Raw genomic sequence first — 57671 nt, forward strand, 5'->3', positions numbered from 1 at the left:
AGCTTGATTTTTGGTGTTTTTTGGGCGCGTGAGGTCTCATTTCTTTTTCAGGGGGCTGATCCCCTTCTGGTGCCTACTGAAATTTTACACGGCCACAAAAAAGTGTGAACCGTCTGTGATATTGTCAGGGTAAAATAGTTGCATGTTAACCGGAGCCGCCCCGCCGGTGCACTTATTTGACCACCTGTGGGGTGGATGTCAAGGCCATTGCCTTGAAGCTAAGGTTTTGAGAGGTGAGGTCTCATAACGGGAAAAATTTTTGTGGAGATACCTGCTGGACCTTGACACGGACGAAAACCCCGCGTGATAATCCACGCAGGGTTCGCTTCTAACCGGCCGTTTCAAAAAATCAACACATGAATTTTAGCCTGGACTTCCGCTACTATTTCCTCGGGAACCTTACAGAAAAATTCTGCCTTTCGCGCCCGCCAATCGAGGCTCTTAATCTGATCTGCTAGAATTACACCGGAGACATTTAACTCGTCAGGTAATGGCACCTCAAAAGGATAACCTTTTGTCTTTGAAGTTATAGGGCACATTAAGGCCAAACCGACCTTCCCGTTATATAGTTTGGGTGACAAAACCAATGCCGGTCGTGTGCCGGCCTGTTCATGTCCAACCTGGGGATTAAACCGGAGCCAAACAACATCTCCGCGGTCGGGAACGTAAACTTCAGAACTCACCAGATTTCACGCCCAACCGGATGCCCGGTACTAATTTCGTGATGGACGTTCTGGGGGGTAACCTGGGACAGAAGCATATCCAGGCTGCAACGCTTGCGGCGAATTATAATAGCATTATCTTTAATTTCAAAATCAACCGGCGTACCCTCTCTCAGACCAATTTTTTCCGCGAGTGTTCTGGGAATGCGGATACCCAGACTGTTCCCCCACTTTGTAACGCGGGATTGCATATCCTTCCCTCCATTTAATGTTTATACATAGTATATACATTTTAAAAATAAAATTCAAGAAATTAGCCGCAAGATTTCTCAAGCTTCAGTGGCGCAACAAATCGGCAGAAAGACCGGGACGCTCCAATGCCATATCTATATTTTACCATTTTATACATGAAGCGGAGCATATTTTCATCAGGCAGGCCCCGCGCATGCAAACAAAATAAGCCGGAAGGCCTTTATTCCATGGCTTTCCGGCTCTTCTGGTACGCGGTGATCATACTTCCATGATGATGGGTAAAATCATGGGCCTTCTCCTTGTTTTTTCATAGAGGAACTTCCCTAACACATCTCTTACCTGTGCCTTAATAGCCGCCCATTCCGAAAGACCCCGATCGTTGCATTTTTCCAGGGCCTCCTTGACCCTTTGCCTGGCTTCTTCCATCAATTGCTCGGACTCCCGCACATAAACAAAGCCCCTGGAAACAATATCCGGCCCGGCCATAACCTGGCCCAATTCGCGATTAATGGTCACGACCACGATCAGGATCCCGTCCTGGGAAAGCTGCCTGCGGTCCCGCAGTACAATGTTACCCACATCACCCACGCCCAAACCATCCACCAGCACGCGCCCGGCCGTTACCCGCCCGGCAATACGACCGGAACGCCGGGTAAACTCCAGTACCTGGCCGTTCTCAGCCACAAAAATATTTTCCGCCGGAATACCCATACTGCGGGCCAGATCCGCATGTTTGATCAACATGCGGTACTCGCCATGCACCGGCACGAAAAACCGGGGCTTGACCAGGTTGATCATCAGTTTAAGCTCTTCCTGGCTTGGATGGCCGCTCACGTGAATGCCCGAAACCGCCTCATAGATGACATGAGCACCCTGCTTGAACAGTTGATCGATAATCCGCGCCACCAGCTTTTCGTTGCCCGGAATGGGAGTGGCGGAAACAATGATGGTATCGCCAGGAAGAATTTCCACCTGCCGGTGGTCCCCCAGGGCCATCCTGGTAAGAGCTGACATGGGCTCACCCTGGCTACCCGTACACAAAAAGACCACTTTATTTTTAGGTAGACGGTTGGCTTCCTCCAGTTCTACCAGGGTTCCTTCGGGAATATGAAGATAACCCAATTCGTGGGCTATGTTGATCACATTAATCATACTGCGGCCAATCACCGCCACCTTGCGGTCGTAACGGTGGGCGGTGGTAATGGCCTGCTGCAAGCGGTGCACATTGGAAGCAAAGGTGGCTACAATGATGCGCTCTTTAGCCTGCCGGAAGGTTTCATCAAAGGTAGTCCCAACCATCCGTTCCGACATGGTATAACCGGGTCGCTCCACGTTGGTGCTGTCAGAAAGCAATACCAGCACGCCCCGTTCCCCTAATTGGGCGAAGCGATAAAAGTCGGTAACCTCTCCGTCCACGGGGGTTTGATCGATTTTAAAGTCCCCGGTGTGCACAATAACTCCAACCGGCGTATGAATGGCCACGGCTACCGCATCAGGAATACTGTGGGACACCCGGATAAATTCTACTTTGAAAGGACCGATCGTCACCGTATCCCGGGGCTTAACCACCTGCAAATTTGCCTCGCCGGCCACCCCTTGTTCCTTAAGCTTACCCTGGAGCAAACCCAGGGTAAGCCTGGTCCCGTAGATGGGCACGTTCAACTGCTTCAGTACATAAGGCAGGGCACCGATGTGATCCTCGTGTCCGTGGGTAAGCACTATACCGCGCACAGCATCTTTATTTTCCAGGAGATAAGTGATATCGGGGATCACCACGTCGATCCCCAACATCTCTTCCTCCGGAAACATTAAACCGCAGTCTATAACCAGAATATTTTCCCCGAACCTCACCGCCATCATGTTTTTCCCGATCTCACCTAGTCCCCCGAGGGGGATCAGAGCCAGTTTTGGTTCCTTGGCCAAAAACACACCTCCTAACCTGTTTTTCAAAAGATCACTGAGTCTCAAGTTCCGGTGAGAAAAAACAGGAGAAGGCGGGGAAAATATTCCGTTGTTAACGTAGTTTTGCTGGTAACTCAATTAAATCCCGATGCTAATTATACTGGATTCCCTCCCGCTATACAAGGGCTGCTGCCGTCCTGGCCTAATAAAATAATTGCCAGAAAGCCTGCCCCATAAACCCAATAAAAAAAATGGGGCATGACTTCCCCCCATAAACGCTCTTTAATAGATACTGTCGCATAACCAGTTGGGCGGCCCAGCACTCACTGGTAAGGTAGTTCTTTTGAGTACATTAGTCACATATGCTTAATAGCTATTTTAACGAGCCGTTGTTCTAGTGAGTGCTGGGTCGCTCCATGCTCCTTAGCGACGACCGCCCCCCTGGCAATCCCCGCACCGCCTATGCCCGCTCTAACGCGAGAGACGTCCCGGCAGGAGAGTTAAATCAACTTCAAGCTGGCCAGCACGTTTTTAATGGTTTCCTTTTCCTGGGCCGTAGCTTCGACCAGGGGCAAACGGGGCGCCCCCACCTGATAGCCCAGTAAATTGAGGGCTGCTTTTATGGGCACCGGGTTGGTAGTGATGAACATGGTCTTGAAAACAGGGAAAAGTTCCAGGTGAATCTGCGTGGCCAGGGTCGTGTTTCCGGCCGTAAAGGCATTGACCATTTCCTTAATCCGCAGCCCCACCACATGGGAGCAAACGCTGACCACACCCTTGGCCCCTAAAGCCATCATGGGCAGGGTCAGGGAATCATCGCCGCTGTAAATGGCAAAATCATCGGGTAGAGACCGGCGCAATTCACTGACCTGGTCCAGGCTGCCGGATGCCTCTTTGATTGCTACAATGTTCTCGATTTGGGCCAGCCGGGCCACCGTTGCCGGCAGAACGTTGACCCCCGTGCGGCCGGGAATGTTGTAAAGCATTACCGGAAGATTGGTACTGTTGGCAACGGCCTTAAAATGCTCATATAACCCGTCCTGGGACGGCTTGTTGTAATAAGGCGCCACGAGCATTACGCCGTCCACGCCCACTTTTTCGGCCATCTGGGTGAGAGTGATGCTCTCGGCAGTGTTGTAGGTCCCGGTTCCGGCAATTACCGTAGCCTGCCCGCCAACCTCTTCCACCACCACCCGGAAGAGCTCGATCTTCTCGTCCCTGGTCAGGCTGGGAGATTCACCAGTAGTACCGCAGACTACCAGTCCATCGGAACCTGATTGTACCAGATAACGGGCCAGCTTTCTGGCTTGCTGGAAATCCACCGCCAGATCCTTACCAAAGGGCGTCACCATGGCGGTGAGCACACGCCCAAAATCAACGGCCAAAATATTCACCTTCCTTCTTCCGTATTAAGGCGTACCGCTTTACCCACTACCTATGCGCCACTGATAAACTGACGATGCAGTGCCCGCACAGCCCTTTCCATATCCTCCTGCCTGACCAATACCCAGATGGTAGTGTGGGAATCGCTGGACTGCAAAATGGGAATATTTTCCTTGGCCAGGGCATCCACTATTGAGGCCATCACCCCGGGAACACCGGTCATGCCGGCACCCACGGCCGCTACTTTAGCACAACCCGGTATAATCTCCGCGACAAAGCCCGTGTTCTCCAGCACCTGGGCGGCTTTCTCGGCTACCTCCTCCTTAACGGTAAATACCACCTGATCAGGATAAACGTTAATAAAATCAAGGCTAATGCCCGCCAGGGCCAGGCCCTTGAACAACCGGCGCTGCTGTTTTAAACCTTCCGGACCTCCGTCTGTGTTTACTTTAAACTGGACTACGTTGGGAATTTGGGTGATGCCCGTAATTGTCCGGTCCCTGGTGATATCAATGGTTCCCTTATACACTTCACCGGAACTGGTCACCAGTGTGCCGGGAGCATCGCTAAAAGTAGATTTCACCCGCAGGGGAATATTTTTTTGCATCACTATTTCCACCGCCCGGGGATGCACCACCTTGGCTCCTTCATGGGCAAGTTGGCAGATTTCGTCGTAGGTGACCATCTCTCTGGCCACGGCATCGCTCACGATGCGGGGGTCGGCAGTCATAATCCCATCCACATCGGTATAAATATCAACATACTCGGCATTAATGGCTACTCCCAGGGCTGCAGCGGTGGTGTCACTGCCCCCCCGGCCCAGGGTGGTAATCTCACCTTCCTCGCTGATCCCCTGGAAACCGGCCACCACCACTATCTTGCCCTCCCGGGCGTGTTTTAAGACGGCCTCGGGTTTAACCCGAAGGATTCTTGCCTCGGTAAAGTTGTTATCGGTAATAATTCCAGCCTGGGCACCGGTAAGAAAAACTGCCGGGTGACCCATTTTTTCCAGGGTGGCCACCATTACCACACCGGAAATAATCTCACCACAGGACATAAGCAAATCCATTTCCCGGGGAGAAATATTCCGGTTGATTTGCTTGACCATATTGATCAGGGTATCGGTAGCATAGGGATCCCCATTGCGCCCCATGGCCGAAACCACCACTACCGGCATATAACCCTCTTCCTTCGCCGCCACCACCTTGGCGGCTACCATCTCCCGCCCTTGTGGCGTGGCTACGGATGTACCACCAAATTTTTGCACTAAAAACTTCATTTACTGCCTCCCCCGAAGACAACGGTATTTAATCAGCAATTCAGCAATTTGCACCGCATTGGTGGCTGCGCCCTTGCGCAGCTGATCTGCCACTACCCAGAGGTTAAGCCCCCGCTCGATGGAATTATCCTCCCGGATGCGGCCTACAAAGACTTCATCCCGGTGGGAACAGAAGAGGGGCATGGGATATTCTTTCTGGGCCGGGTTATCCAGGACCACGATACCCGGGAAACTGGCCAGCACCTCCCTGGCCTTCCGTGAGGTCAGCTTTTCTATGGTTTCCACATTGACCGATTCGGAATGACTGCGGTAAACCGGAACCCGTACGGTAGTAGCCGTAATGGCCAGCTGGTCATCATGGAGAATCTTCCGGGTTTCCTTTACCATCTTCCACTCTTCTTTAGTATAGTCCATCTCCTGGAATACATCAATGTGGGGAATGAGGTTAAAAGCTATTTGATAAGGAAAAACTTTCGGCGGGTAATCACGGCCATCCAGTACGGCCCTGGTTTGGGCGGTCAGCTCCTCAATGGCCTCCATGCCGGCACCGGAAACGGCTTGATAGGTGGAAACCACCACCCGCTTGATTCCCGCCACATCTTTAATTGCCTTTAAAGGAACTACCATGATGATAGTGGAACAGTTCGGGTTGGCAATAATCCCCTGGTGCCACTTGACATCTTCCGGATTCACCTCGGGCACCACCAGGGGAACCTGGGGATCCAGCCGGAAATTGCTGCTGTTGTCAATCACCACACAGCCCCGTTCTACCGCCGCCGGACCGAACTCTTTACTGGCGGCCCCGCCGGCAAAAAGGGCGATATCCATACCGGCAAAGGAGTCAACGCTGGTTTCCTCCACCGTGTAAGTCCTGCCCCGGAAGACCATTTGCTTTCCGGCCGAACGGCTGGTGGCGCACAGTTTCAGTTCTCCCACGGGAAAGTTTCTTTCTTCCAGCACCTTTAAAATTTCCTGCCCCACCGCACCGGAGGCACCAACAACCACTACATTGTACAAAGAAAAATTCCTCCTTTCAGAAACAATAACCGAAAATTTATTTTACTGGGCCGGACACCATTAAATGGCACGTCCCCTTTAAGATCAAAAAACTGGCCCGATCATTTTAGGTACGGGCCTCATGTGAAAAAACTTTCTTTGGCTCCCCCGTAACCAGTGATCACGACACATTCACGAGCACAGGCTGTATCTGCTTCCCCTCCAGGGCATAGAGAACAGTGTCGACAATGAGGTCCATCTTTGCCTTCAGAGAATTGGGTTTCTCAAGCGGATTATCCTGGCCAAAAGGCACCAGGTAAATATTCTTGGTATTTAAAAGCAAACCCAGATTCCTGGCGTTCATGCTCAACCCGTCGTTGGTGGAAATGGCCAGAACCACCGGACGCAGGTTGCGCAGGTGGGCTTTGATGGCCATCAGCACCGGGCCGTCGGTAATACCGTTGGCCAGCTTGGCCAGCGTATTCCCCGTACACGGCGCCACCACCACCACGTCTAAAAGCTTGCCCGGCCCGATGGGTTCAGCCCCTGTAATGCTGTTTATGGGCGCATGACCGGTGATTTTCCCTAGAAGATCCTTCCACTTCTGGGCCGAACCATATTTGGTATCGGTGCCATCCACCACTGCGCTGATGATGGGGTAAACAATAGCACCTTCCCTGACCAGGTTCTCGACCTGGACCATAACTTCATCCAGAGTACAGTGGGAACCGGTAACGGCAAAACCCACGCGTACATCTTTCAAGCGCATGACTAGCACCTCCGCTGGAGAGCCGAAAGCTAGAGGGCCAATTGTTCGGCCAGCAGCCGGGGAACAACCCTGGCCAGGATTTCCCCGGCGGTCTTCGGTGCTACCCTGCCGGGTAATCCGGGAAGCAAAAGGGCAGTAATACCAAGCCGCCGGGCAACCTCAAAATCGGTGCCGCCGGGGGAAGAAGCCAGATCTAGAATTAAAGTGCCGGGCCGTACCTGCAAAAGGACCCGCTCGTCTAACACCAGGGCCGGTATGGTATTGAAAATAACGTCTGCCCCTGCTGCTACGGCCGGAAGTTCAGGTAAATCGGCAGTTCCCAGCCCCATCTCAAAGGCCCTGGCCCGCTGGGCAGGATTACGGGCTACCACCACGGTGCGGGCCCCCAGGGCATGCAACATGCGGGCCAGAGTGGTACCGGTCCGCCCAAAACCCAGCACAACGGAGTTACTGCCGTGGATAGTGATGGGCAGCCTCTCCATGGCCACCTGGATAGCCCCTTCGGCGGAAGGAATGGAATTTAATATGGCTACTTCATCAATTTCCATTAGCTCAATTAGACGGAGGTTTGCCCGGGCCGTCATTTCCTTGAGCTTTGGCCTGGCCATGCCTACCAAGACCGGCGAGCCAGGGACCAACAGGGCTAGATGATCCTCCCACAAAACCAGCGGCTGGTCCAGGTATACCGTGTGAATACGACCCTGGTTGTCGATCCCGGGCACGGGCAAAATCAAAGCGTTGGCTCCGGCCAGTGCCCGGGAGATTTCCCTACAGGGAGTGATATTCTTCCCCTCAACTGGTACTCCTACCACTTTCAGGTGTGCCCCTAATACCGCCAGCCGTTCAACCAGGATCTTCTCCCTGGCATCACCGCCAAGTACGGCCAATGTCACCCCGTGCAGATCTGGCTGCATGGCCGGCAAACCCTCCTTGGGCTTCTCATATTTACCACCAATATATGAGGGGCTGAAAGGGGAGGTGCTTGTCATGGGTTATTCGAAAAGCAGGTTTTCCAGCCCGTAAACCACTCCCTCCAGATGCATCACCCGGCGAATGGCTAACAGCACACCGGGCATAAATGATTCCCGGGAGATGGAGTCGTGCCTGATGCTCAAGGTTTGCCCCAGGCCGCCGAAGATGACCTCCTGATGGGCCACCAACCCCGGCAGGCGCACACTATGGATACGGATACCCCCGTCAAAGGAGCCGCCACGGGCACCAGGGATTTTTTCCACTTCCGTGGGCAAACCCTGACGGAAATCTCCCCGCGCAGCCGCCACTACTTCGGCAGTTTTGATGGCGGTACCCGAAGGGGCATCCAGCTTTTGATCGTGGTGCAATTCAATAATTTCCACATGGGGCAGGTACCTGGCCGCTTCAGCGGCAAAACGGATCATCAAAACTGCCCCGATGGCAAAGTTGGGAGCAATCACGCAACCCAGCTTGAGTTCTCCGGCCAGGGCACGGATTTCTTCCAGTTCCCTGCTACTCATTCCGGTGGTACCCACCACCGGACGCACGCCGTGATGGAGGGCCGTTTTAATATTCTCCGCCACCACGTCGGGGGTGGTAAAGTCGACCATTACATCGGGGCGGGTTTCCGCCAGCACTTTGTCCAGTTCCCCCTGCAGGGTTACCCCCACCTCCGGAGCACCCCACAGGGGGCCCACATCCTGGCCTTCTCCCCGCACATCCACTGCTCCCACCAGGACCATGTCCTCAGCCTGCCACACGGTCTTCAAGACTTCCCGGCCCATCCGGCCGTACGCACCTGCAACGACAACCCTGATCAATGTTAAACCCGGTTTACGCTTCGGGGGACGGGAATACTTTCCATCCCCCATCCCTGCAAAACCAGTTTCCTCCCTTCTGTTGTTTGTTAAAATTTAAACCATATAACCCGGACAATGTCAAGATAAAATGGTTGACCTGCCTTATAACTTGCATAAATGACCCGGTTCTTCTACAACGGGTCACCACGCTCTCATTTTCCTTTCTACAAGATGGTCTTGCATCCCTGCTTCAAAATATAGACGTTAATCTTGCCATTTCCTGCCTCCCGGTCCATCATAATACCGTTAAAAATAAAAAAGTCCAAACGGCAGATGGACTTCACTTACAGTGAATACCGGCGCAGGTTGAGGTTGGCTTGATCCAAGTCCACAATAATAACCTCGCTGCCAATTTTGCGTACGGCCTCCCAGGGAATTACCAATTGCTGGCGATCAAACCAGAAGCTGATGGGATTGCCCCGGCGGGGCAAAATAATGGATTGCACCTGCCCGGTCTCAATATCGATGGCCACATCGCTTTCCCCCACTACGCCCAAACGAGCGCCGTCATAGATATTTACTATTTCCTTACCGGCCAGTTCGGTTAATCTCACTAATACCTCACCCCTTTCAAATCCTGCGTTTTAATTGAAACAACTTCAGAATGAACGGTTGCACAATGGCCAGGGCGATGGATACTACCGCCAGAGGCTCTATCTGCACTTCCCCCAGGTAAACCCGTTCGGGCAACTGGAGGCCCAGAAAAGTAAATAACAAAACTAAAGAGAGATAGATCCCTCCCGCCGTGCCCACAAGACCGGTCAGAGCCTGGGAAAGGGGAGAAGGCGTGCTAATTTCAGATACATCCCACGCTTTGTTCCTTACGCCGGCCAGACGCATTCTTTCCCGGATGGAAAGGATGATTAATATGGCCAGGAGCGCAACTACCAGTACTGACATTATATCCCACCCCCGCTAGCATTATATGGGAGTGGGACATGTTTTAGAACAGGGAGCAGTCACGCAATCTTTTTCACGGCCGCCTCCAGGGTACTGCAGTCTTCCCAGGGGCCCACGGTGGCAATGGCAAAGGATTCGGGATTGAGCATTTCACGGGCAAGTTCCCGGACATCCTCCACGCTGACCTTCTTCACCCGGTCAACTATTTCCTCCGGTGGCACCACTTTACCCAGGTAAAGCTGGGACTTGGCCAGCCTGCTCATCCGGGTGCTTACACTTTCCAGGCTCAACCATAGATTACCGATAATCTGCTCCTTGGCCCGGTGCAGCTCTTCGCTTTTAACCCCGTTTTGCTGGATATCCCTGATTTCCTTGAAAATCAGGTCCATGACCGCCGGCACATTTTCCTTGCTTAAGCCGGCATAAATACAAAACAACCCCGCATCATGATAGGAACTGTGATAGGAATAAATGGAATACACCAGTCCCCGCTGTTCTCTTATTTCCTGAAATAGACGGGAACTGATGCCCCCGCCAAGGATGGTATTAACCACCTGAAACACGTAAATCCGCTCGTGGTTTAGAGGCAGACCCGGCACACCCACACACAGGTGAACCTGTTCCGTGTCCTTGGCCCGGCAGGTTATCTGCCGCTGGGGAACGGGACGCACCAGTTTGCGGGTCACCCGCTCCCCCCTTAACGGTTCAAAAATGGGTCGTAACTTTTCCACGACCCGGTCATGATCAATGTTCCCCGCCACGGCCACCACCAGATTTTGCGGTTGGTAATGCCGCCGGTAATAGTCCAGAATTTCTTCCCGGGAAAGCCGGCAAATAACCTCGGCGGTACCGATAACCGGCCGTCCCAGCTCGTGCCCCTGCCAGATGGTGGTGGCAAAAACATCATGGACCAGCTCGTCCGGGGCATCTTCGTACATCTTGATCTCTTCCAGAATCACATTTCGCTCCCGGTCAATGTCCCCGGCGGCAAAGCGGGAATGAAACAACATATCCTGCAAAATATCCAGGGCCAGGTCAAAATGCTCATCCAGGACCCGGGCGTAATAACAGGTGTATTCTTTGGTGGTAAAGGCGTTTAGCTGCCCCCCCACGGCATCCAGGGCCTCCGCAATGTCCCGGGCCGTGCGGCGCCCGGTGCCCTTAAACATAAGGTGCTCGATAAAATGGGAAATGCCCGCTACAGCCGTGCTTTCATCCCGGGAACCCACATTTACCCATATCCCCAAAACCACCGATCGTACATGGGTAATGGCTTCGGTAAGAATCGTGACTCCGTTCTCCAACCTGACGGTTTGAAACAACCACCCGCACCTCCAGCATCAACTTGGTTTGGCTCGCCAAACCATGGGTAACTCTTCGCCACGGGCATGCTAAAATCCTTTAAGGCTGACGCAAGCAAATTTTCCCCTACGGTGAATGTTCAGCAAAACCGTAACGACGAGGATGCGGTGCTGTCCGGAGCGAACGACGCAGCACACGTCGGTAACAGCACCCGCCTAGCACTCACTGGCAATGATACTCTTTTTAAGCCTGCTGTGACAAGATAGTGAGTGCAAGACTTTCCCAGTATAGCTTTTTCCGGGGTATCATCAAGAAATATTAACACCCGGGGGCATGGCACGCAGTTTTTTCCACCACAACTTGTAAGCGGGCAGCCTTTCCACAGAACGACCGGTTAAAAGGCGGGCCCGGGCCACCGGTTCACCCTCTACCAAAACCTCCAAACTACCCACCGGTAAGGCTTTAGGAAGCGGTGCAGTAAAGCCGGCCGGCGCGTTAAAACGCTTTTCCACGGCCGGTGGACGGTGCACCGGCACAGCTACCGCAATGTTGCGGTCGCTGACCAGGGGCACTGCAAAAATAACACCATCGGTTACCAGAACACGCCGGCAAGCCTGGCCGGCTTTTGCCACGGTCATGTTTTTAAAGCAGGTGAACCCGTAATCCAAAAGGGCCATGGTATCGCCATAGCGATCATCGCTGTGCAACACCACGCTGATTAACTGCCGGCCTTCCCGGCTGGCCGAGGCAACCAGGCACATGCCAGCCTCACTGGTAGTACCGGTTTTTACCCCGTCGGCCCCCTGGTAGCTCCACAGCAGGCGATTGGTATTGTGCAGGTGATATTCCCCCCAGGGGGGGTTTAAAAAACCGCGGTAACGGGTGGACACCAGTGCCCTAAAGGTGGGATTTTTCAGGGCATACCTGGTCAATAAGGCCAGATCATAGGCTGATGAGAAATGGCCCTGGGCTGGTAAGCCATGGGGGTTGCAGAAATGGCTATGGCGGGCGCCCAGTTCCCGGGCCTTCAGGTTCATAAGGAAAACAAAATTACCTTCACTGCCGGCAATATGTTCGGCAATGGCCACACAGGCATCATTTCCCGAACGCAAGAGGGCCCCGTACAGGAGTTGCTCCAGGGTAAGGCGCTGGCCGGGGAACAGGTGCATGCTGCTCTCCCCCACCGCCGCCGCCCGGGAGCTGACTGTAACCACCTGATCCAGCCGGCCTCCTTCAATGGCCAGCAGGGCAGTGAGAATCTTGGTGGTGCTGGCCGGCGGGCGCGGCTGATGGGCATTTTTAGCGAAGAGAACCTGTCCGGTGGAGGCTTCCATAAGCACCGCCGCATCGGCAGTGACCCGGGGAGGCTCCTGCCCGGAAAAAGAAGAAACGGGTAATTCCCCTAAATTTAAAAACACCGGGAGAGCGGGCTGGGGCCCGGCGGCCAGCGCCACGGGAATGTTGTATCCCCCAAGATACCCCACCAAAAGGAGCAAAGAAAAAATCAACCGGGAAAGCACGACTTTTTCACCTCTAACTCCAGTATGTCCAAGCTCTAAGCTTCCCGGTTTGAGAACAGTTTATGTTTTGTTATCATATCAACCAGGCTACTGGTCATCCTCCAGGTGGTGCAGCAACTGGGACACGGTTACCAGGCGGTAGCCGCGGGACTTTAATTCTTTAATAATTACCGGCAGTGCTTCTACGGTGGGAGCCGTGGGATGCATGAGCACAATCGCCCCGTTATGAGCCTTTTCCAGCACCCGGCTGCTGATTACCTGGGGTTCGGGACGCTGCCAGTCCACGGTATCCACACTCCAAAGGATGGTCCGGTACCCCGCTTCCCTGGCTGCCTGGAGCACTGCCGGGCCGTGTTCACCGTAAGGAGGGGCAAATAATTTCGGACGCTCCCCGGTTATTCTCACCAGCACCTTCTCCGCCCGGCGGATGTCCTGCAGGTTACCGCTTACGGAAAGCTGGTCCGGGTGGGGATGAGCATAGCCGTGACTGCCGATTTCATGGCCCTTTTTGTGGATTGTCCGGGTCAACACCGGAAACTGTTCCGCCCACTGCCCGCCAATAAAAAAGGTAGCCCGCACCTTTTCTTTTTCCAATATATCCAGCATCTGGGGCAGGTACTCTTCGCCCCAAAATACATTTACCGTGAGGGCAACTTCCTTTTCCCGGCTGCTGCCCTGGTAAATGGGTTGCGGCTGTACCGCCGGTAAAGCCTGCAAGGAGAGGTTATACCAGTATCCCCAGGCCAGGAGGGAAAAACACAGCATTACGAGCCAAAAGCCCCGTATTAATCGATGCCGGCTAAAAAAATAGACGCGCACCTCCTGCCACCCTTTCCCAGTTCATCACCACATTTGTATGCCGGGAAAGGGAGCTGTATCGCCTCTTTTTTTCCCAAAATCACGCCGCCACTCGACTCATCATCCCACCAGTAGTAATAATAAAACCCCTCCACGAGGTAAACCATGGTAGGGGAGTTTATTAAGAATTTCTTGGTTTAATGGCGACCCTGGCGACCCTTGGAACGCCGATGATAAGTGGCTGCTTCCCTGGGCTCCGGGGGCAGGGCTTCCTTACGGGAAAGCTTTAAACGCCCCTGGTTGTCGAACCCGATGGCTTTCACCACAATAGTATCTCCCTCTTTCACCACATCTTCCACCCGGTTCACCCGGTGGTGGGCCAGATGGGATATATGCACCAGTCCCTCTTTGCCCGGCATACCAAATACACCGGGTACCACTTCGACAAAAGCGCCAAAGTCGGTGACCCTGGTTACTTTACCGGTGTAAATCTCTCCGACCACCACATCTTTGGTGATGTTTTCAATGATCTCCAGGGCCCGTTTGGCCGCCGCGGGATCTACGGCTGCAATATAGACCCGACCGTCGTCTTCAATATCGATTTCCACACCCGTTTCATCGATAATTTTCTTGATCACCTTGCCGCCCGGGCCGATGACTTCCCGGATCTTGTCGGGGTCTATGGTTGTGTGAATAATTCGGGGCGCATAGGGTGATAATTCCGGTCTTGGTGCGGGAATAACCTCCAGGATCTTGTTTAAAATATACAGGCGTCCCTCGCGGGCCTGGGCCAGCGCCTTTTCGAGAATATCCTCACTTATGCCGGGAATTTTGATATCCATCTGCAGGGCGGTAATTCCCCTGGCCGTTCCGGCCACCTTGAAATCCATATCTCCCAGATGATCTTCGATACCCTGAATATCGGTGAGGATGGCAACCTTGTCCTCCTCCTTAACCAGTCCCATAGCCACACCGGCCACCGGCGCTTTTATGGGAATGCCGGCATCCATCAGAGCCACGCAACTGCCGCACACGCTCCCCATGGACGTGGAACCGTTGGAAGAAAGGACCTCGGAAACCAGGCGGATGGTGTAGGGGAAAGTCTCCTCCCCGGGAATTACCGGTTCTAAAGCCCGTTCCGCCAGGGCGCCGTGACCAATCTCCCGTCGCCCGGGGGAACGCATGGGCCGTGTTTCCCCTGTGCTGTAAGGAGGGAAGTTATAATGGTGCATAAACCTTTTGGCTTCCTCAATGCCCAGATCGTCTAAAATCTGTTCATCGGAAATGGCGCCCAGGGTGACCACCGAAAGCACCTGCGTCTGCCCCCGGGTGAAAAGTCCTGAGCCGTGGGTGCGGGGCAGAATCCCCGCCTCTACACTGATGGGCCGTATTTCATCTAAAGCACGCCCGTCAATGCGAACTCCTTCCTCCAGGATGAAACGGCGTACGATCTTCTTCTCTACCGCCTCAATGACGGCCAGGATGGACTGCTCCTGCTCGGGGAAGGTTTCCTGGAAGGATTCCACCAGTTTAGCCTTCACTTCATCCAGGAAGGCTTCTCGGGCCTGTTTGTCCAGTCGCCGCTCAATGCACTGCCGCACGGCCGCCGTCAATTCCTCAGTCGCCGGCCCGCTAACCGCCTCTTCTACCTGGGGATCCACCTGGGCCAGGACGGGGGTGATCTTCTCTTTGGCCAGGCCGAGGGCCAGGGCTTCTTCCCGGAAATTCTCGATAAACTCAACTATTTCTTTTACTTTTTCGTGCCCAAAGGTAATCCCTCCCAATATCTGGTCTTCGGGCACTTCCTTGGCACCGGCTTCCACCATCATCACCGCGTCACGCGTTCCGGCCACCACCAGGTGCATTAAACTTTTTTCCGCTTGAGCCAGCGTGGGGTTGATCACATATTCCCCGTCCACCAGCCCCACAATCACACCGCCAATGGGACCTTGAAAGGGAATTTCACTGATGTGCAGGGCCGCGGATGCCCCGATCATGGCGGCAATTTCGGGAGCATTATCCTGGTCCACGGATAAAATGGTGGCCACCACCTGCACCTCATTGCGACAGCCCTTGGGGAAAAGGGGTCGTATGGGCCGGTCAATCAACCGTCCGGAAAGAATGGCCTTTTCGCTGGGACGGCCCTCACGCTTTATGAAGCCGCCGGGAATTTTTCCCACGGCATACAACCTTTCCTCATAATCCACCGTGAGGGGGAAGAAATCAATTCCCTCCCGCACCGTTTTGGACATGGTAGCTGTAACCAGCACCACCGTGTCGCCGTAGCGTACCAGGACCGCCCCCCCGGCCTGCCCGGCAACCCGGCCCGTTTCCAGCTGCAGGCTGCGGCCGCCAATTTCCATTTCTTTAATCAAAATGGGTTTCTCTGCCATGTAAAGCTACCCAACCTCCTGTTTAACCTACCTAAATTTTCATAACTGATAGTTCTTCTACATAATAAATATTATTTCCTGCTAGCGAAGTAAAAAATACCACTGTCTTTTTAGGGTAAGCAAACCTGTCCAAAGGTACGACGTCGACTCGAGTACTCGGTGGGCCTACAGTGAAAAAAGGCGGGTTAGGTACCCCGCCCTTCTTACTTCCGAAGGCCCAGTTTTTCAATCAGTGCCCGGTAGCGGTCAAAATTCCTGTCTTTTAGATAGTTGAGCAAGGCCCGTCTTTGGCCGACCATTTTTAACAAACCGCGCCGGGAATGATGATCCTTCTTGTGAACCCGCAGGTGCTCCGTCAGGCTGTTGATCCGTTCGGTCAGGATGGCAATCTGCACTTCTGGAGACCCGGTGTCGGTTTCATGCAGCCTGTGTTCGGCAATGAGGGCCTGTTTCTTTTCAGACGTCAGCGCCACCGTGAAGTCACCTCCTCCTTAACTGTAATCGCTGCTGGCCAAGCTAACCGCCGGAGAAACGAGTTCCCTAGCCAACAGTTCACGGGAAATTTATTTCCCGATTATAGTAATCACCAGGCGTCCGCCTGGGATATCTTTGGCCACAATATCGAAAACCCGACCCGACCGGGCAATAAAGCCGCGAAAGCGGGTTGCTGTTGGTATGCGCCCGGGAATGTTACTGGCGGCGGCCGTAATATCGGCTATGGTGATGCCTTCCTGCCGTATATCCTTGAGGCGCTTTTTGGCGTGCTCGGTAATAATAATCCGCATGGCCCCAATTGTAACTACAAGGTTCCGGACTGGCAAATCCGGTTATCCTCTTCCTGTGCGACAAAGGCATACAACGCGTCCACAAAGGCCGCAAGCGTGTAATTCTCTACCTCGGACTGGCGATAAATTTGCTCCAGTTCCTTTTTGAGTTCCTGAAATTCCTCGCTCAAACAAATCAGGGCGATGTGATTGAGCCATTTTTTGATCTCCTCGTCAGGAGAATCCAACCTGGGAACCCCCATTTAAAAAGTCTCCCTTCCCCATACGCGGGAGGTTTAGCGGTTTTATTTTAGCACAATCCCGGGAGGAAGTAAACTTTACATGTATTTATATGACCTTTATTTCTGGCCATATTCCACCCTGGCCTGGTGGATGTCTTTTTGGATCTGGGCCACCAGCTCGGCTACGGAGGCAAACCGCCTTTCTTCCCGCAGGCGGCGCCTGAAGCGCACGAGGATCCAGCGCCCGTAAAGATCACCCTGGAAATCAAACAGGTGCACCTCGATGTTGCGACGGGCGTTTTTAGCGTTGAAGGTGGGCTTCGTCCCAATATTGGCTACGCCCAGGAAGCGATCACCATCTACCTCAACCTCCACCGAGTAAACCCCGTTGGCCGGTATCAAAAGCCCCTTCTCGGGATTTAAATTGGCAGTGGGAAAGCCCAAAGTTGCTCCCCGCCGGTCCCCGGTTACCACCTGGCCTTCTACAAAGGGATAGTAACCCATGAAATGAGCGGCCTTCGTAACTTCCCCGGCCAGCAACAGGCTGCGGATCAGCGTGCTGCTGACCACCTGGCCATCCACAGTCACCGGAGGTATCACATGTACTTCGAACCCGTACTTGTGACTGTACTCCTTTAAAAGTTCGGGAGTACCCTCCCCCCGGTAACCGAAGGTATAGTTATAACCCACGAAAACAGCTTTTACACCCAATCCCCGGTACAATACCTCTTCAATAAACTCCCGCGGACCAATCCGGGCAAATTCGGCAGTAAAGGGAACGCGCAGCAAAACTTCCACGCCCAGGTGGCACATGATCCTCTCCTTGGTGCGGGGGGTAAGCAGCAAAGGGGGGGCATGTTCCGGATCTAACACCGCCAGGGGATGGGGATGAAAGGTAAAAACTGCTGGCGTGGCTTTCTTTTCACGGGCCGTAGCCACCATTTTGCAAATTAACTGCCGGTGTCCCAGGTGTATTCCATCGAAGTTCCCCAGGCCGACCATTAAATTTGCGTATTGATTTCGTAGTCCTTCCCATGTTTCGTAAACTTTCACAGGCCATCAAGCCCCCCTGGCTACATATCGTAATTATGCAAGTATTTAAATCAACACCCTTACAGGTTGAAACTGGTAGTACCCCGGTCGTTTCGGATCGGCCACCGACCTGGCCACAGCCAAAATAGCCCGGTCGGTACACAGTCTAACCATCTGGCCTTCCTGCAAAAAATCGGGTGCTGTGGCTACACCCGGCCAGTATAAAGGGCTGCCGGACTTAACCCGATCCACTGCCCCCGGCCGGACATATATGCAGGGCAAATGCTCTAGAGCCTGCTCCACTTTCACCAGCTTACCTAAAAGCGTACCCTGCCGGGCACATTCCTCCACTTCTTCCAGGGTAAGTGCTTCATCTATGGAAAAAGCGCCGGCCCTGGTGCGTAAAAGAAAACTCATATACGCCCCGCATCCCAATAGTTGTCCCAAATCGGTGCACAATGTGCGTATGTATGTGCCGGCGGAACAGGCCACGTCTACCAGGGCCCGTGGGTGAGGCGTACCTGCGCGATCCATGCGTACCAACCGCAGGGAATAAATATTTACCCGTCGAGGCTGTCGTTTTACCTCCACTCCCTGCCGGGCCAGCTCATAAAGCTTTTTACCCTGGTAACGGACCGCCGAAGTCATGGGCGGAACCTGCATGATTTCGCCCACAAAAGCCCGCAAAGCTTCTTCTAACGCCCCGCTGGTTAGTGTTGTGGCATCGCCCCGGTAAACCACTTCCCCAAAGGCATCGCCGGTGGAAGTAGCCCGGCCGAAGGTAATTTCCGCCCGGTATTCCTTATCACCAGGAAGAAACTGGATTACCCGGGTGGCCCGCCCCACGCATACCGGCAGCACCCCCGCCGCCCCCGGGTCGAGGGTACCGGTATGACCCGTCTTCTCACCATCTACCAGGCGCCGCACAAAGGCCACCACATCATGGGAGGTCATCCCGGGCGGCTTTAAAATATTCAGAATACCATCCATATTATTCCTCCTGCATCACTTTCAGGACGGCCTCCACCACCCTTTTGGTGATCACCCCTCCTTCTCCTTCCACCACCGCTCCTGCTGCCCGGAGGTGGCCCCCGCCGTTAAACTGGGAAGCTACGCGCTGTACATCCACCTGCCCCCGGGAGCGCAAACCTACCTTCCAGCGGCCGGGAACAATTTCCCGGAACAACAGGGCCACCTCCACCCCGCGCAGGGAACGCACATAGTCGATGAGCCCATCGGTATGCTCCTCCTGGGCACCTAAACTATCCAGTGTTTCGCGGGTAACGCTCATCCAGGCCACCCGTCCACAGGGGGTAAGATCCAGCGTCTGCAGGGCTGCCTGGAGGACCCGCAGGTGTAAAAGGGATTTCTGTTCAAAAAGCAATACATTCAGCCGGGCGGCATCAACCCCTTCGTCCATGAGCCTGGCCACCCGGCGGTGGGTGAGGGGGGTAGTGTTCTGGTAACGAAAGGAACCGGTATCGGTAACAATGGCCGTATAAAGGCAGCTGGCTATCTCCACCTGCGGAGGTACCTGCAGCAAATCCAGAAGGTCCTGGATAATTTCACCGGTTGCCGCCGCTTCTGGGTCGACATAGACGTGGTGACCAAAATCGTGTTTGCCCACATGATGGTCAATGATACAGACCACCAAATCGCGAAAAAGCAGTTCCTTTAACATCCCCAACCGGTCAGGCACGGAACTATCCAGAACCACAAAGGTATCATAATCCCTCTTCAAGGCCTGCTCCCCGATTAGAAAGCGGTCCGCCCCGGGAAGAAAGCGGTATAGCTCGGGCAGGGGATCGGGACTGGCCAGGGTTACTTCCTTGCCCAATTTTAAAAGACCGAGGCCAAGGGCCGCTACCGAACCCAGGCAGTCCCCGTCGGGCATGACGTGCCCGCTTAAAACTACCCGCCTGGACTTTTTAAGGCATTCTGCTATTGTACCCAGGCTAGTCATCACCCGCGGCACCCCGTTCTTTCACGTCATGTAGCAACTCCATCACCCGGATACCCCGCTGGATGGAAGGATCCAGCTTAAAGGAAATTTCCGGGGCATATCTCAAGCGGACCCGCCGCCCCAGTTCACTGCGCACGTAGCCCCGGGCGCGATTTAAAGCTTCAAGGGAAGCTTTAGCCTCCTCCTCCGAACCCAGAACACTGAAAAAGATCTTGGCATAGCGCAGGTCAGTCGACACCTCGACCCCGGTAATGGTGACAAAACCGATGCGCGGATCCTTGAGTTCATACCGTAGCATGTCCGATACTTCTTTCTTAATGATTTCAGCCAACCGTTCCGGACGATAGGGCACAATCCGCACCTCCCCGTTCACCCTGTTAGGCCAGTTCCCTTTTTACCGCTTCCATGGTAAAGGCCTCGATGATATCGCCCTCCCTGATCTCATTATACTTTTCCAGGGCAAGGCCGCATTCATAGCCCTGCATCACTTCCCGGACGTCGTCCTTGAACCGTTTTAAGGAACCAAGCTTGCCTTCATAAACAACCACACCGTCCCGGATGACCCTGACGCCGGCATCCCGGGCAATTTTACCGTCAGTCACGTAACAGCCGGCTATGGTGCCCACTTTGGAAATCTTGAAGGTTTTCCGTACTTCGGCCCGGCCAAGGATCACTTCCCGGTACTCGGGCTCCAGAAGACCGCTCATGGCCGCCTTGACGTCTTCGATGGCATCGTAAATCACCCGGTAGAGGCGGATATCTACTTTTTCTTTCTCGGCCACGCGGCGGGCGTTGACATCGGGACGTACGTTAAAGCCGATGATGATGGCGTTGGAAGCCGAAGCAAGCATGATGTCCGTTTCGGTGATTGCCCCCACACCCTGGTGGATGATGTTTACCTTTACTTCTTCCGTGGATAAACGCTCGAGGGCCTGTTTCAACGCCTCGGCCGAACCCTGTACGTCGGCTTTGATGATCACCCGCAGTTCCTTAACCTGACCTTCTTTAATCTGATTAAAGAGGTCGTCTAAGGAAACCCGGGGCATGGCAGCCTTAAATTCTTCTTCGCGCTTGCGGTTGGCCCGTTTTTCGGCTATTTGACGGGCGGTCTTTTCATCGGGCACTACAAAGAACTGGTCGCCGGCCTGGGGTACCTCCGAAAAACCAAGGACCTCTACCGGCGTGGAAGGACCCGCCTTTTTCACCCGCCGGCCTTTATAGTCCATCATGGCCCGCACCCGCGCCCAGGTCGTACCCGCCACCAGGTTGTCGCCAACCGTGAGCGTGCCGTTTTGCACCAGCACCGTGGCCACCGGACCCCGCCCCTTATCCAGTTCGGCCTCAATCACCGTTCCCCTGGCGGGACGGTTGGGATTGGCCTTTAATTCCTGCATTTCGGCCACCAGCAGGATCATTTCCAGGAGATCTTCCAACCCCTGGCGTGTCTTGGCGCTGACGGGAACCATCACCGTCTCGCCGCCCCATTCTTCAGCCACCAGACCGTACTCGGTGAGCTGCTGTTTAACCCGGTCAGGGTTGGCATCGGGCCGGTCGATCTTGTTGATGGCCACTATAATGGGTACGCCGGCAGCTTTTGCGTGGTTGATGGCTTCCACGGTTTGGGGCATTACCCCGTCGTCTGCCGCCACCACTAAAATGGCGATATCCGTGACTTTGGCCCCCCGGGCACGCATGGCGGTAAAAGCCTCATGACCCGGGGTATCCAGAAAGGTAATCTTTTTGTTATTATGCTCTACCTGATAGGCACCGATATGCTGGGTAATCCCACCGGCTTCTGTGGCAGTAACATTGGTCTCGCGAATGGCGTCCAGCAGGGAAGTTTTCCCGTGGTCCACGTGGCCCATAACCGTGACCACACAGGGGCGCGGCTGTAGATCGGCGGGATCATCTTCGGGCTCCTGCATGAAGAGAGCCTCCACATCCTGTTCCACCTTGACTTCTACTTCAAAGCCAAATTCCTGGGCCAGGATAGTGGCGGTATCGGCATCAATTTCCTGGTTGATGGTAGCCAGCACACCCAGCATCATTAGTTTCTTAATTACCTCGGCCGGGCTATTCTTCATTTTTTCGGCCAGTTCCTTTACCGTGATGGATTCGCCAATAACAATGGGCTTTTTCTCCACCACAGGTTTGGGTTCCGGCTCACCGGGCGCCGTTTTCTTTTTCTGGCTGGCCAGGGGACGCAACTTGCGGTCAACCAGGGTTTCATCCAGGAGCTCTTTCCTGTCCCGGGCCCGGGCAGTATGTTGCTTTTCCTGTTTCTTTTCCCCCCGGGTTTTATCGGACCGCACCTTTTCGCTAACGGCCTTAATTTCCTGCGGAACTTTGGGCACCTTTAAATGTTCAGGTTTCGTTTTGGCCGGCTGGCGCCCGGTCGCTTCACCCTGGGGAGGGGCGACCTGGGCCTTTTTCTCGGCAGGCATTCTACCACGGGCAGCAGGCTGCTGCACCTTGCTGGCGGGTTGCTGGGCCTGGGCCCTTGGCTGGGGTTGGGGCGGCTCCACCTTCAACGGGCGCTCCTGAAAACGCCGGTCCGGAGGACGGGAGGGTACCCGGTCCACCAGCCCCGGCCCGCGGTCATAGCGCCGGGCGTCCTGCTGGTGCCGGGGGCGTTCCGCGTGCCGTTTTTTATGATTGTTTTTACCCTCCTTAGCCTTATCAGCCCTGGCCTGTGCCTGGACCGCCGTTGCCTGGGCCTGCTGGTTTCCTCCTTTATTGTTCACCACTTTTTCATTCCCGCCTTTTAACTCGGCCAGCACCCGCTCCACCTCAGCATCCTGCAGGGTGGAGAGGGGTGATTTCACTGAAATGCCCATATTACTAAGCTTTTGCATCAGCTCCTTACTTTCTACGTTCAGTTCTTTGGCCAGTTCGTGGACTCGTTTTTTGACCATGCAAACACCTCCAGAGTGGGTGGCTGGTGGTTAGTCATCAGTCGTCAGTTGTAGCTGTCAGTCGCCACCAACCACCAACGACCAACAACTAACGACTAGCCACTATCTCCCCTTTCTAAATGTTTTAAAATTCCTTGGGAAAAGTTTTCATCGGTAACGGCCATGACGGCACAGGTGGCCCTGTTCAAGATACGACCTAATTCTTCTTTTAGTCCCCAGGTAACCACGGGAACCCCCCTAGAACGGGTCAAAAACAAAAAGGTCCTTTTAGTACGCCCGGAAGCATTGGTGGCCAGAATCACCAGCTTGGCATAACCACGCTGGATGGCGGCGCGTACCGCCCTATCCCCCCCAACGACGCGCCCGGCACGCCGGGCCAGAAAAAGCAACTGCGTTACTCCTCCGCCCCTCATTCCTGCAATCCCTCGGCCAGGGACTGGATGATTTCCGGGGCAATGGAACGTTGCAGGGCCTTCTCCAACCGCTTGCCTTTAACGGCCTTTTGCAAGCACTCCCGCCGGGGGCAGATGTAGGCTCCGCGCCCGGAACGCTTGCCTGTAGGATCAATCTCAACGGTGTCCTGTGGAGTACGTACCACCCGGATTAGTTCTTTCTTTGGTTTCATTTCCTGGCAGCCCACACACATCCGCAAAGGCACCTTTTTTACCCTGGGCAAATGGATCACCTTCCTGATGCCCACAATTTATAAACTATTTTTATTTACACAGCCGGTGTGCCGGTCACCGCCCGTTCTTCAACTGCCGCGAAAAAAGCACACCCTGGCTTGTTGCGGTCTTTGCAAATTACAGGACACTGTCATCACCATAGTACTCGCTGTACTCCTGAGCGTATATTTCCTGCATCTGGGATTCGCTCTTGATATCTATCTTCCACCCGGTAAGCTTGGCCGCCAGGCGGGCATTTTGACCCTCCTTGCCAATGGCCAGGGAAAGCTGGTAATCCGGCACAATCACCCGGGCAATTTTTTCTTCTTCCCAGATCTCCACCGCCACCACTTTGGCCGGGCTTAAGGCCGCGGCCACGAACTTAGAAGGATCGGGATTCCACTTAATCACGTCAACTTTTTCCCCGTTTAGCTCGTTAACAATGGCCTGGATGCGCATGCCCTTGGGGCCCACACATGCCCCTACCGGATCCAGTTTTTCCTCCCGGGAATAAACGGCAATTTTGGACCGGTAACCGGCTTCCCGGGCAATAGCCTTCAACTCCACCAGACCTTCCTGGAGTTCCGGCACCTCAAGCTCCAAAAGCCGTTTCAATAAGCCCGGATGGGTGCGGGAAACCAGTATCTGCGGCCCCTTGGTAGTCTTGCGCACTTCCACCACGTAGGTTTTAATCCGGTTTCCGGGACGATAATCTTCCCCGGGCATCTGCTCCGGCGGGGTTAAAATGGCTTCCGTCCGGCCCAGGCTGATGTAGACATTCTTTTGTTCCACCCGCTGGACAATCCCGGTGACGATGTCCCCTTCCCGGCTGGCAAATTCCTCGTACACTATGTTGCGCTCGGCTTCCCGGATCCGCTGGACCACCACCTGTTTGGCCGTTTGGGCGGCTATCCGGCCGAAGTTGCGGGGAGTGACCTCTTTTTCAATCACATCCCCCACCTGGTAGCGGGGGTCAATTTTCCGGGCTTCCTCGAGGGAAATCTCCAGCCGGGGGTCGGTCACTTCCTCCACCACCGTACGCTGGGAATAAACCTTGAAGTCCCCTGTCTGGCGGTCAACAATTACCCGGGCATTTTGCAGGGAACCAAAGTTACGCCGGTACGCGGAAAGCAAGGCTGCTTCAAGGGCTTCAAAAAGGACCTCGGTCGAAATGCCTTTTTCTTTCTCCAGTTCCTTTACGGCTGTCAAAATTTCGGTGTTCATCTCGCCTGCCTCCTAGAGCCAACTTGCTTTTAGCCGTGCCGTTGCCACCTCGGGGAAGGGGACGCGCCGTTCCTGCCCGTCATCCAGGGTAAGCACCACCATCTGGTCCTCCAAACCCTCCAGGCGGCCGGTAAATTTTCTTTGCCCGTGCTGGGGGGTAAAGGTGGTGAGCTGCACCCGGTGGCCCGAGAAGCGCTCAAAATCGGCAGGCTTCTTTAATGGCCGCTCGATGCCGGGGGAAGAAACTTCCAGGTAATAGGAATGGGGGATGGGATCTACCTCATCCAGGAGAGGATCCAGGCTTTCGGACACTGCCTGGCAGTCATCCAGCGTCACTCCCCCGGGCTTATCAATGAAAATGCGCAGGTACCAGCGCCCCCCCTCTTTTACATATTCCACGTCTACCAGCTCTAGCCCCAAACCGGTTACCAGCGGTGTGGCCAGTTCCTCCACTGTCGCCACTACCTTGTTTTTAATCACGACTGTTTCCTCCTCTTAATCGATTGGGGTTATATCTGTATATTATAAGACGAAAGAGTGGGTGTTACCCACTCCTGTTGCTGACAAAAGGCGACGGAACATAAACCAAATCAAAGTATACCACAGAAAACACGGACTGGCAAGGGCTTTAACTGTGCCGGTGTTCGACCCGGTACACCCCCGGCAAAGAGGCCAGCTTGTTCAGGATCAACACGCGGTTGACATGAGGGCGGAACTGGACGGTGATTTCCAGTAACTGACGATCTCCATCACCCATTTTCTCGATTTCAATATTTTTAACTATGAGTCCAAATTCATCCAGCAGGGCTCCCACCTTCTGAAAATCCTCGGGAGCACCGGTCACCACAAGATTCAATACGTCTTCCTGGCGTCTTTTGCGCACATAATCCTCAATGGCACCCAGAATAACCAGGGCGAATAGAACCAGGACGGTACCCAGGGTAGCCGCCAGGTAAAAACCGCCCCCTGCCGCCAGTCCGACACAGGCGACCACCCACAAACTGGCGGCGGTGGTCAGCCCGCGCACCAGGGGGCCTTCCCGCAGGATGGCTCCGGCACCGAGAAAACCGATGCCGCTGACTACCTGGGCGGCTACCCGGGCCGCATCACCCTTAAATTGGAAATGAAGGCCCTCCGATACAACCATGGCCAGGGCCGACCCCACACAAACCAGAATATGGGTGCGAAAGCCCGCCGAATAGGTACGGATGGAAACGTACAGCCTTTCCCGTTCCAAGCCGATCATTCCCCCCAGGACCACTGCCAGCACCAACCGCAAGATAATTTCCTTTTCCGTTAACATAACCTATCCCCCCGCCACCGTCATCACACCACTACTGTCCTGTAAATAGCACTTGCCTGCCGTTTGCCCAGCACTCACTGGATCCAGGTACCTGCGTAGGGATTGAAACTGCACATATTTGGCAATCATCCACACCAAAGAGCTCCGGTTACGGTGAGTGCTGGGCGGCCATTTTCATTCTGCTGGTGGCACTGAAAGCGTCATGGCTATCTAATCCCTTGCCGCGGCCAGGACGTCCTGTTCCAAAATCCTTTGCATTACTTCAACTGCCTCCCGGGCGGCATGGGGCTTACCAAGACGCGTAGCCGCCGCCGACATATCCCAAAGACGCCTTTTATCTAAAAGACAGGATAGAATCTCCTGGCCCAGGTCCTGAACCCTGTTCACCCGTACCGCGGCACCGGCCCGGCAGAGATATTCGGTATTGCGCTCCTCCTGACCCGGCAGGGGATCCACAATAAATATGGGTATGCCTTTCGCCAGAGCCTCGGCACAACTTAATCCGCCAGCCTTGCCCACCATGATATGGGCCACCGACATAAGCTCGTGGATATTCTCGACAAAACCAAAAACCCGGGTGGGGTGGCAGTTGGACCCGGCCAGCTGCAACAGCCGTTGCCGCAGCTGTTCATTGTACCCGGCAACCACCAGCAGTTGGCAGGGTACTGGACCGTTCCCCAGGCATTGTACCGCTTCGGCTAGAGGGCCCAAACCAAAACCGCCTCCCATTACCAGCACGGTGGGGAGACAAGGGTCCAGGTTAAGCTTCTGCTGAACGCTCAAGCGATCCACCGGCCGGGCAAAGGCGGGGTCTATGGGGATCCCCGTTGCGTGCACCCGTTCCAGGGGAATGCCAAACTCCGCAAAGGGCTCCCTTAAGTCTTCGCTGGCCACCACGTAAGCATCCACCCCGGGAAAGATCCAGAAGGAATGGACGGTAAAATCGGTAATGGTGGCCATAACCGGCACCCGGAAAAGGCCCTGGCTTTTTAGCCGGTCCAAAATGCCCACGGGAAAGGGGTGGGTACAAACCACCGTTTGGGGGCGGGTTTGATTCAAAAACTTAACCAGTTTGGGGGAGGTCAATTTGTTCAGGATGCGGTTGAATTCCTGCTTGGCAAATCCTGAAAGGGGTTGACCCCGTTCTGCCTGACGGTAAAGGTAGCCATAAACCACCGGGGTAATTTTGAGCATTTCCATGTAGGTGCCCAAAATCACCTTTTCTAAAAAAGGGCTGGTATACCGGAAGGTGTCCAGGACAATTACTTCTGCGGCCGGGTTGCTTTGTTGAATGGCCTCTCTTAAGGCATGAGCCGCCCGCATATGACCCGTGCCGGCCGTTACCGACAAAATGACCACCCGTTCAAGGATAGCCATAACCATCCCCTCTAAGCCAGAGCAATAAACTCCCGGACATGATCGGTAATCCGCTCCCGCGGCACTAACCTGGTTTCCCCGCTAGCCCGGTAGCGCACCTCCAGTTCCCTTGTCTGGACTGCCTGGTTGCCCACAGTAATGCGCAGGGGGTAACCCACCAGATCCGCATCCTTGAACTTTACCCCCGCCCGTTCGGGACGGTCGTCCAGGACCACTTCTATCCCGTTGGCCTGCAGTTCCCGGTAAACTTCTTCGGCCAGACCCATTTGCTGTTCATCCCTGTGGTTCACCGGAACCACCACTACAAGGAAGGGAGCGATGGACACCGGCCAGATAATCCCGTTTTCATCGTGGTTTTGCTCCACGGCCGCTGCCATGGTCCTCGTCACGCCAATGCCGTAACACCCCATGATTATGGGGCGGCTCTGGCCGTGCTCATCCAGGTAGGTAGCTCCTAAAACGCGGCTGTATTTGTCTCCCAGCTTGAAAATTTGTCCTACCTCAATACCGCGGGTTTCCTTGAGAAGTGCGCCGCATTTGGGGCAGGGATCCCCGGCCCGCACCTCACGTATATCCGCCACCACCTGGGGAGCAAAATCGCGTCCCGGATTTACATTGACCAGGTGGGCATCATCCCGGTTGGCCCCGGCAACGGCATTAACCAGCAACATGACCTCCTCATCGGCTACCATCGGGACACCCTGCAGGCCCACCGGGCCGGCATAACCCACCGCGGCCCCGGTGATCCTTTCCACGGTGGCCGCATCGGCCAGCTCCAGGCGCAGCACGTCCAGGACCTTTTGCAGCTTAACCTCGTTAACTTCCCGATCACCCCGCACCAGGGCGGCCACTATTCCCTTTTCGGTCTGGTAAAGAAGAGTTTTGATCAGGCGGCGGGCATCCACTCCCAGGTACCCGGTCACCTGTTCCACCGTGTGCATACCGGGAGTGTCCACCGTCTCCAGGGGTCGCGGCATTTCTTCACGGGTTACGCCATGCTGCCGTACCGGCGAAGTGGCCCGCTCCACATTGGCCGCATAACCACATGACTCATCCGGGCAAAAAACCACCAAAGCCTCCCCGGAATCGGCCAGCACCATAAATTCGTGGGTATCATTGCCGCCAATGGCGCCTGAATCGGCCTCCACCGGGCGAAACTTTAACCCGCAGCGGGTGAACACCCGGGTATAGGCCTCGTACATTTTTTGATAGCTTATTTCCAGGCCGGCTTCATCCCGGTCGAAGGAATAAAGATCCTTCATGATAAATTCCCGTCCCCGTAACAGGCCAAAACGGGGACGCCGCTCATCCCGGTATTTATTCTGGATCTGGTAAAGCAACTGGGGCAACTGGCGGTAGGAGTTGACCTCCTGCCGTACCAGGGCCGTTACAATTTCTTCATGGGTCGGACCGAGGCAGAAATCCCGCCCGTGCCGGTCCTTCAGCCTGAACAGTTCCGGACCGTATACGTCCCAGCGGCCGGACTCCTGCCAGAGTTCCGCCGGCTGGATGATGGGCATCATAATTTCCTGGCCGCCCTGGCGATCCATCTCTTCCCGGATAATTTGCTCTATCTTTTTGATTACCCGCCAGGCCAGGGGCAAAAAGGTATACACCCCCGCCGCCGCCTTGCGGATGAATCCGGCCCGCAGCAATAACTGGTGGCTCACCACCTCTGCTTCGGCCGGCATCTCTCTCAACGTTGGCAAAAACAACTGACTGACACGCACTTATGTAAGTCCCCCTTACTCTCATTTCTCCGATGATAAAATGTTTTCCACTTCCCGTACCAGGGCGTCCACCAGGTCCTGCTCACGAACCCGGCCTACAATGCAGCCGCCCCGGAAGAGAAGCCCAAACCCCTTGCCCCCGGCAATGCCCACATCGGCGTGGCTGGCCTCCCCGGGGCCGTTTACCGCACAGCCCATGACGGCGACCTTTAAAGGTTTATCCACCCAGGAAAGGCGCTCCTCGACCTCCAGGGCAATTCGCTCGAGATCAATACATGTTCGCCCGCAGGTGGGGCAGGAAATGAGCTCGATTCCCCGCCGGCGCAGCCCCAGGGCCTTTAAAATTTCATAGCCCACCCGCACCTCCTCGACCGGATCCCCGGTAAGGGACACCCGGATGGTGTCACCAATTCCCTGGGCCAGCAACGCCCCGATGCCCACAGCCGATTTGATTGTACCTGAGCGGACGGTTCCCGCCTCGGTTACGCCCACATGAAAGGGATAATCCACTTGCCGGGCCAGCAAGCGGTAGGCCTCAAGCATCACCGGCACATCGGATGCCTTTAAGGAAACCTTGATGTCCCGGTAGTCCATTTCTTCCAGCAACCGGATATGCCGCAGGGCACTCTCCACCATGGCCCGCGGAGTTGGTCCACCGTGCTCGGCCAGCAGGTCTTTCTCCAGGGACCCGGCATTGACCCCAATGCGGATGGGAACCCTTCTTTTCCGGGCGGCATCCACCACGGCCGCCACCCGTTCCCGGCCCCCGATATTGCCCGGGTTAATCCGCAGGCCATCCACACCGCTATCCAGGGCTGCCAGGGCCAGGCGGTAGTCAAAATGAATATCGGCCACCAATGGGATTGGACACCCGGTCTTGATTTCTTTTAGTGCCCGGGCAGCCTGCAGATCGGGAACGGCCACCCGCACTATTTCACAGCCCGCCCGGACCAGCCTGTGGATCTGGTCCAGGGTGGCCCGGACATCCCGGGTATCGGTGTTGGTCATGGACTGCACCGAAACGGGCGCCCCTCCTCCTATCTGCACCCCACCGAGATAAATGGGGCGGGTGTGTCTTCGCTGCACGGATCTCCCCCCGTTAGAGCAATCCCAATATATCTTTATATGTGATGACCATGATCAGGAGCAGCAACAAGCCGAAGCCCACCAGGTGGACAAAATTTTCCTTGGTGGGGTCCACCGGCCGCCCCCTCAACCCTTCCAGGGCCAGGAAAAGAAGCCTGCTGCCGTCCAGGGCGGGAATGGGCAAAAGGTTGAACAGGCCCAGGTTGATGCTTAAAAAGGCGGCCAACTGCAGGAGGTAAAAGAACCCCAGTTGGACGGCGGTATGAATTTCCTGGACAATGCGCACCGGCCCGCCTACCTCGGCCGGGGCCTGACCGACAATCATCCTGCCGACAAACTCCAGGATCAACCCGCTGAGGCGTACCGTATACTCCATTCCCCGGTAAAGGGCCGCAAAGGGACCCAGAGGACGCATCTCCTGGCGGGGATAAATGCCGATCATGCCCTGTCCCCCGGCATTTACGGCCGTGACCAGTTTAAACTTTTCCTTACCTCCATCCCGCAACACCGTTACGGTAATGGGCTGCCTGGGATGGGCATTTACCAGACTGGTTATATCCTCCCAGCGCGTTACCGGCTGGTCGTTAATGGCAATGATCTGATCTCCGGGTTTTAAGCCGGCATTTTCGGCAGGTTGGCCAGGAACCAGTTTGCCGATGGTGGTGGTAGGGGTTGGAAAGCCGTGGACCATAAAGATAACCATCAGCAAAAGGGCGGCCAGGAGAAAATTCATCAACGGACCGGCCGCAATCACGGCAGCCCGCTGGCCCACGGTCTTGTTCTTGTAACTCTTTTCCTCGTCCTCCACTTCCTCCCCCGGATCCATCCCGGCCATGCGCACAAAACCGCCCAGGGGGAACAGGCGCAGGTTGTAGGCAGTTTCCCCCCGGGGGATGCTTAAAAGCTTGGGGCCAAATCCCACGCTGAACTCGTGAACCTTAATGCCCACTCGCTTGGCGGCAATGAAGTGGCCCAGCTCGTGAAAAATAATCAGCAATCCGAAAACTAGAATGGAGGCCCAGAATGTCTGCATTACCATCACCTTCTTGCTTTTTCCCGCGCTGCCCGGCGGGCCCACTGGTCCGCTGCCAGAATTTCTTCTATAGTGGGCTCTGAAATAACCTCGTGCTCCTCCATGACCCCGGCCACAAGCCGGGGTATGGCGGTGAAATCAATTTCTCCGGCCAGGAAAGCATCAACGGCGATCTCATTGGCGGCATTAAGCACTGCCGGCATGGTCCCGCCGGTGCGACCGGCGGCATAAGCCAGGGCCAGACAGGGAAAGCGGTTGGTATCCGGCGGTTCAAAGGTGAGCTCACCCAAAGCAAGCCAGTCCACCCTGGGCAATTCATTGGGCCAGCGGTCGGGGTAAGACAGGGCGTACTGGATGGGCAGGCGCATGTCCGGCAAGCCCAGTTGGGCCATGACCGAGCCATCGACAAATTCCACCATCGAGTGGATAATACTCTGGGGGTGGACCACCACTTCTATTTGATCATAATCCACGGCAAAAAGCCAGTGCGCCTCCAACACTTCCAGCCCCTTATTCATCAGGGTGGCCGAGTCTATGGTAATCTTTTTACCCATCCGCCAGTTGGGGTGAGCCAGGGCCTCGTCTACGGTGACCCGGGAAAGATCGGCCGGTTCTTTGCGGAAGGGCCCCCCCGAAGCCGTAAGAATAATCTTACCCACCCTGTTTTGAGGCTGGCCGACAAGACACTGCCAGATGGCCGAATGCTCGCTGTCCACCGGTAAAATACTGGCTCCTTTTTCCCGGGCAAGCTTCATGACCGGCCCACCCGCGGCTACCAGTGTTTCCTTGTTGGCCAGGGCAATATCCAGGCCCTTTTTTAGTGCCGCCACCGTAGGACCCAGCCCCACGGTTCCCGTGAGGGCGTTTAAAACCACCCCGCTGTCTATGGAAGTAGCCACGGTGACCAGGCCCTCGGAACCCCAGAAAATATCGGGCAATTCCTCCGGGAGCAGCTTCCGTGCCAGTTTCCGGGCCGATTCCTCCAGGGCCAGGGCAACTACCCGCGGGCGGAATTCCCGGATCTGTTCGGCCATAAGAGGCCAGTTGCTCCCGGCGGCAAGGCCGACCACACGCATTTTATCGGGAAACCGCCTGATCACGTCCAGGGCCTGCCGGCCAATGGAACCGGTGCTGCCGAGGATCACAATCTCTCTCATGTTAATATCCGTCTCCTACCTGTGATTCAAGGGCTTGATGGTGCCCAGGGCGGCCTGCAGGGCAATGAGGGTCAGGGGGCCCAAAACCAGGCCCAGCACGCCAATGGCCTTCAACCCCACATACATGGCCACCAGTACGGCCAGGGGATGCAACCCCAGGCTGGCCGCCACCACCCTGGCCTCCAGGGTCTGCCTTACCCCCCAGACCAGCAGGTAAAGCACCACCAGCTTCACTCCAAAGGCAATTTGACCGGTAAGAAAGGACCATATGGCCCAGGGTATATAAATCGTTGCCGGTCCCAGCACCGGAATGATATCAAAAAGTCCAATCAGTAAACCAATAGTCAGGGAATACTTGGCCCCAATTATATAAAGCCCCACAATGCTCTGGATGGTCGTCAGGGTCACCAAAAAAGACTGGGCGCGTAAATAACCGAAGGAAGCCCCCACAACCTGACGGGAAATTTCCACCACCCGCTGTCCCCAGGGCTCGGGAGCTGTCTTTAACCACAGTTTTATGATCAACTGGTGATCCCGGCTAATAAAATAGGTAGCAATAAGACCGACCACGATGGCAAGCACCGCGTTGGGCAGAGAAGTAATTAAATGCAACAGAGAGCCAGCCAAAGAGCCGGCCACTTGGGAAAGCCAGCCGGTGAAGGTGCCCATATTTTCTTGAATGCGCTCGGTAACCAGCGGCGGCAGTTGAAAATAAAAGATTTTTCCCTGCTCCACCCACCGGTTGATCTCCGCCTGTAAAGGCCCCATGTACTGGGGAAGGCGCACCGACAACTCGGAGAGCTCCACCGCCAGGCGCAGTACCAGCAGGGTTAATAAAGCTCCCACCCCACCGATAACCACCAGCATGGACAGGCCAACGGCCAGCGAACGGTTGATGCGACAACCTTGATGAAGAAAGCGTACCACAGGTTCAATGAGTACGGCAATAATTACCGCCAAAATAAAGGGGGTAAATACGGTCAAAAGGAAATTTAAGATGACCAGTAATTCCGGAACAACGTATTTCCAGGCCAGATAAAAAAGTAAAACAGTAGAGATCAGGATAACTACCCGCAAAGACCTGGGCACCCGTGTCACCTCAGCTTATTATAAACATACCCACATAGTAGTATACTAAGGGAGCAGTAAAGAGCATACTGTCAAAACGATCGAGGATACCCCCGTGGCCGGGAATGATATCCCCGGCATCCTTTACCCCCGCCTGCCGCTTAAAAGCCGACTCCACCAGGTCCCCCACGACTGCCGCAAGCCCTAAAAGCAGCCCCAAAAGAAGCATGGGACCGCGGGGAAGAAAAGGGTAAATGATCATGAAAGCAACTGCCGCCAGCAGGCTACCCGCCAGACCTCCCACTGCCCCCTCTACTGTTTTGCCCGGGCTTAAAGCTGGCGCCAGTTGTCGTCGTCCCCATCTTTTTCCAATAAAATAAGCAACGGTGTCACTGGACCAGGTGCCCACCAGCGTAAAGGTCAACCATATCCAGCCGTTGGGTAACAAGCGCAGGAGATAAATATAAACGAACAAACCGATATAAAGGGTTGCCAGCAGGGTAACCGCACCTTCCACCGGGGAAAATGCCGGATAAAGAAATACCATAAAGACCAGGATAAAAAATAGGATCAGGGCAACTGCTCCCCCCAGGCCCGCGTCCCTGTATAAATATGCACTGCCAAGCAGGAAAAGACTTCCCAACACAGCCAGCCCGTGGGGCGGATATAAATTTAAGCGCTGAAACAGAGCAACCATTTCTACGGCGGCCAGCACCATCAGCAGCCCGGTGAACACCAAAAGAAGCAGGTTCCCGTGCCAGACGGCGGCAATAAAGAGGGGAATGCCCACCAGTGCACTCAAGATTCTGTGCCTGAGCACCTTTTATCACCTCTAATCAGACCGCCGAAGCGCCGTTCCCGCCGCTGAAAATCCACGAGGGCCTGCAAAAGGTGCACCCGTCGAAAATCGGGCCACATCACGCTGGTCATCCAGAATTCGGTGTAAGAAAGCTGCCACAGTAGAAAGTTGCTCACCCGGTAATCACCGGAAGGTCGAATCAACAGGTCCGGGTCCGGCTGACCGGCGGTATAAAGGTGACTGGAAATGGTGGATTCGTCAATTCGCTCCGGGGTAAGATTCCCGGCCAGCGCTTCTTTTACAATGGACCGCACGGCATCCACCAGTTCGACCCGTCCACCGTAATTCAGGGCCAGGTTGAGGACCATCTTCTGGTTGTTCCTGGTGCGAGAGACGGCCATGTCCAGGGCTTTTTGGGCGTGGGAAGGTAACTCCTGAATGCGGCCAATGGGATGAAGGCGGATATTGTTGGCACATAATTCTTCTATTTCTTTGTGCAGGTATTCCACCAGCAAGTTCATCAACACATCCACTTCATCCTTGGGGCGCTTCCAGTTTTCCGTGGAAAAGGCGTAAACGGTAAGGTATCCAATGCCCAGCTCGGCACAGGTACGTACTGTTTCCCGTAACGACTCCACCCCGGCCCGGTGGCCGCAGGTTCTGGGCAAGCCCCTTTTTTGCGCCCAGCGGCCGTTGCCATCCATAATAATGGCCACATGACGGGGCAGGCGGTTTAAATCAAGCTGCGTTAAAAGCCTTTCTTCCTCTAAAGAAGAATTCCTTTTCCCGCCGCTCCGCAAAACGCGCACCAAGTTTTTCAGCAAAGGGTCCTCCCCCTCTTATGCCCCTCAATTTATTGAGGAGAGGATGTCACTAAAACAACCCCCTCCGGAAGAGGGGGTTCCATCCATTACTCTTCAATAATGGCTCCGGTAGGACAAGCCTCGATGCAGGTGCCGCAATTCTCGCATTTGTCAGGGTCAATTCTGTAAATGTCGCCCTCGATAATCGCTTCATTCGGGCAGGACTCAAGACAGGTCCCGCAGGCCAGACATTCCTCGGTAATACGATAGGCCAAGGATTACACCTCCTTTCCCGCTTCTTCCCGCGCCACCGTCAACACACCTTTCCCCGGGGCGATGACGGTAAAGCGAACAACACGCTGTGGCCCCCGGGGATTACCCCGGGGAGGAGCTGTTGTTTGCACCTGAACCCGCCAGCCCAGTAAGTGGCATAAAGAAAGAGCTTCTTCTACCTCCAGAGCCAGCACATCGGGTATTTGCTCCCCCTTGACCATGACCGTTAGACCTGCATAATCTCCTGTTCCTTGGTGCTTACGAGCTGATCAATTTCCTTAATATATTTATCCGTAAGTTTCTGAATCTCGTCCTGGGCACGGCGCAATTCGTCTTCGGAAATTTCACCATTTTTTTGTTGCTGCTTGACTTTATCGTTAAGCTCACGGCGAATATTTCGAATGGCCACGCGACCCTCTTCCGCTTTTTTCTTGATTACCTTCACCAGTTCGGCCCGGCGTTCCTGGGTTAACTGGGGAATGGCCAGGCGAATGACCGTACCATCGCTGGTAGGCGTAATCCCCAGGTCTGATTTTAAAATAGCCCGCTCAATTTCCGGTAAAACGGTTTTGTCCCACGGCTGAATAACCAGAAGGCGCGGCTCCGGCACAGAAATGGTGGCCAGCTGGTTGATCGGGGTAGGGGTACCGTAATAGGAAACCAGCACCTTATCCAGCAGCGCAGGCGTGGCGCGACCGGCTCTTAAGGATGCAAATTCCTTTTTGACCAGTTCCACGGTTTTCTTCATATTACTTTCGGCCTCGGCAATTCTGGCATTAACCAACATATTCACCCCCGACGTAGGTACCAACGTTTTCTCCCAGCACCGCCCGCTTAATGTTTCCCTCCTGGTTCAGGTTAAAAACCACCAGGGGAATGCGGTTATCCATACATAACGAAGTGGCTGTGGCATCCATTACGGCCAGCCCTTTATTGAGAAGTTCAATATAGGTGAGCCGCTCGTAGCGCCGGGCATTGGGGTTTTTTAGGGGATCGGAATCGTAAACGCCATTGACCCTTTTGGCCATCAATATAACATCCGCTTCTATTTCCGCCGCCCGTAAAGCAGCGGTAGTATCAGTTGAAAAGTAGGGATTCCCGGTACCGGCAGCAAAGATGACCACCCGCCCCTTTTCCAGATGCCGGATGGCCCGCCGCCGAATGTAGGGCTCGGCCACCTCCCGCATCTCTATGGCCGTCTGGACCCGGGTATTCACTCCCTGCTTCTCCAGGGCATCCTGCAACGCCAGTGAATTGATTACCGTGGCCAACATACCCATGTAATCGGCGGTGGCCCGGTCCATCCCCTTGGCGCTACCGGCCACACCGCGCCAGATGTTCCCACCACCGACCACAACAGCCACCTGCACACCCAACTGGACAAGTTCATCAATCTGCCTGGCAATGGATTTGACCACATCGGGATCTATGCCATACCCCTGGTTGCCGGCCAGGGCCTCACCGCTCAGTTTCAAGACCACACGTTTATACCTGGGTGCTTGCGCCACGGGTAGAACCTCCACTTTCCCCAGTTCTATTCTACAGTGCCAGGTAAAATCCTCTTTCCAGAGGGCGGAATTTTAAACCTCAAGACCTGGTCATGGCCGCAACCTGCTCCGCAAAATCATCCTGCCGTTTGGCCAGACCCTCACCCAGTTCATACCGGGTAAAGCGGCGGATGACGATGTTTTCGCCTATTTTGGCAATTTTCTCGTTTAAAAGCTCCTGCACGGTGATATCGGGATTTTTAATAAAAGGTTGCTCCAGGAGGCAAACCTCTTTAAAGAATTTATCCAGTCGCCCCTGCACTATTTTTTCGATCACTTTCTCCGGTTTTCCTTCATTGGCCGCCTGGGCCGCCAGGATTTCCTTTTCCCGGGCAATTACGTGTTCCGGCACATCCTCGCGCCGCACGTACTCCGGCCGGGCCGCAGCCACCTGCATGGCAATATCCCGCACGAAAAGACGGAATTCGTCGGTCTTGGCCACAAAGTCGGTTTCACAGTTTACCTCCACCAGAACGCCAATGCGCCCCCCGCCGTGGATGTAGGCATCCACCACACCCTCGGCGGCAATCCGCCCGGCCTTCTTGGCCGCGGCAGCCAGGCCCTTTTCCCGTAAAAAGTCCACGGCTTTTTCCATGTCCCCGTTAGTTTCCATAAGGGCCTTTTTGCAGTCCATCATGCCGGCCCCGGTACGCTCGCGCAATTCCTTGACCATTGCCGCTGTTATTTCAGCCATTGGTTAATTCCTGCCTCCTTTATCCCAGGTTTTTCCTCCAATGTATTATTTCCATTATGCAAGCTTACCAAACAAAAAAGAGATAGAAAAAAGCAGGGGTTCCCCGTAAGCAATTATTTCTTGCGGGGCCCCCATCAAACCTCTATCCTTTATTGCGCTGCTGCCGCAACCTGCTCACCCTGTCGTCCCTCTAAAACGGCATCGGCAATTTTGCTGGTAAGCAGGCGCACTGCCCTGATGGCATCGTCGTTTCCGGGAATCACATAATCGATCTCATCGGGATCGCAGTTGGTATCAACAATGGCTACAATGGGTATCTTGAGCTTCCGGGCCTCGGCCACCGCAATGCGCTCTTTGCGGGGATCAATGACAAAAAGGGCATCGGGCAATTTGCGCATATTCTTAATACCGCCGAGAAACTTTTGCAGCCTTTCCTTTTCATGCATGAGTTCGGCCACTTCCTTCTTCGGCAACACGGCCAGAGTCCCATCGGCTTCCATGCGCTCCAGTTCGTGCAGGCGCTCGATACGCCGGCGGATGGTCTGGAAGTTGGTCAGCATGCCGCCCAACCAGCGCTGGTTCACGTAAAACATCCCGCACCGTTCGGCCTCTTCCTTCACCGACTCCTGCGCCTGCTTTTTGGTACCCACAAAGAGGATGGTTCCACCCTCGGCGGCCAGGTTCCGTACGAAGTTGTAGGCCTCTTCTATTTTACGAACGGTTTTTTGCAAGTCAATAATATAAATACCGTTCCGGTCCGTAAAAATGTACGGAGCCATTTTGGGATTCCACCGCCGGGTCTGGTGCCCGAAATGCACCCCGGCCTCCAGGAGCTGCTTCATGGAAATAATAGCCACCCAACACACCTCCTCCCCTGCTGGTTTTGATTCCTCCGCCACCCTCATCCTTCCACAAAACCCCTCACGGGGCACCCCTGTAGAAGTCTGGCGGCGTGTGTAATTCACACCAGGATGTATTCTAACACAAACTACCCGCGTATGCAAGGTAGACACTAGGGCAAAGTGGCATAAGCTTCGTCGTCGAAATAAAACTCGCGGCCGGCAGGAATATTTTCTTGTTCCGGAACCCGCGGCCTTCCTACGGCCTCTAACCGGAAAAAGTTTGAGGTGTACCAGTTCATGTCCGGCACGGGCAGCCGGCCGAAGGCCCTTTGGACAAGTGGATAGTTTTTGCTCACAAAACCTTCCTTTTCAAGCTCGTATTCCTGGAAATTATGGATTATATCCGTAATCACAAAATTCATGTCCAGGATCAGCTTTTGGATTAAGTACCATTTGTCCCTGGAGGCCTCCAGGTGGGTTAAACCGAAATAACCGGCACTGCCCTTGCCCCGCAAAGACAGGGCACAGCGGGATAAAAACAGGCTGATGCCCGGTAGTGTTTCCACCGGATCAATCAAAAAAGTATCGTACTGGCCCTGGAACTCCCGGGGGAGGGGGTGCCGCACATCATACCTGTGTACGGAAAGATTGGCCCAGCCTTTTTTACGGGCCTGGACATCAATAAACTCTACCAGCCGGTCATCCACCTCTAAAACGGTAATGCGCCTGGCCATACCGGTAAGGGCTATGGCAATGCCGGTCAAATCGTCATCTCCTATGAGCAAGATATCCTGGTTTTCCAGGTCACCCCGCTGGTACATGATGGCCACCCGGGCTACGGTGCTCATTGTATCCACATACCCCTGATCAAATTCGGCAATTGCCGGTGGCCTCTGCCGTGCAATCTCCTCAAACTCTTCCAGCACCCGGGAAAAACTGCCCTGCAAGGTAACGGTTTTCCCGTCACAAGTGGGACAGATCAGCGTTTGCAAGGGGGACAGACCCTGGTCCTGGGCCAGCTTTTTCCCCTTATCGGTAAGATAAATGTAATTGCCTTCACAACGGGCTAAACCCAGGGTAAGCATTTCTTCCATTACCTGCGTAAAATAAGCCAGGTGTCCATCCTGCTCCCTGATTAGCTGCCAGAAAGTACTGGGTTTTGCCATCAGGGTACGGAAAATCTGTTTCTGCGTCCTGTTCAACATCCCACCTCCGCTGGTTAATTAATGGCCATAAGTCTTTTATACCACGAGTGGACAAAAAAATAAAATCTTCGATGTTTTTGAGGAAAAGTTTGTCACCAGGGGCAGGAAAATGATTCTAAACGTTGAATTAATTAGTGCTTTAAAAACTCTCTATAAGGGTGAATGCGGTTTGTTTGCGCGGAACTGGCCCCTGGTCTTAATAGCGGTCTCCCTGGTCATTTTACTCTATTCTCTTACCCTTCATATGAGCACGATTATTACCATGGAGAAAACCCTCGAACAGGGGACAATATTAAATCTGGTCTTAAGCCAAACCCTGCTGCTTTTAACAACCGTATTGCTGCCCTTTGTTATATACAAGTACCAGTTCCAGGGCCCTCCCCGGGAAGAAAACCATGAAAAGCAATGCCGCCTCAATGATATTTTGGGTAGTATCCCCATGGCCATCATGATCGTGGACAACGAACTAAACATCAGCTATATCAACGGGGCATGGGAACAACTGGTAGGATACGCCCGGGAAGAAGTGGTGGGGAAAAAATTAACGGAATTGCCACAATGGCTCCAGGAAGAGAAGACAACCAGCCGCCCCCCGGGTGGGGATCCTGAATCCCTCCTGCTGTGCCGGGAAATCGAGATTACGGGCAAAAACGGCGAACAAATCCACCTGGCCCTGGAAACGAGACCCCTGATGCAGGGAAATAACCGGGAGGGCATCATTATTTATTTCCGGGACATCAGCACCGAAGTAAAATACGACCTGTTGAAACAAACCTCGGATACAATTTTAGAACGCATGGTAGGAGGAGTAATTGTCGTCGATGCCACCGGAAGGGTAATCATGTTTAACCGGACGGCAGAACAAATCTTTGGAGTAGCGGCCTCCAGTGCCATAGGTCGTAACATCTGGGAGTATTTCCCTGTGGACAGGAATAACCTGGTTACTATGCAGACTCTGGAAAAGGGCGAAGCACTGGGACCCCTGGAGGTACAGTATAAATGTAATGGAAAGGATTTTTACCTGTTGGTCAGTTCCGATGTCCTGCGGGATAAGCACGGCCGGGTTAGCGGCGCGGTCACCGTTTTCAGCGATATTACGGAACTGCGCCACCAGCGGGAACTCCAGCACAACCAGGAAAAGCTGGTGGTGGTTGGCCAGATGGCCGCCGGTATGGCCCATGAACTGCGCAATCCCCTTACTTCCATCAAGGGATTTGCGCAGCTCCTGAGCGAACGCGTAGAGGATGCAAAAAATAAAGAATACCTGGATGTAATTATCCAGGAAGTCGATCGGACCAATGAAATCATCAGTAATTTTCTCGTGCTGGCGCGCCCCCACTCCACCCACGGCGAAAACGTAGACCTGAACCGGCTGATCAATGAACTGTTACCCCTGGTGGAGAGCCAGTGTCTTTTGACCCAGGTGGAGCTGGTCCTGGATCTTGCCCCGGAATTACCCTCCATCAATGCGCAACCGGACCAGCTCAAACAGGTACTGCTGAACTTAATTCACAACGCCCTGCAGGCCATGGAAGAACAGCCCGTAAAAAGACTGACCCTCATCTCCCGCTGGCTGGCCGAGTCCGATGAAATCCTGCTGGTGGTACGGGACACGGGCCACGGTATGTCCGGGGAGATATTATCCCGGCTGAGCACACCATTTTTCACCACCAAGAATGCCGGAACCGGCCTGGGGTTGACCATATCCTACCGCATTATTGAAAACCACGGCGGGAGGATTGAGGTAAACAGTGAAGAGGGGGCCGGCAGCGAATTCAGGATTTATTTGCCTGTACAAGGCCCAGGGCAAATTCACTGAGCCAGGCCAGGGGATCCCCACCGGCACCCAGACAGTGCCACTGCAAACGGGACGGTTCGTACCCCAATTCCCCGAGCAACTTTTGGAAGCGCTTTAATTGCTCCTTGACCCGGGCAGCCCCACCGGCATGGCGGCAGTTATTTTCTCCACAGGTGATTACTGCTACGCCCAAAGCCCCGGCTTCCAGCGCTTTCAGTAACCACAGCGGGTCCAGCGCGCCGGCCGTGGGCAGGGAAACCAGCCGCACCTGCCCCAACCCCGGGGCGGAAGAGATAACTTCCGGGGCCAGTCCCTGGAAATAAGCCCGCTGGCAAACAAAGACGGCCAGCGGTGGATCTGTCGCGGGACTTATCCCGCCGACCTGCCTCTTTTCCTCCTCCAAAAGGGCATGCACTTCTTGCTCCGGTAATCCTTTCAGCACAATAGCTCCGGCCGGACAGGCTGCCGCACAGATGCCACACCCCTGGCAGCCCTCCACCGGTATGTTCGCTCTTCCTTCCACCACCGGCACCCCGTAGGGACAAACCCGCTGGCAGGTAAGGCAGGCGGCGCAACGTTCCTTAAGCACTTCCGCCCCTAAACCACAGCGCAGGCAGCGTTCCGCTTCCCGCAGGGCCTGTACCGGGGGAAACCCCAATTCCTGCACCACAAAGGAATGCTGGCGCTGGTCGGCAGGAAGTACGGGTACTTCCTGCCTGGCAAAGGACGGTAAGCGGGTGCGTACCCTTTCTGGCAACTCACCGATGGTTGCTACGTTAACGGCCGGAAGGGATACTCTTTCCAGATAGGCCCGCACTGCAGCGGCAACCCGGTGGCCGCTGGCCACGGCGGCAATGGCTGGACCGGGACCACAGGCCACCTCCCCGCAGGCAAAGACTCCGGGCACACTGGTTTCCAGGGTATCCCGGTTCACCATCAACTGGCCCCGCTCGTTGACCGCCACCTGACTACCCGCCAGGAACGAAAGATCGGCACACTGCCCGATGGCCTGAATGATCATTTCACCGGGAACAAATGAGAGCCTGCCTTCATCAAAGGTGGGGTTAAAACGTCCCCGGTCGTCAAAAACCGATAACACCCCTTTAACTTCCAATCCCCGGATCTGTCCTTCCTCCACCACCGCCCGGACGGGTCCCCATCCGGCGCAGAGTTCTACCCCTTCCTCCTGGGCTTCCTTTACCTCCCATGGGTGAGCGGGCATAATGTCGCAGGTCTCCAGGCAAACCACCCGTACCTCCTGAGCCCCCAGGCGCAGGGCGGTCCGGGCCACGTCCATGGCCACATCGCCCCCACCAATAACAATCACCCTTTTTTTAACGTTCACCGGGCGGCCCAGGTTGGCCCCCTGCAGGAAGGGCAAGGCCAGCAGGACATCGGGATGATCAAACCCTGGCAGGTTTAAGCCCCGGCTTTTGGAAAGGCCCACGGCCAGGATTACCGCATCATATTCCTTTTGCAGGTCGGTTAACGAAACATCTTTGCCAATCTCCACCCCCGTACGTATCTCCACGCCGGCAGCGGCGATGCGACCCACATCCTCCCTCACCACCCGGCGGGGCAGGCGATAGGTGGGGAGGGAAGCATATAAATGTCCCCCCGCCTCGGGCTGGCGTTCAAACACCGTTACGGTGTACCCGGCTCTGGCCAGATCCCAGGCTGCGGTAAGTCCCGCCGGACCGGCCCCCACTATGGCCACCCGGTAAGGAAGGGACTGCGCAGTCGGCTTATCGGAAAACAGGCTTTCTCCCCCGGCCTTTTCCAGGGCGAACTTCTTTAACGCCCGTACCGATAGCGGCGCATCCACCTGTCCCCGCCGGCAATGGTCTTCGCAGGGGTGGGGACATACCCACCCACATACTGAGGCAAAGGTATTGTTAGCCCGGATTAGCCTGGCGGCCTTTTGATAATCCCCCCGGGCTATGGCGGCCAGGTAACCGGGTACATCGGTGTTAACCGGGCAATTGGCACTGCAAGGCGGCAGTTGCGCAATCATTATAAAACCCCCTTCTGGAGCAAACAGATCGTTCTTGCAGTTTAATTCAGTATATTATTGTTATGATTCGTTACCGGAGGTCTAATTCCTTCATCCATTCTGAAAAATCCGAAACCACCGGTTTCAGCCGGCTCGACCCAGGTATGCCCGTACCAGATCGGTTAAAAATTTCGTCATGAGACGGAGGCTGTTAATGTCAATCCGTTCCCTACTTAAGTTTTTCCACGGCGGAAGCATCGAATATTTATGTACTATATATCACAAAGTAGCATGTCAACCTATTGCACCACAAAAAATTTTATGTTATTATACCAGTAAAAAATTATGTGCTTGTTATCACAAGTACATTACTGCATTCTCTGATCAATACCTTATTAAGGGGGGATAAAATGATCCCGGCCGTCTTTTCCCTGATCGGCTTTGCCGGAGGATTTTTATATCGCGCCGGCGGTCCTGCTTACCAGTCGTTTACCATCCCCCTGCTGATCATTACCGGCCTGCCCCTACCCGCAGCCGTAGGCGGCGGTATCCTCCTTAATGCGGCCGGTAAACTAAAGTTGATATACCACCCTGAGAGCACCCGGCATGCTCATAAACGGGTGGGCATGACCGTAGCCATTTTATCCCTGCCCTTTATGGTGACCGGAAAACAATTTCTACTCCGGCTCAGCACCCTGCCAACAGGTACGGCAACCCTCGTTTTTATATACAGCACCGTTCTGGTCATCACCGCCCTTTTCGCTGCCCGCCGTTACCGCCACTACTGCCAATTCGGCTACGAGGACGAAAACCCGCTCCCCCCGGGCGGTCTATTCTGGAGACACCCCCTTGCTGCACCGGGGCTCCCACTTCCAAAGTACATTACGGTAGGCCGGGTAAGCCTTGTTGGTGGGTCCATCGGCCTCTGTACAGGCCTGGCCGGAGTAAACACCCGTGCCCTCCTGGAACCGCTTTTGATGTACCTGACGGGTCTATCCCGCCGGCAGGCCCGGGCCACCGCTTCTTTTGCCCTGTATTTGATCGGGGCCTTTGCCGCAATTATTTTCCTTCCCGACCTGTTCACTTTTTCGGGAGCGGAAGTAACTTTCATGAGCCTCGGCGCAGGCTATCTGGCCGGCTACCTCTACGCGTGGCATCTCCGGCGGGAGAAACTACAATACCCGGAGGAAAGCATTTTCCTGGCCTGGTGGGGATTAAGCTCCGCCGTGGTGCTGCTGGGCGGCCGGGCGGCCGGCCTGGCCCCCCTCTATACCACCGCGCTCATGTTTGGGCCGGCCATGGTCACCATGCTCGGCTTCACCTTAACCTCCCTCTGCCAGGTACGCTGGAATGATGCCTTATCCCGCAGCAATGTGCCGCAAAACTTTAGAAACCCTTAAAAGTCTTTAAAAATATAAAGAAAGGGGCGAGGGCGATGTTATGGCCGCTGAAAGGCAGTCAACAGCGAAATAAAAAACGACCCGCCGGGCTGCCCGCCAGTTACCACCGGCGGAACATCACCTACCTCTACGAACCCCTCCGAAGTCCTCCGCTGGCACACCATCCGGGGCTACCGCCTTTTGGAAGGTGGGAAAAAAGCTTGAGTCATCCCTTCGCGGAAATTGAAATTTCCCGCGCCGTGCGGGCGGAAAAAGATGCCCGGGTTAACCGCTGGCAGATTCTCCTGCCCGTGCTTACCCTGACTGTATCCACAGCCCTTTGTCTATACGGCTTTGTGATTTATTTCATTCACTAACGCCACTGTCATGTAATATCATTCACATGACGGATTTTAAAAGAGGCGGCCCCTGGAGTTCAGGCCGTAGCCACACCTGACACCAGGGCCGCCGCAGCACCTTTCGCCATCAATATGCCTTTAGTGTCCGCCCACGGCCAGGATACCGGAAGCCGCCAGAACGAGCACAACTACTTCGGTAAGGACTATAAAAATATACGGTACGTCTTTCCTGGACAGGTAAGCCGGCAAGAGAATCAGGTATCCAATGATGGTTAAGGAAGCCAGAAGGACCATGCCGAAAAAGTTCAGGAAGTCACTGTAACCGAGCATCTTTAACCAGCTCCACCCGGTGGGCATGTGCGCCACCTGGACAAACTCGCTGGCCTTCATGCCCCAGTACTGGGGAAGCATGGCCGGTTCAATGTACGGCTTCACCAGTCCGGTTAAGTAAATAATGTTGGTCAAAAGCAACAGGGCGATCCCCAACCAGGCTCCGTAGAGGAGCACGTTGGCGTAGGCCAGTTGCTCCGGCGCCACCTCCACCTGTAGCGCCGCGGGCGCTTTTGCCGGTGCTTCTTTCGGAACGGGACTTTTCAGTATTTCCGCTTGCGGCTTGGCCATTTTTTCCCCTCCTTATTTTCTCACACCTAGTTCCAGATCCCCAGCCCCTTGAGCAGTGAACGCAGTCCGGAAGCCAGGAGCAAAACGATCACCAGGTATTTTATGGCCCTGGGCTTGGCCGTGGCCAGCAGCCGCACCCCAACGAAGGAACCTAACATTATGCCTACGATGGAAGGCACGGCAATAATGGGCAGCACCGCACCCTGGTTTAAATAGACCCAGGCCGCCGACGTATCGGTAATGGAGAGGAGGAACTTGCTGGTGCCCACTGCTACCTTAAGTGGCGCCCCCATGAGCAGGTTCAGCACCGGCACATTCGCCCACCCGGCACCCAGACCGAACATGCCGGCCATGATCCCGATGGCGATGAACAAAAGGAAACCCTGCGGCGTCCGCCATACCGACCAGTCTACGGTTTTACCCGAAGAACGTTCGTAATAGGTACCACCTATTCCTAAAAACCGGGCCAGCTTGTCGCTTCCTCCCACCTGGGGAAACTCCGTATTTTTTGAAACTATGAACAAAAGGGCAATAAGCACGATGGTAATACCCAGAGCGGTCTGCACCAAGTTGTTGGGCAGGGCCAGGCCGATAAACGCTCCCACCATGCTGAAGGTGGAGGCAATTAAAGCCACCGGCAGGGCAAGGCGCAGGTTGGCCAGGTTAAGTTTTAAAAGGCCCGGTCCTGCCGCCACCGCCCCGGCCAGGGCCACCAGCAGACCCGCCCCGCGGACAAAGTCCAGGTTAAAGGGAAAAAAGCTGCCCACGATGGGAACAAACAAAACACTGCCGCCCACACCCCCAAGCACGGCTACAATACCCAGCAAAAAGGTGGTAATAAACAGGAGCAGCGGCCACACCCACCAGGGCATACCCGGGGTCCCGGCAGCCGTACTTACCGCCGCTCCAGTGGTGGTCACGGCTGCGGTCGCTTTGGCCGCCAGCCCTCCCCCTGTAAAGGTAGCCAACCAATCAAGCATGTCTTATCCCTCCAGGATCCATTGTTAGTATGGCCTCAAATCCCGGACACCCTGAATTAATTCCGGGAACCATCCGGCCTGCCCACCGGGAACACCCGTCCCTATTCCTTGTTTTGGCCAGTTTTTTCACCCCCTTTTTGAATAATGCCTATCCCTAACCTTCCAGGCTCGACCGCCATCATTGAATGCCCAGCCTGTTAACTAACGGCTTGGTTACGGCAATGAAGTCGGCAAACTTGCGTGCCGCCAGCCAGCTATCGCCCCTTTTTACAACTTCATAGGGCAGGATCACTTTCAGCCGGTATTTGCCGGTTGCCTCCACCTTGGGCAGTTCCCTTTCCAGCACGGCCCCCAGGCGTTTTTCAATTTCCACCTTCAGTTCCAGAAGGGGCAGAAAAACCTGCTTTTTATAGCCATCCATAACCAGGTCGATAACTAAAAGCTCCCGGCCCTGGTAGGGCCCTTTTCGCGGCCGGGTCCGGCCAATGCGGTAGTAAATATCGTTATTGCCAAATACCTTTACGCACTTCCAGGACTCGCTGATCCCCAGGTTTTGCCCGGGTAAAGTGTATGTCACCTCGATGTCTTGCTCCGCCAGGATGCGCTTGGTCTCGACCAGCACTTCGTCTAAAAATTGGTCGAAGGTCTTTTCCTCGGGGGCAGGAGTAGCATGTTCAATATCAACGCTTTCCTCGCTCTGCAACCAGGACTCGAACCAGTCCAGAAATTTTTTGAGCTCGCGCATTACACCGGACTTTTCCCCCTTGCCTTCCGTGGCCTGCTGGGTGATCTTTTTTAAGAACTCTTCCTTGCGGCGATTGAAAAGCCGCAACATATCCCTCTCCACCATAACCCCTTTATCACCTCACTTGACCGGTCCCCGCGAAGGCTTTGTGCTTGTAACCCCATGCACATGATAGCCGGCAAAAAACTCCCGGTATTTAGCCGGATGATATTTCTTTTGCGACAATTGCTGTGTTATAATAAACGCGAGGGCTTGTGAAAAAAGTTATTAACCGGTGTTGCATTTTACGTACCAGCCTGTTATGCCCGGGAAAAAGCAGGTTTCGCCTCTCAGGATGGAAGGGGCTTTGTTTAAAAACAGACAGTTGGGAATCTAACCAGCGAGCAAAAAGGAGATTGTGAAGTTAATTACTAAAGGGAAACCGGTGTCTGTTTTCAGACAGCAGGTGTTTGTTATCCATCACCCGGCTGGCAGGAAAGGGGGAAAGCATGATGAGGGTCAGCTGGCGCAGTTTGCGCTTTCAAATTATGGCTATCACTGTGGTGCTCCTGCTGATTCCGGTATTATTGCTGCTTTACGACCTTATCTTTGCCACCAAAAGTGAAGAGGCCATGATTTCCTCCCTGGAGGAGCGCCTTGGCTCTTTATTGCACAAGCAGGTTGTCCCCGGCCTGAAAGAAACCCTGCAGAAAAAACTGGGGGACGAAAAATTTATAAACCTTGATCCCGAAAGCCAGGCCAGTTACCTGCAGGCCAGCTTTACCGAGGTCACCGGTCCCCTGGTACCCAACCATCCCGGCGTCAGGTTTGGCCTTTATTTGCCCGATAGTAACCAAATTTTCGTGCAGGGTTTTCTCCACGAGTACCGCCAGCTCTCACCCCAGGAAAGCCGGGAGAGGGAAAGACGCATTTTGAATGAAGCCAATTCGGGGTTGATGGCGGTAGTGGCCAGCCGGCGTCCCCTGGCCCGATTGACTACCAGTTTAAACGATGAAACCTTTGAATATCTAACACCTCTAATTATTGACGGCAGGCTGGTGGCGGTGGCGTGGGTAGATGAACGCCTGCATCCCATCTTTGCCCAGAGCCGCTATTTTCGCCTTATCTCCCGCTACGTGACCCTGTTTGTTTTCTTTGCCTGCACCGGAGGGGTTCTGTTTTTAGTCCATAATCTCGTCAGGTCTGTAAATCAGATTAAGGAAGGGCTCGGCCACCTGGAAAAGGATTTGAACCACCTGCTTCCGGACCTGCCCGGGGAAGCCGGTCAAATTGCCCGGGCCATCAACCGCATGGCCCGCTCCATCGCAGAAAAAGAAAAGCTGGAGGAGCAACTGCACCGGTCCGAACGCCTGGCCGCCCTCGGCCGCCTGGTCACCGGCATCGCCCATGAATTGCGCAATCCCATTTCCGTTGTTAAAACCATCATCCAGGTGATGGAGCAGGACCTGAGGGACGTACACGATATCAGGCAGTATACCGATATCATAAAAGAGCAAATCGACCGGCAGAACAGAATCATCCAGGAGTTGCTGGATTTCGGCCGACCGACGAAAAATTTCGTCCATCCCGCGTCGGTAAATTCCCTGCTGGATAAGGTGCTTACCTTTACCACTCCCCTGCTAAGGCAACATCAAGTACAGTTAACTGTAGAAAAGGATCCGGACATCCCGCTTATAGAAGTGGACGGAGAACGCATTAAACAGGTGTTTGTCAATTTAATCCTGAACGCCGTCCAGGCCATGCCCGACGGAGGCAGGTTAACCATCAAAACCTACGCCGACAACAACCACGTGCACATCCGGTTCAGCGACACCGGCCCGGGAATTGCCAGCGAGGAAATCTCACGGATTTTCGATCCTTTTTATACTACCCGGAAAGACGGAACCGGACTGGGGCTGTCCATCAGCCACCAGATCGTCGCCAGCCATGGCGGAAACATTGATGTAACATCCAGTGAAAAAGGAGCCACCTTCACCGTATGTCTACCCATAATGGATCCGACAGGAGGGGCTAACCATGGTACCAACAATTCTAATCATTGATGACGAACAGCATCTTTGCTGGGCACTGGAACGGGCCATGCAACAGGAAGGCTACCATGTGTTGTCCACCACTTCCCCGTCAAAAGGACTGGAACTAATCCGCGAGGAGCAACCTTCCCTGGTAATTCTGGATTTAAAAATGCCCGAGATGGACGGGATGGATGTACTCCGCAAGGCCAGGGAAATGCAGCCTAAAATCCCGGTGGTTATTCTCACCGCCCACGGCACCATCGAGACGGCCATTGAGGCCATGAAAATCGGAGCGGCCGATTATATCACCAAGCCTTTCGACCTGGATGAATTGAAAATGGTCATCAAACAAAACCTGGTGATCACCCAACTGGCCACCGAGGTTAGTTTCCTGCGCTCCGAGTTAACCAAAAAGTACAGCAAATTGGTAGGGAAAAGTCCGGCCATCCAGGAAGTGATTAAGCTGATCGAGCGGGTGGCCGCGAGCGATGCCACCGTGTTAGTTACCGGGGAAAGCGGTACCGGTAAAGAGGTGACCGCGGTAGCCATTCACCAGAACAGCCCCCGCCGGGACGGGCCCTTTGTCGCCATTAACTGCGCGGCCCTGCCCGAACAATTACTGGAAAGCGAACTTTTTGGCCATGAAAAGGGAGCTTTTACCGGGGCCTCTGCCCGCAAACTGGGCCGTTTTGAACTGGCCGATCGGGGCACGATTTTCCTGGATGAAATTACCGAAATGTCTCTTTCCATGCAGGCCAAGCTCCTGCGGGTGCTCCAGGAAATGTCCTTCGAACGGGTGGGAGGCACCGAAACAATCCATGTGGATGTGCGGGTTATTGCGGCTACAAACCGCAACCTGACGGAAGCCATAGAAAAGGGTCTTTTCCGGGAGGATCTCTATTACCGCCTCAATGTGTTCCAGATCCACCTGCCGCCACTACGGGAAAGAAAGGAGGATATTCCCCTTTTAGCCAACCATTTTTTAGAAAAATTCCGCCCCAAGTACCTGGTGAATAAAATTTCCCCGGCAGCCATGGAACTGTTGTGCAATTACCACTGGCCGGGAAATATCCGGGAACTGCAGAACGTTATTGAGCGGGCGGCCATCATTTGCCAGGGCAATGAGATACTACCCGAACACCTGCCCAAGGAGCTGTTGAACACGCCCCAAAATGAAAAGGACCTGGTGATCCGCTTCCCCGATGAAGGCATTTCCCTGGAACAGGTGGAAAGGGAGCTGATCATCAAGGCCCTCCAGAAAAGCGGGGGCAATCAGACCCGCGCCGCCCAGTTGCTGGGTATTACCCGGTCGGCCCTCTTATACCGGGCGCAAAAATACGGTATTATCACCGGTTAGTTGCTGGGGCCGGGGTTCAAACCATCCCGGGGCAGGAATAATCTTTTAAAAAGCCGGAAAAAGTTTTTCCGGCGGCAGGATTTTTGGGGATTTTATCAGAATATTTTTATAATCAGATCAGCTTTACTCAGCGAGGTAATATCAAGAAAGATCGGTGGGTGACCATGTTAACTGCTAGCGCCAAAACAACCGAAATAAAACAGTTAACCACACCACAGGGCATGGTATTCATTGAAGGGCCTGTCAGCAAAGAGTACCTTGCTACCCTTACTATGAACGAACGGTTGCGCAACTTCCGCAGCCCCGCACGGCAAAAAGAGGCTTTAATGATTGCCGCCGGTGACCCGGAAGGACTGGTGTATATTGCCCGGCACGGGCAAGAAATCATTGGGTATGTACTCTTTCACAAACCCAGCAAATATACCCGTTGGAGCAGGCATCCCCGCCTGCTGGAACTGGGAGCCATTGAAGTCAGCCGGAGCTGGCAACGTCTGGGCATAGCAAAAGAATTGCTACAACAGGCCTTCAAGAACGAGATGCTGGAGGATTACGTGGTCATCACCACCGAATTCTACTGGCACTGGGATCTGCAGGGAAGCGGACTGGACGTCTTTGGCTACCAGCGCATGCTGACCCGGCTTTTCGGAAGCGCAGGCTTCAAAAGGCGGGGAACAGACGATCCGGAAATCCTGGAACATCCGGCCAACATGTTGATGGTACGCTTCGGCAAGAGGGTAAGCAAAACGCATATTAAAGCTTTTGAAGATCTCACCTATCAGAATTCGCTGGTTGATTAGTACCACACCGCACAGGAGAACGGTACGGGAGTCAGCGCTACCTTAAGACTTGTATTTAACTTTTTTCTTGACACAGGAAAGAGTATGATATATATTCAATAGTGAAAGTTTCACAACCATAAACCCAACCGCCTCTCCTTTCCCCATCAAAAGCCCTTAGCAATAAGGGCACTTTTTTTGGGGCTTTATACACGACAGTGCTTACATGCCCTTTCGGCTCAGCTTTTTAAAAATGGCTCCCAAAATGGCTCCCCAAAGGCAGAATCTTAAACCGGTTGCCTTTCCCAGGAGGGGTGAGGTATAGTTTTTATAAAAAAGGGAGGACGAACTATGGGCATTTATGAGTTCGAAGGCCATAAGCCGCAGTTAGCAAAAGATGTTTTTATTGCCCCGGGGGCGATGGTGGTTGGCCGGGTGGAAATCGGACGGGGCAGCAGTGTCTGGTTTAATACGGTTATCCGCGGTGATGTGGATGAGGTCAAAATAGGTGAGGAAACAAACATTCAGGACGGCTGTCTATTGCATGAGGATCCCGGCTATCCCCTAAAAATCGGAAACCGGGTTACGGTAGGCCACGGCGCCATTCTCCACGGGTGCACCATTGAAGACGGCTCACTTATCGGCATGGGAGCTATCGTCCTTAACGGTGCCCGCGTGGGCCAGGGGGCCGTGGTGGGTGCCGGGACCCTGGTGGTGGAAGGACAGGAAATTCCCCCGGGGCACCTGGCGCTGGGTTCTCCGGCCCGGGTAGTTCGACAGCTTTCGGCACAAGAAACGGAAAAATTTCAAAAACTGGTCGTTAATTATCGACGGCTGGCACAGCAATACCGATCTGCAATGTTTTCCCCTTCCTTTTAAGGCAAAGCCCCCGGCAAGGGACTTCCTGATTTCCACGAAAAGTGGAGCCCAGAAAAATTTTCTATGGAAAATTTTCTTAGAAAAGAAGGAGATTTTTTGTTTCTGCAGAAATATATGCCAAAGAATGGCTTTTAATGGAAGCTCTTGCATCAGGGACGGGGAAATTGCAGGATGGGTGGCTGAAACCCGTGATGAGTATTATACCGACAATCTTAAATGGAGAGACAAGAATGGATAAAATGCCCCTGCTTGCTTTGATTTTTCAGTCTATTCCGGAGAGTGTCATCATCCTGGCCCTGGGTTTAACCCTTATGGGTATAGAGCTTAAATGGCAGCGGATTATTCCGGCAGCAGTACTTTCTTCACTGTGTTCATACTTTGTACGTGAACTGCCCATACCCTATGGAGTACATACCTTAATTGGGATTGTCGTAATCGCTGTTCTTGTGATTATGTTTTTCAAAACTCCAGTTCCTGTGGCCATCAGTGTGGCCATGATCGGAATAGTTACCCTGATAACAGTGGAAATACTTATATGGCCTGTAATAATTTTGCTTACAGGAAAAACAATGCCTCAAATTTGGCACTCTCAGACTCTTCGTATTTTATTAGCCATCCCCGAACTAATTTTGCTGGCTTTAATCACCTTTTGGTGTATAAGAAAAAAGGTTACATTACGCTCACCAGGCATTTACAACCAAACAAAAGACCGGGAGCAGGATTAACTGATGAGTACGCTATCATTTCCCAACTACCTAATAGTAGTTTTCAGTTTGGGACAGGCATTAATAATCTCCCTGTTTACTCAATACCTGGCTTTCATCAATGCCTCCATTCCACTAGCCTGGGTTACAATAGTGGACATAGTAGTTTTCGGCAACGTTGCTCTGGGATTTATTTTGCTGCGGAAGCTGCTTGTTTTGGAAGAACAGGGCAATTTAATACGCCAGCAGGCCAAACACATCCAGGACCTGGAGGAAATGATCCGCAACATCCGGGCCCAGCGCCACGACTTCATCAGCCACCTGCAGGCCGTGTACGGCATGCTGCAGATGGGCAAGCTGGAAAGCGCCCGGGAGTACCTGGCCGAGGTGACGGGGGACATCCGCATCTTGTCCCAGACCCTGCGGCTGAAGCAGCCCGAGGTGGCCGCCCTGGTCCAGCAAAAGGCGGCCCTGGCGGCCAGCCGCAACATCAGCTTCGGCCTGGTCATTGAAACCGACCTGGGCAAGCTGACCATGCGCCCCCACAATCTGAACCGGATACTGGGCAACCTTCTGGACAACGCCATGGAAGCGGTGATGTTTTTAGCGACGAAAGACCGTTACGTCAGGCTGGAAATAAGAGAAGACGAACAAAGCTATATCCTCGCGGTAGGCAACTCCGGCCCGGAAATAAAAGAGGATATAAGGGGAAAGATTTTTGAGCCTGGCTTTTCCACCAAGGGGGAAAACCGGGGCCTGGGGCTGGCCATTGTACGGGAGATAGTGGAACAGCACGGCGGACAGGTGCGGCTAACCTCCCCGCCCACCATCTTTACAGTAACCCTACCCAAGGCAGGTGGAGAGTGATGATCCATAACCTGGCCCAGAGGATCGCCTCCTGGCTGGGCAAAGAACTGCAGCAGGAGGAGCGGGCGGCGGTGATGGCCTACGGCCTGGAACTCCTCCTGGGCGCAGTGGTGAAACTGGTATGCTTTGTGACGATACCCTTGCTTTTGGGCATTTTCCCCCAGGTGATTGCGGCGCTACTGGCCAGTGTGGTCTTCCGCCTGGCCGCCGGGGGGGCCCACTGCACCGCCTATTACCGCTGCCTGATCGGCTCCCTAACCACCTTCACAGGCCTGGGTTTTCTGGCCCGCTGGCTGGGCGAAATTGACGCCCCCGGTACGGAAATGGCCCTGGTTGCGGCATTTTTCGCCGTTACAGTTGCTCTAATCTGGGCGCCGGCGGACACCCCGGCCAAGCCAATCACCCGGGAGGGCCATCGCCGGGCGCTGAAAATAATCTCCCTGCTGGTACCCCTGTGCTACCTGGCCCTGGTCTGGTTCTTCCCCCTGCGGGGGGACCTGGTAACCGCCAGCACCCTGGGCCTGGCCTTTCAAGCCTTTACCGTCACCCCGGCCGGCTACCGCTTCGTGGAATGGCTGGACGTTCTCCTGGGCCGGCTGCACTCCATACCCATACCCGGCAAAGGAGGTGTGAAGAATGCGGTTTAAGCAGTGGTTTTTAGGGCTTGTTGCCACCGTGGCTATGGTGGTGGCCGCCACGGGTATTTATCCGGCCAGTTGGGGCTTGTTGTACCAGCCGGAAGTACCCGCCGAGCTGCGCAAGTAAGGTCAAGCAAAAGTCAACAAAACTAGAGGGAAAAATCTTGCTGCTGGAGTGCCAGCGGTAGTCTTGTGTGTAATTTCCTTGTGGACATAATCCTTAAAACATCAGCTTCGTACATAACTTCTTATCAACAGCATAGTGCATGCGGGCTAAAGGCCCGCTTTTTCTTTACACCCCCACCACGGCCACCTCGTCCCGGTCCAGCCGCCGGCGCAGTTCCCTGGCCAGCCGGGCCAGGGCGCGGTCTTCCCCGGCGGCCCTTTCAATCTGGCGCAGCAGGTCAATTTCCCGGCGCAGGATCGAAAAGATATCCCCTTCCTGGAGGTTGGTCATGCCCAAAAGCTGTTCAAAGGAAGCCCCCTCATACCAGGCTGCGGCCAGGGCGGCGGGCAGGGGCGACCAGACACAAAAGTACTCCGGTACCCCGCTCTGGAGCAAAAAGCGGCGCAGTTCTTCCACCCTATCCAGGGAGAAGGGTGGTGGAGTTACCTGTTCATCCCGCCCGGGCTGGTAGTCCACCCCGGCCAGGATGGCGGTCGCCTCGGCGGGAGGGGATTCCAGGATAATACCTGAGAAAACCAGCTCGGTAACCAGTATTTCCTGCACGTGCACGTAAAGGGCAAATTTCCCCCGGGGTAAAAGCTCCCGGCCCTGCACATAACCCAGTTTTTCCAGGAGGCTCCACACATTCTCAAACTCCCGGACGTAATCCCGGGAGTGTTTTTCCAGTTGCTTCAAACGCTTGTGCAGCAGGTGGATTCTTTCTTCCAGCCGGCGCGCTTTTTTAGCCGCGTCCAGGCAGACCTTGTAGCGGCACTTTTTACGTCCCTTTTGCAACAGGATTTGAATCTCCTGCAGCCGCAGCTTGCTGTCCGCGCGATTGCGGTGCTTGCTTTTCTTAAGCTGGTTCAGCTCCTTACGCAGTTTGACCCGGTAAAGTTCGCAGCAAGGCTGGCCCCGGTCGGAGCAAAAACACCGGGCCAGTTCCGCCGCCTTTTCTTCCAGCCTTTGTACTTCCTGGCGAAGCTGACGGCTTTCTTTATTACTTTGATAGACGGATAAGTTTTTTTCCAGCAGGCGGCGGATCTCTGCATCGGTTTTCCAGTGCAAAAGGCTCAGGACCGTATTTGGCGAAATGGTGAGCCTGCCCCGGACCGGTTCCACCTCGTCCTCCCGGTAAAAGCCGGTTTGTTCGGGGAAACGCTCGTCTATGCGCACGAAAACCCGCCCCACCGGGTCATACCCGCGCCGGCCCGCCCGGCCGGCCATCTGGAAAAATTCCCGGTTTAAAAGGGGACGAAACTCCTGGCCGTCCCACTTGCGGCAGGCGTCAAAAACCGTACTGGCAGCGGGAAAGTTAACCCCTACGGCAAAGGTTTCCGTACAGAAAAGGACATAAACCAGCCGGGATTCATACAGTCTTTCCACCAGATCCTTGAGCAGCGGCGACAGGCCGGCATGGTGGTAGCCAATGCCCTGAAGCAGCAAGCGGCGCAGGTTCTGGCGCCGGGGACCGAAAAGGCCGGGGTTATTCTCTTCCGCTTCCTGGATCATCCACCGGACGGAACGCTTCTCCCCGGGAGTAAGGAAATCCCACTCCCGGCCCAGTTCTTCCGCCAGCAACTCGGTCCGTCCGCGGCTAAAGGCAAAATAAAGGGCCGGCAGGTGGTCCTGAATGGCTTCGATCACTTCAACACAGGTTGGACTGGAAAATATGGCGGCCAAGGTCATAACACCTCTAATAATCTAGTTCCTCCTGCCCGGCGGCCATCATATCGTTCCAGCGGTGACGGCGCCAGCGGCGGATTTCCTGCCTTTCGGCAATTTCCTCCCGGGCCTCTTCCTCATCCAGCACATCTCCCCCGGGGGCAATCCAGGAGATTTCCAGGGGAACGGCCCGGCACCGTTCTTCGATTACTTTCACCACTTCCCCCCGCACCTCGGCCATCCAGGAGGAAATTTCCTGGATATTGGGTACGGTAGCGGAGAGGCCTAAAATCTTCATGTGGGGCGGGGCGAAGATGATGCTTTCCTCCCAGGCCGTACCCCGTTCCGGGTCGTCCAGGTAGTGCATCTCGTCAAAAATGACGTGGGAGGTGTGCTCCAGTTCCCCGGGATTGGCAAAACACCAGTTACGGAAAATTTCCGTGGTCATTACCAGCAAGGGAGCCTTTTCGTTAATGGAAAGGTCCCCCGTAATTAACCCTACCCGCTCCGGGCCGAAAAGCCGCCCGAAGTCCCGGTATTTCTGGTTGGACAGGGCTTTAATGGGCGACGTATACACCGCTCCCTTGCCTGCGGCCAGTATATGTTCCAGCAGTTTTTCGGCAATCAGGGTCTTACCGGTTCCCGTTGGTGCGGCTACCAGGACGGTATATCCGTCCAGCAACGCGGCAATTGCTTCTTCCTGAAAGCGATCGAGCTTTAACGGTGCCGCCGGTAAAACAATCTTTGACCGGCGGCGCCGTGGCCGGCGTTTACCCCGGGCACCGGTTTCTTTTTTCTGTACCAATGGTGATTAAACCATCCTTTCTTTTTTGCTTTGCTCTCTCTATGGCCATTATACACCATTTGCTATGGTAACATAAACGTTTTAAATTTACTGTTCCCGGTATTCACGGTATAATAGAAAAAATGTCTGTTAGGAGTGGTATCCCGTGAGCAAAAAAGCCCCGGTGGACTACCGGGTAAATCATCTTCCGGACGGGCGCATTACCGGCGTGGAGGTT

61 protein-coding genes (1 of these 61 running past the window's edge) are annotated in these 57671 nt (G+C 54.5%); 12 read left to right on the forward strand and 49 right to left on the reverse strand.

Features of this window, described 5'->3' with window-relative positions; translation table 11 throughout:
- Window positions 1-341 precede the first annotated feature (341 nt).
- The 43 genes from mazF to J2Z49_RS08700 form a co-directional block, all read right to left on the reverse strand.
- Entirely contained in the window at window positions 342-683 is a 342-nt protein-coding gene (gene mazF, locus J2Z49_RS08490; protein WP_307402076.1) for an endoribonuclease MazF, read from the reverse strand.
- The gene (locus tag J2Z49_RS08495; protein ID WP_307402079.1) at window positions 680-913 is read right to left on the reverse strand and encodes an AbrB/MazE/SpoVT family DNA-binding domain-containing protein; all 234 of its coding nucleotides are present in this window, start codon (window positions 911-913) and stop codon (window positions 680-682) included. The genes mazF and J2Z49_RS08495 overlap by 4 nt, the downstream gene beginning before the upstream one ends.
- Before the next feature lie 259 nt (window positions 914-1172).
- Complete coding sequence (locus J2Z49_RS08500) at window positions 1173-2837, reverse strand: ribonuclease J (protein ID WP_307402082.1); 1665 nt, start codon at window positions 2835-2837, stop codon at window positions 1173-1175.
- A gap of 479 nt (window positions 2838-3316) precedes the next feature.
- A complete protein-coding gene (gene dapA / locus J2Z49_RS08505) occupies window positions 3317-4201 on the reverse strand; it encodes a 4-hydroxy-tetrahydrodipicolinate synthase (RefSeq protein ID WP_307402084.1) in 885 nt (294 codons plus the stop codon).
- Window positions 4202-4251: 50 nt separating this feature from the next.
- Window positions 4252-5478: an aspartate kinase gene (dapG, locus tag J2Z49_RS08510; protein WP_307402087.1), complete on the reverse strand. Its 1227-nt coding sequence runs from the start codon at window positions 5476-5478 to the stop codon at window positions 4252-4254.
- Window positions 5479-6495 carry an aspartate-semialdehyde dehydrogenase gene (locus tag J2Z49_RS08515; RefSeq protein WP_307402089.1) on the reverse strand — a complete coding sequence of 339 codons (1017 nt, stop codon included), beginning with the start codon at window positions 6493-6495 and terminating at the stop codon, window positions 5479-5481.
- A gap of 160 nt (window positions 6496-6655) precedes the next feature.
- Window positions 6656-7243 (reverse strand): dipicolinate synthase subunit B, encoded by a 588-nt coding sequence (locus tag J2Z49_RS08520; protein WP_307402091.1) that lies wholly within the window; start codon window positions 7241-7243, stop codon window positions 6656-6658.
- Window positions 7244-7272: 29 nt separating this feature from the next.
- Entirely contained in the window at window positions 7273-8157 is an 885-nt protein-coding gene (gene dpsA / locus J2Z49_RS08525) for a dipicolinate synthase subunit DpsA (protein ID WP_307402094.1), read from the reverse strand.
- Between the two features lie 78 nt (window positions 8158-8235).
- A complete protein-coding gene (dapB, locus tag J2Z49_RS08530; protein WP_307402096.1) occupies window positions 8236-9036 on the reverse strand; it encodes a 4-hydroxy-tetrahydrodipicolinate reductase in 801 nt (266 codons plus the stop codon).
- 323 nt (window positions 9037-9359) lie between these two features.
- A complete protein-coding gene (locus J2Z49_RS08535) occupies window positions 9360-9629 on the reverse strand; it encodes a YlmC/YmxH family sporulation protein (RefSeq protein WP_307402099.1) in 270 nt (89 codons plus the stop codon).
- A 16-nt stretch (window positions 9630-9645) separates the two neighbouring features.
- A complete protein-coding gene (locus tag J2Z49_RS08540) occupies window positions 9646-9975 on the reverse strand; it encodes a hypothetical protein (RefSeq protein ID WP_307402102.1) in 330 nt (109 codons plus the stop codon).
- A 59-nt stretch (window positions 9976-10034) separates the two neighbouring features.
- Window positions 10035-11297 carry a M16 family metallopeptidase gene (locus tag J2Z49_RS08545; RefSeq protein ID WP_307402105.1) on the reverse strand — a complete coding sequence of 421 codons (1263 nt, stop codon included), beginning with the start codon at window positions 11295-11297 and terminating at the stop codon, window positions 10035-10037.
- A 288-nt stretch (window positions 11298-11585) separates the two neighbouring features.
- Entirely contained in the window at window positions 11586-12797 is a 1212-nt protein-coding gene (locus tag J2Z49_RS08550) for a D-alanyl-D-alanine carboxypeptidase family protein (RefSeq protein ID WP_307402108.1), read from the reverse strand.
- Window positions 12798-12884: 87 nt separating this feature from the next.
- A complete protein-coding gene (locus tag J2Z49_RS08555; RefSeq protein WP_307402112.1) occupies window positions 12885-13562 on the reverse strand; it encodes a polysaccharide deacetylase family protein in 678 nt (225 codons plus the stop codon).
- A 230-nt stretch (window positions 13563-13792) separates the two neighbouring features.
- Window positions 13793-15988, reverse strand: coding sequence for a polyribonucleotide nucleotidyltransferase (locus J2Z49_RS08560; protein ID WP_307402115.1), 2196 nt, complete (start codon window positions 15986-15988; stop codon window positions 13793-13795).
- Between the two features lie 203 nt (window positions 15989-16191).
- Entirely contained in the window at window positions 16192-16461 is a 270-nt protein-coding gene (gene rpsO / locus J2Z49_RS08565) for a 30S ribosomal protein S15 (RefSeq protein ID WP_013823572.1), read from the reverse strand.
- A 90-nt stretch (window positions 16462-16551) separates the two neighbouring features.
- The gene (locus tag J2Z49_RS08570; protein WP_307402118.1) at window positions 16552-16773 is read right to left on the reverse strand and encodes a hypothetical protein; all 222 of its coding nucleotides are present in this window, start codon (window positions 16771-16773) and stop codon (window positions 16552-16554) included.
- A 14-nt stretch (window positions 16774-16787) separates the two neighbouring features.
- On the reverse strand, window positions 16788-17015 hold the full coding sequence (locus tag J2Z49_RS08575; protein WP_013823574.1) for a hypothetical protein: 228 nt from the start codon (window positions 17013-17015) through the stop codon (window positions 16788-16790).
- A gap of 96 nt (window positions 17016-17111) precedes the next feature.
- Window positions 17112-18047, reverse strand: a complete 936-nt coding sequence (locus J2Z49_RS08580; protein WP_307402123.1) for a bifunctional riboflavin kinase/FAD synthetase — start codon at window positions 18045-18047, stop codon at window positions 17112-17114.
- A 45-nt stretch (window positions 18048-18092) separates the two neighbouring features.
- The gene (gene truB / locus J2Z49_RS08585; RefSeq protein WP_307402127.1) at window positions 18093-19016 is read right to left on the reverse strand and encodes a tRNA pseudouridine(55) synthase TruB; all 924 of its coding nucleotides are present in this window, start codon (window positions 19014-19016) and stop codon (window positions 18093-18095) included.
- A 1-nt stretch (window position 19017) separates the two neighbouring features.
- Entirely contained in the window at window positions 19018-19989 is a 972-nt protein-coding gene (locus J2Z49_RS08590; RefSeq protein WP_307402276.1) for a DHH family phosphoesterase, read from the reverse strand.
- Window positions 19982-20341, reverse strand: coding sequence for a 30S ribosome-binding factor RbfA (rbfA, locus tag J2Z49_RS08595; RefSeq protein ID WP_307402130.1), 360 nt, complete (start codon window positions 20339-20341; stop codon window positions 19982-19984). The genes J2Z49_RS08590 and rbfA overlap by 8 nt, the downstream gene beginning before the upstream one ends.
- Window positions 20342-20366: 25 nt before the next feature.
- Complete coding sequence (gene infB / locus J2Z49_RS08600; protein WP_307402133.1) at window positions 20367-22904, reverse strand: translation initiation factor IF-2; 2538 nt, start codon at window positions 22902-22904, stop codon at window positions 20367-20369.
- 95 nt (window positions 22905-22999) lie between these two features.
- On the reverse strand, window positions 23000-23293 hold the full coding sequence (locus J2Z49_RS08605; RefSeq protein WP_307402135.1) for a L7Ae/L30e/S12e/Gadd45 family ribosomal protein: 294 nt from the start codon (window positions 23291-23293) through the stop codon (window positions 23000-23002).
- A gap of 20 nt (window positions 23294-23313) precedes the next feature.
- On the reverse strand, window positions 23314-23580 hold the full coding sequence (gene rnpM / locus J2Z49_RS08610) for an RNase P modulator RnpM (RefSeq protein WP_307402277.1): 267 nt from the start codon (window positions 23578-23580) through the stop codon (window positions 23314-23316).
- Between the two features lie 127 nt (window positions 23581-23707).
- Complete coding sequence (gene nusA / locus J2Z49_RS08615) at window positions 23708-24793, reverse strand: transcription termination factor NusA (protein ID WP_307402137.1); 1086 nt, start codon at window positions 24791-24793, stop codon at window positions 23708-23710.
- Window positions 24794-24805: 12 nt separating this feature from the next.
- Window positions 24806-25273, reverse strand: a complete 468-nt coding sequence (locus J2Z49_RS08620; protein ID WP_307402140.1) for a ribosome maturation factor RimP — start codon at window positions 25271-25273, stop codon at window positions 24806-24808.
- Between the two features lie 148 nt (window positions 25274-25421).
- Window positions 25422-26096: an MgtC/SapB family protein gene (locus tag J2Z49_RS08625; protein WP_307402141.1), complete on the reverse strand. Its 675-nt coding sequence runs from the start codon at window positions 26094-26096 to the stop codon at window positions 25422-25424.
- 210 nt (window positions 26097-26306) lie between these two features.
- Window positions 26307-27473 (reverse strand): MGDG synthase family glycosyltransferase, encoded by a 1167-nt coding sequence (locus tag J2Z49_RS08630; RefSeq protein ID WP_307402142.1) that lies wholly within the window; start codon window positions 27471-27473, stop codon window positions 26307-26309.
- 11 nt (window positions 27474-27484) lie between these two features.
- Window positions 27485-29203 (reverse strand): proline--tRNA ligase, encoded by a 1719-nt coding sequence (locus J2Z49_RS08635; RefSeq protein WP_307402145.1) that lies wholly within the window; start codon window positions 29201-29203, stop codon window positions 27485-27487.
- A 21-nt stretch (window positions 29204-29224) separates the two neighbouring features.
- On the reverse strand, window positions 29225-30289 hold the full coding sequence (gene ispG, locus J2Z49_RS08640; RefSeq protein ID WP_307402148.1) for a flavodoxin-dependent (E)-4-hydroxy-3-methylbut-2-enyl-diphosphate synthase: 1065 nt from the start codon (window positions 30287-30289) through the stop codon (window positions 29225-29227).
- 13 nt (window positions 30290-30302) lie between these two features.
- Window positions 30303-31322, reverse strand: a complete 1020-nt coding sequence (gene rseP / locus J2Z49_RS08645) for an RIP metalloprotease RseP (protein WP_307402149.1) — start codon at window positions 31320-31322, stop codon at window positions 30303-30305.
- A 5-nt stretch (window positions 31323-31327) separates the two neighbouring features.
- Entirely contained in the window at window positions 31328-32479 is a 1152-nt protein-coding gene (locus J2Z49_RS08650; RefSeq protein ID WP_307402151.1) for a 1-deoxy-D-xylulose-5-phosphate reductoisomerase, read from the reverse strand.
- A gap of 15 nt (window positions 32480-32494) precedes the next feature.
- Complete coding sequence (gene ytvI / locus J2Z49_RS08655; protein ID WP_307402153.1) at window positions 32495-33568, reverse strand: sporulation integral membrane protein YtvI; 1074 nt, start codon at window positions 33566-33568, stop codon at window positions 32495-32497.
- A gap of 10 nt (window positions 33569-33578) precedes the next feature.
- Window positions 33579-34367 carry a phosphatidate cytidylyltransferase gene (locus tag J2Z49_RS08660; RefSeq protein WP_307402155.1) on the reverse strand — a complete coding sequence of 263 codons (789 nt, stop codon included), beginning with the start codon at window positions 34365-34367 and terminating at the stop codon, window positions 33579-33581.
- Window positions 34346-35170, reverse strand: coding sequence for an isoprenyl transferase (locus tag J2Z49_RS08665; protein WP_307402157.1), 825 nt, complete (start codon window positions 35168-35170; stop codon window positions 34346-34348). Before J2Z49_RS08665 ends, J2Z49_RS08660 begins: the two co-directional genes overlap by 22 nt.
- A gap of 86 nt (window positions 35171-35256) precedes the next feature.
- The gene (locus tag J2Z49_RS08670) at window positions 35257-35424 is read right to left on the reverse strand and encodes a DUF362 domain-containing protein (protein WP_307402158.1); all 168 of its coding nucleotides are present in this window, start codon (window positions 35422-35424) and stop codon (window positions 35257-35259) included.
- A 3-nt stretch (window positions 35425-35427) separates the two neighbouring features.
- Complete coding sequence (locus tag J2Z49_RS08675; protein WP_307402159.1) at window positions 35428-35643, reverse strand: hypothetical protein; 216 nt, start codon at window positions 35641-35643, stop codon at window positions 35428-35430.
- Between the two features lie 5 nt (window positions 35644-35648).
- Window positions 35649-36209, reverse strand: a complete 561-nt coding sequence (gene frr / locus J2Z49_RS08680) for a ribosome recycling factor (RefSeq protein WP_307402279.1) — start codon at window positions 36207-36209, stop codon at window positions 35649-35651.
- Window positions 36199-36930, reverse strand: coding sequence for a UMP kinase (gene pyrH, locus J2Z49_RS08685; RefSeq protein ID WP_307402160.1), 732 nt, complete (start codon window positions 36928-36930; stop codon window positions 36199-36201). The genes frr and pyrH overlap by 11 nt, the downstream gene beginning before the upstream one ends.
- A gap of 79 nt (window positions 36931-37009) precedes the next feature.
- On the reverse strand, window positions 37010-37663 hold the full coding sequence (tsf, locus tag J2Z49_RS08690) for a translation elongation factor Ts (protein ID WP_307402162.1): 654 nt from the start codon (window positions 37661-37663) through the stop codon (window positions 37010-37012).
- 149 nt (window positions 37664-37812) lie between these two features.
- The gene (gene rpsB, locus J2Z49_RS08695) at window positions 37813-38520 is read right to left on the reverse strand and encodes a 30S ribosomal protein S2 (RefSeq protein WP_307402164.1); all 708 of its coding nucleotides are present in this window, start codon (window positions 38518-38520) and stop codon (window positions 37813-37815) included.
- Between the two features lie 155 nt (window positions 38521-38675).
- A complete protein-coding gene (locus tag J2Z49_RS08700; RefSeq protein ID WP_307402166.1) occupies window positions 38676-39707 on the reverse strand; it encodes a bis-aminopropyl spermidine synthase family protein in 1032 nt (343 codons plus the stop codon).
- 112 nt (window positions 39708-39819) lie between these two features.
- Between J2Z49_RS08700 and J2Z49_RS08705 the strand changes: the two genes are divergently transcribed.
- On the forward strand, window positions 39820-41529 hold the full coding sequence (locus J2Z49_RS08705; RefSeq protein WP_307402168.1) for a PAS domain-containing sensor histidine kinase: 1710 nt from the start codon (window positions 39820-39822) through the stop codon (window positions 41527-41529).
- Here the strand turns inward: J2Z49_RS08705 and J2Z49_RS08710 are convergent.
- Window positions 41486-43522, reverse strand: a complete 2037-nt coding sequence (locus tag J2Z49_RS08710; protein ID WP_307402170.1) for an FAD-dependent oxidoreductase — start codon at window positions 43520-43522, stop codon at window positions 41486-41488. The two genes, J2Z49_RS08705 and J2Z49_RS08710, sit on opposite strands and share 44 nt — an antisense overlap.
- 389 nt (window positions 43523-43911) lie before the next feature.
- On the opposite strand from J2Z49_RS08710, the gene J2Z49_RS08715 reads away from it, so the two are divergent.
- Together J2Z49_RS08715 and J2Z49_RS08720 are read left to right on the forward strand one after the other, a co-directional pair.
- A complete protein-coding gene (locus J2Z49_RS08715; protein ID WP_307402172.1) occupies window positions 43912-44901 on the forward strand; it encodes a sulfite exporter TauE/SafE family protein in 990 nt (329 codons plus the stop codon).
- Between the two features lie 200 nt (window positions 44902-45101).
- On the forward strand, window positions 45102-45257 hold the full coding sequence (locus J2Z49_RS08720) for a hypothetical protein (RefSeq protein WP_307402174.1): 156 nt from the start codon (window positions 45102-45104) through the stop codon (window positions 45255-45257).
- A gap of 120 nt (window positions 45258-45377) precedes the next feature.
- Here J2Z49_RS08720 and J2Z49_RS08725 read toward each other — a convergent pair whose 3' ends face one another.
- The 3 genes from J2Z49_RS08725 to J2Z49_RS08735 all read right to left on the reverse strand — a co-directional run bounded on the left by J2Z49_RS08725 (window position 45378) and on the right by J2Z49_RS08735 (window position 47690).
- Window positions 45378-45860, reverse strand: coding sequence for a DUF1634 domain-containing protein (locus J2Z49_RS08725; RefSeq protein ID WP_307402177.1), 483 nt, complete (start codon window positions 45858-45860; stop codon window positions 45378-45380).
- Between the two features lie 26 nt (window positions 45861-45886).
- Entirely contained in the window at window positions 45887-46840 is a 954-nt protein-coding gene (locus J2Z49_RS08730; protein WP_307402180.1) for a sulfite exporter TauE/SafE family protein, read from the reverse strand.
- A gap of 178 nt (window positions 46841-47018) precedes the next feature.
- The gene (locus J2Z49_RS08735) at window positions 47019-47690 is read right to left on the reverse strand and encodes a hypothetical protein (RefSeq protein ID WP_307402184.1); all 672 of its coding nucleotides are present in this window, start codon (window positions 47688-47690) and stop codon (window positions 47019-47021) included.
- A gap of 383 nt (window positions 47691-48073) precedes the next feature.
- On the opposite strand from J2Z49_RS08735, the gene J2Z49_RS08740 reads away from it, so the two are divergent.
- From J2Z49_RS08740 to J2Z49_RS08775, 8 genes are all read left to right on the forward strand, one after another.
- The gene (locus tag J2Z49_RS08740; protein ID WP_307402186.1) at window positions 48074-49627 is read left to right on the forward strand and encodes an ATP-binding protein; all 1554 of its coding nucleotides are present in this window, start codon (window positions 48074-48076) and stop codon (window positions 49625-49627) included.
- Window positions 49602-50954: a sigma-54-dependent transcriptional regulator gene (locus J2Z49_RS08745; protein WP_307402188.1), complete on the forward strand. Its 1353-nt coding sequence runs from the start codon at window positions 49602-49604 to the stop codon at window positions 50952-50954. The genes J2Z49_RS08740 and J2Z49_RS08745 overlap by 26 nt, the downstream gene beginning before the upstream one ends.
- A gap of 164 nt (window positions 50955-51118) precedes the next feature.
- A complete protein-coding gene (locus J2Z49_RS08750; protein WP_307402191.1) occupies window positions 51119-51751 on the forward strand; it encodes a GNAT family N-acetyltransferase in 633 nt (210 codons plus the stop codon).
- 330 nt (window positions 51752-52081) lie between these two features.
- Window positions 52082-52609 carry a gamma carbonic anhydrase family protein gene (locus tag J2Z49_RS08755; RefSeq protein WP_307402193.1) on the forward strand — a complete coding sequence of 176 codons (528 nt, stop codon included), beginning with the start codon at window positions 52082-52084 and terminating at the stop codon, window positions 52607-52609.
- A gap of 134 nt (window positions 52610-52743) precedes the next feature.
- Window positions 52744-53334 carry a hypothetical protein gene (locus J2Z49_RS08760; RefSeq protein ID WP_307402196.1) on the forward strand — a complete coding sequence of 197 codons (591 nt, stop codon included), beginning with the start codon at window positions 52744-52746 and terminating at the stop codon, window positions 53332-53334.
- 3 nt (window positions 53335-53337) lie between these two features.
- The gene (locus tag J2Z49_RS08765; RefSeq protein WP_307402198.1) at window positions 53338-54180 is read left to right on the forward strand and encodes a sensor histidine kinase; all 843 of its coding nucleotides are present in this window, start codon (window positions 53338-53340) and stop codon (window positions 54178-54180) included.
- Window positions 54180-54827 (forward strand): accessory gene regulator ArgB-like protein, encoded by a 648-nt coding sequence (locus J2Z49_RS08770; protein ID WP_307402199.1) that lies wholly within the window; start codon window positions 54180-54182, stop codon window positions 54825-54827. Before J2Z49_RS08765 ends, J2Z49_RS08770 begins: the two co-directional genes overlap by 1 nt.
- A complete protein-coding gene (locus tag J2Z49_RS08775) occupies window positions 54817-54945 on the forward strand; it encodes a cyclic lactone autoinducer peptide (RefSeq protein WP_307402202.1) in 129 nt (42 codons plus the stop codon). The genes J2Z49_RS08770 and J2Z49_RS08775 overlap by 11 nt, the downstream gene beginning before the upstream one ends.
- Before the next feature lie 165 nt (window positions 54946-55110).
- On the opposite strand, the gene J2Z49_RS08780 is transcribed toward J2Z49_RS08775, so the two are convergent.
- Both J2Z49_RS08780 and J2Z49_RS08785 read right to left on the reverse strand, forming a co-directional pair.
- Entirely contained in the window at window positions 55111-56667 is a 1557-nt protein-coding gene (locus J2Z49_RS08780) for a helicase-related protein (protein ID WP_307402205.1), read from the reverse strand.
- Window positions 56668-56680: 13 nt separating this feature from the next.
- Complete coding sequence (locus J2Z49_RS08785) at window positions 56681-57454, reverse strand: DEAD/DEAH box helicase (RefSeq protein WP_307402207.1); 774 nt, start codon at window positions 57452-57454, stop codon at window positions 56681-56683.
- 145 nt (window positions 57455-57599) lie between these two features.
- Here J2Z49_RS08785 and J2Z49_RS08790 point away from each other — a divergent pair, with 145 nt between their 5' ends.
- Window positions 57600-57671: the start of a hypothetical protein gene (locus J2Z49_RS08790; protein WP_307402211.1), read on the forward strand. Its footprint extends 135 nt past the window's final position; only the first 72 of its 207 coding nucleotides appear in the window; it begins with the start codon at window positions 57600-57602; its stop codon lies off the right edge, out of view.

Source organism: Desulfofundulus luciae (assembly GCF_030813795.1).
GTDB classification, from domain to species: Bacteria; Bacillota; Desulfotomaculia; order Desulfotomaculales; family Desulfovirgulaceae; genus Desulfofundulus; species Desulfofundulus luciae.

Excerpts from the sequence above, each read along its gene's own strand:
- J2Z49_RS08760 (WP_307402196.1), top strand. The coding sequence starts at position 52,744 with ATGGAAGCTCTTGCATCAGGGACGGGGAAATTGCAGGATGGGTGGCTG.
- J2Z49_RS08650 (WP_307402151.1), bottom strand. The coding sequence starts at position 32,479 with ATGAGAGAGATTGTGATCCTCGGCAGCACCGGTTCCATTGGCCGGCAG.
- J2Z49_RS08705 (WP_307402168.1), top strand. The coding sequence starts at position 39,820 with ATGATTCTAAACGTTGAATTAATTAGTGCTTTAAAAACTCTCTATAAG.
- J2Z49_RS08555 (WP_307402112.1), bottom strand. The coding sequence starts at position 13,562 with ATGCTGTGTTTTTCCCTCCTGGCCTGGGGATACTGGTATAACCTCTCC.
- J2Z49_RS08630 (WP_307402142.1), bottom strand. The coding sequence starts at position 27,473 with ATGGCTATCCTTGAACGGGTGGTCATTTTGTCGGTAACGGCCGGCACG.
- infB (WP_307402133.1), bottom strand. The coding sequence starts at position 22,904 with ATGGTCAAAAAACGAGTCCACGAACTGGCCAAAGAACTGAACGTAGAA.
- frr (WP_307402279.1), bottom strand. The coding sequence starts at position 36,209 with ATGTTGGTTAATGCCAGAATTGCCGAGGCCGAAAGTAATATGAAGAAA.
- J2Z49_RS08745 (WP_307402188.1), top strand. The coding sequence starts at position 49,602 with ATGGTACCAACAATTCTAATCATTGATGACGAACAGCATCTTTGCTGG.
- J2Z49_RS08710 (WP_307402170.1), bottom strand. The coding sequence starts at position 43,522 with ATGATTGCGCAACTGCCGCCTTGCAGTGCCAATTGCCCGGTTAACACC.
- J2Z49_RS08625 (WP_307402141.1), bottom strand. The coding sequence starts at position 26,096 with ATGTTAACGGAAAAGGAAATTATCTTGCGGTTGGTGCTGGCAGTGGTC.
- J2Z49_RS08740 (WP_307402186.1), top strand. The coding sequence starts at position 48,074 with ATGATGAGGGTCAGCTGGCGCAGTTTGCGCTTTCAAATTATGGCTATC.
- J2Z49_RS08560 (WP_307402115.1), bottom strand. The coding sequence starts at position 15,988 with ATGGCAGAGAAACCCATTTTGATTAAAGAAATGGAAATTGGCGGCCGC.
- J2Z49_RS08495 (WP_307402079.1), bottom strand. The coding sequence starts at position 913 with ATGCAATCCCGCGTTACAAAGTGGGGGAACAGTCTGGGTATCCGCATT.
- J2Z49_RS08590 (WP_307402276.1), bottom strand. The coding sequence starts at position 19,989 with ATGACTAGCCTGGGTACAATAGCAGAATGCCTTAAAAAGTCCAGGCGG.
- J2Z49_RS08715 (WP_307402172.1), top strand. The coding sequence starts at position 43,912 with ATGATCCCGGCCGTCTTTTCCCTGATCGGCTTTGCCGGAGGATTTTTA.
- J2Z49_RS08770 (WP_307402199.1), top strand. The coding sequence starts at position 54,180 with ATGATCCATAACCTGGCCCAGAGGATCGCCTCCTGGCTGGGCAAAGAA.
- J2Z49_RS08765 (WP_307402198.1), top strand. The coding sequence starts at position 53,338 with ATGAGTACGCTATCATTTCCCAACTACCTAATAGTAGTTTTCAGTTTG.
- J2Z49_RS08735 (WP_307402184.1), bottom strand. The coding sequence starts at position 47,690 with ATGGTGGAGAGGGATATGTTGCGGCTTTTCAATCGCCGCAAGGAAGAG.
- dapG (WP_307402087.1), bottom strand. The coding sequence starts at position 5,478 with ATGAAGTTTTTAGTGCAAAAATTTGGTGGTACATCCGTAGCCACGCCA.
- J2Z49_RS08675 (WP_307402159.1), bottom strand. The coding sequence starts at position 35,643 with ATGGTCAAGGGGGAGCAAATACCCGATGTGCTGGCTCTGGAGGTAGAA.
- nusA (WP_307402137.1), bottom strand. The coding sequence starts at position 24,793 with ATGAACACCGAAATTTTGACAGCCGTAAAGGAACTGGAGAAAGAAAAA.
- dpsA (WP_307402094.1), bottom strand. The coding sequence starts at position 8,157 with ATGCAGCCAGATCTGCACGGGGTGACATTGGCCGTACTTGGCGGTGAT.
- rseP (WP_307402149.1), bottom strand. The coding sequence starts at position 31,322 with ATGCAGACATTCTGGGCCTCCATTCTAGTTTTCGGATTGCTGATTATT.
- J2Z49_RS08730 (WP_307402180.1), bottom strand. The coding sequence starts at position 46,840 with ATGCTTGATTGGTTGGCTACCTTTACAGGGGGAGGGCTGGCGGCCAAA.
- J2Z49_RS08540 (WP_307402102.1), bottom strand. The coding sequence starts at position 9,975 with ATGTCAGTACTGGTAGTTGCGCTCCTGGCCATATTAATCATCCTTTCC.
- J2Z49_RS08750 (WP_307402191.1), top strand. The coding sequence starts at position 51,119 with ATGTTAACTGCTAGCGCCAAAACAACCGAAATAAAACAGTTAACCACA.
- truB (WP_307402127.1), bottom strand. The coding sequence starts at position 19,016 with ATGGATGGTATTCTGAATATTTTAAAGCCGCCCGGGATGACCTCCCAT.
- J2Z49_RS08725 (WP_307402177.1), bottom strand. The coding sequence starts at position 45,860 with ATGGCCAAGCCGCAAGCGGAAATACTGAAAAGTCCCGTTCCGAAAGAA.
- J2Z49_RS08520 (WP_307402091.1), bottom strand. The coding sequence starts at position 7,243 with ATGCGCTTGAAAGATGTACGCGTGGGTTTTGCCGTTACCGGTTCCCAC.
- J2Z49_RS08575 (WP_013823574.1), bottom strand. The coding sequence starts at position 17,015 with ATGGGGGTTCCCAGGTTGGATTCTCCTGACGAGGAGATCAAAAAATGG.
- J2Z49_RS08775 (WP_307402202.1), top strand. The coding sequence starts at position 54,817 with ATGCGGTTTAAGCAGTGGTTTTTAGGGCTTGTTGCCACCGTGGCTATG.
- tsf (WP_307402162.1), bottom strand. The coding sequence starts at position 37,663 with ATGGCTGAAATAACAGCGGCAATGGTCAAGGAATTGCGCGAGCGTACC.
- J2Z49_RS08570 (WP_307402118.1), bottom strand. The coding sequence starts at position 16,773 with ATGCGGATTATTATTACCGAGCACGCCAAAAAGCGCCTCAAGGATATA.
- J2Z49_RS08755 (WP_307402193.1), top strand. The coding sequence starts at position 52,082 with ATGGGCATTTATGAGTTCGAAGGCCATAAGCCGCAGTTAGCAAAAGAT.